Genomic DNA, 57,671 nt, shown 5'->3' with positions numbered 1-57,671 from the left:
GCCATAGGCGGCCACATAGCGAAACCTGACGGCGGGGCGCTTGATGAAGAACACCAGCGGCAAGGCGGCGAGGGCGAAACGAATGCCGGTCAGCACCAGCGGGTCAATCGAGTGCAGGCCCAGCTTTGTGATAGGAAAGTTCAGGCCCCACACCAGCGTGACAGCGATGGCGAGGGCGACGTGTTTGTTCAGCATGGACGTTCCTGAGCAGGTTCAAAGGCGCCAATGCTAGGGTGTCGGAAGTTGGCCCGCTTGCCATGCCGGGTCAAATTTTGACAGTATCGGGCCATGATTCCGACCTTCGACCTCAACGACCCGCACGCCGTGGTCACACTGCGCGACTACCCCTGCGGCACCGTCTTTGAGCGGCATACCCATCCGCGTGGCCAGTTCGCCTATGCCTCCACCGGCGCGCTGAAAATGTTCACCGACCTCGGGAACTGGGTGGTGCCGCCGCAACGCGCGATCTGGGTGCCCGGTGGCGTGCCCCACGAAATGCACATGCGCGGCGATGTGGTGATGCTCAATACCTACCTCGACGATGAGGCTGCCGGGCGCGCCGGTTTGCAGGCCCGCTGCCAGGTATTCGAGGTGTCGCCTCTGCTCAGGCATCTGCTGGAAGCGGCGCTGACGGCAACCTCCGATATTCGACGGCGCTGTGTGTTGACGCTGTTGGTGGATGAAATCGGCGCCATGTCGGAGCTGCCCCTCAGTGCGCCGTTGCCCGCCGAATCTCGTTTGATGGCGGCATGCCAGCGTTTTCTGGACGCGCCCACGCAAACCATCTCCCTCGACGACATGGCGCAATGGTCGAACATGAGTCGGCGCACGTTCACCCGGCATTTTCATCAAAGCACCGGCATGACGTTCGTGGCCTGGCGCCAACAGGTTTGCCTGCTGGAAGCGACCGCCCGGCTCAGCCAGGGCGCGTCGATTACCGAGGTGGCCTTTGCGTTGGGTTTCAGCAGCCCCAGCGCTTTCACCGCGGTGTTCCGGCGCAACCTGGGGGATTCACCGGCGCGCTACCTGGCCAAATCCAGGGCCGCCTCGATGTTCTGAAAAACATCACGCGTCGGTCAGGATTCACCTTTCTTGAAGGCATGCTTTGTTACTATCGCCGTCCATCGTTACCAGGAGTCACCGGCCCATGCAGCACCAGTGGGAGGAAATGCACCGCACCCGCAAGCCCACGTTCGTATTGTGCGGCGAGCCCCAGGGCGATGTGCTCAATCTCTATGTTCACGGTTATTCGGCGTTCTTCAACCGCCAGCAACTGGGCAATTTCAAGCAACAACTGGCAAGCATCGAAGGTTCGACCAACCTGATGCTGTTCTGGCCAGCGGGGCATTTCCTGGAAAACCTGTTTGCACCGTTCAAGGATGTAATCACCTCGATGCTCGGCGGCGGTGGCCTGGGTGCAGCGACCGTAGGCGTGGGCAAGGCGATTGCCTATTTCCTCGACCATTACAAAAGTGTCGAGGCGCGGGTGGATGAAGTGGCCCGGACCTTGTTGCCTGAATTGGCAGACTACCTGCACGCCGAGGCGCTGCCGGTACGGCGCATCAACCTGATCGGCCATTCCCTAGGCGCGCGCATTCTGGTCAAGAGTGTGTTGGCCAGCCCCGAGGTCGCCCGCGAACTGCCGTTGAACAATTTGTTGCTGATGGGCGGAGCGATCTGCACGTCCAGCCCATGGGAGGACGTGTCGGCACCGCTCAAGGGGCGGGTGATCAACTGCCATTCCAGCAAGGACTGGGCGCTGGCGATGAAGCCGGATGCCGAGCGCTGCATTGGCCGTTATGCGATTCCGCTCACGCCTGCACTGAAGGGGAAAGTCACGAATGTGCACCTCACCACCTTTGATCACGCCGCCTATTGGCCGCAATTGAAGACCGTGGTGCAGTACACCGACCTGTTGCACGAGCGGCGCGGCATGATTCGCGCGGATCAGCGCAGCACCGAGGTGCGTTTTGCTGAACAGGATCTGGAACTGTTCCCGGCCCTCGTGCAGGCGCGGCCCGAGGAGGTGAGGTTCCTTGCCGAGTTGATGGCGCAAAAGCGCAGTGCGTCGATTGATGCGAGTGTGCGCGAGCCCTTGAAACTGGCCATCGAGCTGCAGCGCATGGGCGGCGACAGCTTTATGAACCTGGCCCGCGGTCACGGCGTGAGTTACCGCCAGATCGCCGAAGACGTGGCGCAGCGGCTGGCGATCAAGTTCGATGCACCGGTTGCATCCGTCGCGCTGGCAGACATTGAGGCGCAGGTCGCAGAAAAACTCATCGAGCAGCACAAGCACAAACTCAGCAGCGCTGACCGCCAGGCTTTCGATGCCGAACTCAAGGCCGCTGCGCAAAAAGAACAAGGGCTGTTCAATCGCATCGACGTCGGCCGTTCGGCCACCACTGCGCTCAGCGGCACGGCGCTGGCGGGGCTCACCGGGTTAATGCTGCGTCGTGGCGCCGCCACGGCCATTCCCGTGGTGGGCCAGGCGTTGGCGGCCGCGATGTTACTGGTCAGCGGCGTGCGAGCATTCTCCGGGCCGGCCTATTCGATCACTACGCTGGCAGTGCTGGTGGTGGGCCTGATTCGTCAGCGCATGGAGCGCGAGGCGCTCAACCAGGAGATGGACCTGGTGGTGCAAGTAGTGGAAACCTTTGATCTGCCCCGGGAGACGGTGATGCGCACGGTTACGTCCGACTGATAAGCTGTTGCCACTATTGTGTGTTTGCCTGGAATACCGCGTGAAATTCAGCCTGCCGAAAATCGCCACTGCCCCGTTCTGCCCGCCGGAAGTGGCCGGCTCCGTGATCGTTGACCCCAAGGCTTCGTTCTTCAAGCGCGCGCTGATGTTCGCCGGGCCCGGCCTGCTGATTTCCATCGGCTACATGGACCCGGGCAATTGGGCAACGGCTATCGAAGCCGGTTCGCGCTACGGCTACAGCCTCCTGTTCGTGGTATTGCTGGCCAGCCTGGCGGGCATGGCGGTGCAGTGCCTGTGCTCGCGGCTGGGCATCGCCACCGGCAAAGACCTCGCGCAACTGTGCCGCGCGCGCTACAGCAAGCGTTCCGCGCGCACCCAATGGGTACTGGCGGAAATCTCCATCATTGCCACCGACCTCGCCGAAGTGCTCGGCTGTGCGTTGGCGTTTCACTTGTTGCTCGGCGTGTCGCTCACCACCGGCATCGTCATCACCGCTTTCGACACGCTATTGATCCTCGCCCTGCAAAACCGTGGCTTCCGCCGCCTCGAGGCGATCATGCTGGCGTTGGTAGCAACCATCGGCGTGTGTTTCTTTATTGAACTGGTGCTGATCAAGCCGTATTGGCCCGACGTGCTCAGCGGTTTCACCCCTTCACTGGCAGCCATCAGCGACGCCGCGCCGCTGTACCTGGCCATCGGCATTCTCGGCGCCACCGTGATGCCGCATAACCTCTACCTGCACACCTCAATTGTGCAAACCCGCATGATCGGCAAAGACCTCGCCAGCAAACAGGACGCGGTCAAGCTGGCGCGTATCGACACCATCGGCTCCCTCGCTCTGGCGCTGTTGGTCAATGCCGCGATTCTGGTATTGGCCGCAGCTGCGTTCTACAAGACTGGTCACACGGATGTGGTCGAAATTCAGGATGCCTACCATCTGCTCGACCCGCTGGTGGGCGGCGCCTTCGCCAGCATTCTGTTCGGCGTGGCCTTGCTGGCCTCCGGGCAAAGCTCGACCTTCACCGGCACCATCGCCGGGCAAGTGATCATGGAGGGTTACCTCAACCTGCGCATTCCTTGCTGGCAACGCCGCCTGATCACCCGTGGCCTGGCACTGATCCCGGCGTTTTTTGGCGTATGGCTGATGGGCGACGATGCCATCGGCAAGCTGCTTATTCTCAGCCAGGTAATCCTCAGTCTGCAGTTGCCGTTTGCGCTGTACCCGCTGATCCGCATGACCGGCGACAAGCAGTTGATGGGGCCGTTCGTTAACCGGTTGCCTACGCGGTTGCTGGCGTGGTTTTTGTTTGCGGTGATCAGCGGCGCGAATGCCTGGTTGATTTGGCAGTGGTTGTTTTGACCGGATAACCAGATCCGGCCGCCATGTGGTTCTTGCGCTCAAAGGTAGCCAGTACGTCGTCGGGTAGTGGAGCGTCGAAGTCATCAGGAATAATGAGTTTTCCCTTCATTGCGCCGATGCGCTGTCCCAGCGAAACGGTATTCATCGTGGCATTCGCGTCCATGGCATCTCTCCTGGAGGTAAGTCGCAAAAGTCTGCCGCAGTGTAGGTAGTCATGAAATAGTGGCCCGTAAAATAAGAACGAGCCTACTTTTTTACCTAGGAAATTTCCTCAACTGCACCGTCTGGCGTGACCCAAACCCCTCACCGATCCCAATACGGCATCACCCCAAAACACTCCACAAAATAATCAATCACCGTGCGCACCTTCAGTGACAACCGCCGGCTGCCCGGCCACAGCGCCGCGATCTGCTGCGGTTCCAGCGTGGTTGCCACCTCATAGTCCGTCAGCACCGCCTGCAACGTCCCCGCGCGCAAGCCTTCGCCGATCAGCCAGGACGGAAACACCACCAGCCCCAGGCCTTGTTCGGCGGCGTGGGTGAGGGTGTCGGCGTGGTTGCCGGTGATGGGGCCTTTGACGCTGTAAGGCGTCCAGTCACCGCCGTCGCGGCGGAAAAACCAGCGTTGCTGGCCGGTGATGCCTTTGTAGGCCAGGCACTGATGGTGGATCAGCTCATCGGGATGGCTGGGCGTTCCATGCTGCGCGAGGTAAGCGGGGCTGGCGGCGAGGCGAAAGCGCTGGGGCGCGAAGATGCGCGCTTGCATGCCGGAGTCGTTAAGCACGCCGATGCGAAACAGCAGGTCGGTGCCATCCTGCAGGGGGTCGACGAAGGTATCGGTTTGCTGGATATCCAGCTGCAATTTCGGGTAGCGCCGGCACAATTCGCCCAGCCACGGCGAAAGATGGCGCTGGCCGAATACCATCGGCGCATTGATGCGCACCAGACCGCTCGGTTCGGCTTCCTGTTCCTGCAAGGCCTGACCTGCGGTTTCCAGTTGTTGCAGCATCAGGCGTGCGTGATGGCCAAGCAGCCGACCGGCCTCGGTCGGGCTCACCGCGCGGGTGTGGCGGTAGAGCAGCTGTTGGCCCAGCGCCTGTTCCATCAACTGGACCTGCCGCGAAATAGAGGAGGGCGCCAAGCCTTCACGGCGCGCCACTTCGGAAAAACTGCCGTGGTCGAGCACGGCGACGAACAGGCGCAGCGCCTTGAAACTCAATTCATTCAAACCCTGCATCGTGGCTCCGTGCTGTGCGTAATGCGCAAAGGTGTTATCCGCATGCTCCCATTTATCGCACAGGAGAGCCACTGGATAATGCGCGTCAAGTTTCCTTTCCAGACGTGTGGGTGATGTATGCAAGCAAGTAGTACCGAGGGTGTGGCGCAGGCCACGCCGAAGAAAAACCTTCTGCGGCTGTTGTTACTGCCACTGGTGATTCTGGCGGGCATGGGCCTGTCGATGGAGGCGGGTTTGCTCGGGCCGCTGGGCGTGCAGGTGGGCCACTTATGGGCGACCTTGAGCATTTTCGGTGTGGGCACGGCCATTCTGTTTTTGATCTTGCTGTTCAGCGGCCCGCAGAAGGGCCCGGCGCTGACCGATTTGCCACGCTGGCAGTTGATCGGCGGCTTTTTGGGGCCGATGTACGTGGTGGTGCTGACCCTGGCCACGCCCCACATCGGGATTGCCATGACCATGATCGCGATTCTTTCGGGGCAGGTCGGCAAGAGCGTGCTGATCGACCATTTCGGCTGGTTCGGCACCGCGCGCAAGAAGGTCAACGGCGAGCGCTGGATAGCCCTGGCGTTGATTGTGGCGGCACTTGTTCTGATTGCGAGAGGCTAAGGCGATGAATCTGATTCTGTTATTGGTACTGGTGATTGCCGCCGGTGCGGTGTTGAGTGTGCAGGCGGCAATCAATGGTCGCTTGGGCCAGTCGGTCGGTGTGTTGCGCAGCAGCTTGCTGACGTTTGCAGTGGGCGCAATCACCACCGCCTTGCTGATTTTCTTCTTCGAGCCGGCCCAGGCGATCAGCCTGTTGGACGTGCCGAAATGGCAACTGACCGGCGCGCTGTTCGGCGTGGTGTACATGATGGTGATGGTCGGCGCGGTGCCAGTGGTTGGCACGGCAGTCGCGACGGTGGCGGTCATCGTCGGGCAGTTGGGCATGGGCATGCTGATCGACAACTTTGGCTGGCTGGGCAACCCGGCCATCGAGCTGTCGGGCAGCCGAATCGTGGCGATGTTGCTGTTGGCGTTGGCGCTGGTGTTCATGTATCGCAGCAATAGCCGCCAGGCCGATTAACGGCGCTGAACCATGGTCGCTCTCCTATAGTCACTGCTTAAGGTGCGGCGCTCGCCGCACCGGGACGACCATGAAAAAGGAGTCTGAACATGGCTGATAAAACCTGTGCCTGCCCTCACTGCAAATGCGTGTTGGGCGTCGATGCGATAATGAAGGACGGTAAAGGCTATTGCTGTCAGGGCTGTGCCGAACAGCACGCACATGGCGAACCCTGTGCATCGGCAACAGGCTGTGAATGCACCAAGTCTGCCCACGGTTAAAACGCAAAAATTCTCTCGGTTTGTCGGGTAGCGGTCATTACCATGGCCGCTCACCCTTGCTTGATGTGCCCTTCATGGCCCTGGCCGCTCCTCCCGACCTCAGTGATCCTGCCGTTCCCGTGCAACCCTTGGCGCGCATCTACCTGCGTGGCTTGTAGGTGGCGCCCCACAGCCACGATTGGGGCCGTTTTCCCTACACCACGTTGCCACGCATTCCCGGGCGCGACTTTGCCGGTGTGGTGGTGCAAGGCCCGCAAGCGCTGGTCGGCCAGGAAGTCTGGGGCACCGGTCGCGACCTCGGTTTTTTTGCCGATGGCTCCCACGCGCAATTTCTCACCGTGTCGGCCAAGGGCGTGGCGCACAAACCCACTCATCTGAGTTTTGCCCAGGCCGCTAGCCTTGGCGTGCCGTACACCACCGTTTGGGATGCCCTGGAGCGCAGCGGTGTCGGTAAAGGCACGCGTGTGTTGGTGATTGGCGCTAACGGCGCGGTCGGCAGTGCGGCGCTGGCACTGGCAAAAATTCGTGGCGCCGAGGTAGTGGGCGCGGTGCGCAAGGCGGATCAGGTTGACGCGCTGCAGGCGCAGGGTTTTGCCGCCATCGCGTTGGGGCAGCCGGAAGCATTGGGCGCGCAGGTCAATACCGTGTTCAAGGGCGGTGCGGATGTGATCTTCGACACCACCGGTTTCTGGCTGCCAGCGGCTGTTGCGGGTTTGGCCCCGTTCGGGCGCATCGCAATTATCGCCGCGCCGGTCGATGGCCACGTACAACTGCCGGCCCTGGCCCTGTACCGCAAGGGTGGCTCGGTGGTGGGGATCAATTCGCTGCTCCACAACTGCGAACAGTGCGCGGTGATGCTGGAGCAGTTTGGGCGGTTTTTTGATGAAGGGTTACTGCCACTGCCGACGGGGCTGCGCGAAGTGGCGTTGGCTGATGGGGTGCGCAGCTATGAGGACGTGAACAACGGCAGTGCAGACAAAATCATCTTCCTGCCTTAAATGCGGTGAAAAATGTGGGAGCGGGCTTGCTCGCGAAGGCGGTGTGTCAGCTACCGGATTCATGACTGATACACCGCCTTCGCGAGCAAGCCCCCTCCCACATTTTGATCTTCATCAGTCTTCTGGAGCGGCTGTTGATCGGACATTTCCCACGAAGGTTTCAGGTTGTGGCTCGGAAGGCGGCTGACTAACCTCACTGCCGTCGCTGCCCATTCAGCGATCGGATTTGACCGTCCGACATAACCAGTGCGCTACAGCACCCAAGACCTGCACCAGGCGTTTTGTACTCGCTTGATGTATCGTGTCGCGGCAGCTGTGCGCGGGATACCTTCGGGTATGCCGGATCCCTGGTTCCGGTCGGTCAACCCGCGTTCAGCTGCCACCCCACTTTGTTTGACCGCAAGTGGTGGCAGCTCCATTACCAGGAGTTTCACCATGATCAAAGACAGCCCAAATCCCCCTGGCCCACACGGCTTCGATACCAGCACCCTGCACGAAGTGGCCTACCGCGCGATCAACCACTACCTCAACCCCGGAAAACCCATACCCGAACCCACCGACGGGCTCTTTACCGTGCGCGCCGAGCTGGGCACGGAAACGTTGCTGGTCAATGCGTCTCAGGATCTGGCGTCCATCAGCGACATCGCCAGCCACCTGGCCTTTGAAATCGAAGGTGCTCATCGCAATGTCGCGCTGGGCATCTGCCGGATGCTGGAGGGTGTGCAATTGTTGGTCGACAAGGCCCTGAATGTGGCCCATCCAGCGGCCTAGCGGTTAGCGCGTTCAGAAAATGTGGGAGGGGGCTTGCTCCCGATGACGGTAGGGCAGGCACAGTTGTGATATCTGACCCACCGTCATCGGGAGCAAGCCCCCTCCCACACTTTGATCTTTATCAGGCTTCTGGGACGCCTTTTTCCCAGGCTGACCAGTTCTTGAGGATCGCCTGCACCAGCGGGTTCCCGGTGCGATACAGGTTTTCCAGCGCCGGCACAAACCCGCCCTGATCTGCATATTTCAGCAGGTTATCCACTTCGCTGTAGCCGGGGTACGGACGGTCGAAATCGGACCCGGCGCGCACCACGGCCAGGCGCTGGATATCCACCAAGCCTTCGCGGCTCGCGCGCAACAGGGCCTCGTAGGTGGAGTTGTCTTCCTGCTGAGTCGTGCAGTACTCACCTTTATTGTCGGTCAGCAATTTGGTCCACACTTCGGCGCGTTCACTCAGGCGCGTGCCGGAGAACCAGGTGTTGCCCGCCAGCGTGTCACAGCGGGTGACTTGCGGCGGCTGGTTGGCGGGTGCGGCCGGGTAGTGTTTGCGCCAGGCCGTGGACTCCTTGCTTTCTGTCAGCTCAACGTTCTGCGACAGGGCGAACGCCTTGGCTTGCAGCTTGGGGTTCAGCTCAAACACTTCGGTCTTGTAGTCCAGCGGCGGTTTTTCGTTAGGCCCTTTGGTGTTGATGCCGATGTAGCCGGTTGGCCAATCCTTGGGCGCGTCGCGCGAATCCAGTTCCCACTGGGTGCCGAATTCCACCAGGTAATGGGCCCAGGCGGCGGTGCCGATGGTCCCGTGTTTAGGGCTGATGCCGGCGATCCCGGCGATCAGGAAGTAGCTCTGACGCAGGTCGAACTTGGGCGACAAGGCCAGGGCCAGGGTGGAGGCGGCGGCGTTGGTCTGGCCCATTCCGGTCACCAGCAGGCACACGTCCTGAGTGTTGCAGCGAATCACCGGGTATTCGGCGGAGAGGCCCGGCACGCGTACCTCTGTCTTGAGCTCCAGGCGGTCGATCCAGGTTTGCGCCTCGGGCGCGAACATGGTGATCAGCATGACTTTGGGTTTGATCGGCGCGGTATCCGCCAGCACCACGTGGGGCAGCAGGGCCAGGCCCACGGCGATCGAGAGTCGTGTAAACGCGTTCATCTAATGCTCCTTTATCAGAATTGGTAGCCCACGCCGGCGTAGTAACCCCAGCCGTCGGAGCGGGCGCGGAAGTTACCCTCGCCAAAATTCAACTCGCTGCCATCTTCCCAGTTGCCGCCGTTATGGAAGTAACGGCCCACCAGGGTGAAGCGCAGGTGAGTAAACGAATACAGCAGCACGTTGGTGGCCACTGTGGAGTTGGCGGTGCGCGCCGGGTTGTCCTTGTGCAGGTTTGAGCCGAAATCGTGGTTGGTGAAGCCGATGTAGGTCAGCGAAGCGCCGTTTTCAAAACTGGTGATGGGCACGATGTACTTCATCTGCGCACGGTAGCCGTCCCACGAGTATTCATTGCTCGCGCCATAGTTCTCCCACTGGTAGCGCCCGTAGAAGTTGGCCGACAGGTTGACCCGCGAGTGCGTGTCGATGTCGGTGCCCAGGCCGCTGTACAAGGTGTTGGCACGGTTTTCCTTGTTGCTGCCGTGGTCGTAGATCCAGTCAAAGGCTACATACCATTCCTTGAACGGCCCGACTGCCAGGCTGCGCCCCGCCAGGTAGTCGATGGAAATACGCGGCTCGTGCTCCATAAACACCGGCGAACCATGGTCCCACGCGCCTTTGTCATTACTGTTACCGATGCCGAGGACCTTCGGCACGTCGATATAGCCATACAACTCGAACGGGCCCTTGCGGCCGAAGTACTCGTATTCCAGGTACACATCGTCTGAGGGTTTGGGGCCGAAGCTGATGTCTTTGCTGCCGATCAGCGTGAGGTCCTGGTTGAACCAGTCCGACAGGTACGCGCCTTTCTTTGCCGGGCTGGCTTCCGGGCTTTTGGTTTCAGGGCTGAGGGTTTCGCCCTGTGCTGAGTCATCTGAGGGTTTTTCCTGCGCCAAAATGGGTGCACTGAGTACTCCCGTAACGGCGGCCAGTAGCAAGGAAACACCGAAAGAAGCAGGACGCCTTGAGGTGGGGTGCATGGAAAATCCCTATTCGTACGCGGTTTGGACCCGGTTCAGCGGGTAGAGGTGAACCTGGCTGCCAAGTTCGTTTCGCAAACGTTTGCACAGGCTGTACCAACTTTGCCCAATCAGTTGATCAGCATGAAAAAAAGGTTGATTAGTCGACCTTTTGATCAGCAATGACTCGGTGTCATTTTTTCCACGCGGTTGAACAAATACGTCGCGGTTTCCCGTCGATATTCACTCGGCGTCTGGTTCATCTCGATCCGAAAATGCCGGTTGAAGTTGGACAAGTTGGCGTAGCCCACTTCAAAGCAGATATCCGCCACCGACATCTCGCTTTGCAGCAACAAGCGGCAGGCGCGCTGTACGCGAAACTTGCGCATCAGGTCGATAAACCCGTGACCGGTGTTGCGTTTAAAGAACCTCGAGAAGCCCGGCTCGCTCATGTCCAGTTGCCGGGCGATGACTGACAGGCGCAGGTCGCCGGTGAGTTCACGCATCAAGTAGTCGAAGGCCTTGTTGATTCGTTCGGCGCTGCGGGCATCCAGTGTGGGGGCGTAGCAGGGGCTGGCCAGCGCCTGGCTGTGCTGGGGCGGAGCATGCTTGAGCGTATCGAGCAGTTGCAGGAACAGGATCAAGCGTTGCAGGCCGTGGGCGCTGCCGATGGCTTCCATTAAACGCGCCGCCTGCACCGCGGTGTCGCCGCTGAACGCGAGGCCGCGTCGGGCGTTTTCGAACAACGGCTGCAAGTCGCCAAGCTCCGGCAGGGTTTTGCGCAGGGCGAGGAGGGCGGCGCCGTCGAATTGCAGCACCACGTCGCGCCCGGTCAGGTATTCGCCGGGGGCCAGGTCGCCGATCCAGTCGTGGGGCAGGTCGGGGCCGATCAAGGCGACATGCCCGGCGCTGAAGGCGCCAATATAGTCGCCCGCGACCAACTTGCCGCTGCCTTGGCGAATCAAGTGGATTTCAAACTCGGGGTGGTGGTTCCAGCGCGCCAGGTCATAGGGGTAATCGTGTTCGAACCAGCGAAAGCAATGATCAGGTTCGGGCAGGATCACTTCGAGTTCGGCAGGGCGGTGCTCGAACAGCGTGGCGCGGCTGACAGGCATGGCGAGGCTTCTTTGTTGTACTTGGAATACCCCCAAAATACGCGCCTGCGGCGTGTGCGCGCTACCCCCGGTTTCGCCCGGCACTGATACTTTTTTGATCCTGAGCCTTGGGTTAAAAAAGTATCAGCCGGGCATTCGCCATTCGTTTGTGAGGGGTTGGCAGAGCTGCTGTAATCGGCGCTCAACAACAAAAACAACAGGTGGAAACCGCCATGTTCCCGATTTGCAAAGGCAAGCTCCCGCAAGCGCTGTTCCTGCTGTCCGGCCTGGCGCTGGCCATGCCCAGCCACGCCGCCGACACCGTGACCATTGCCACGGTCAACAACAGCGACATGATCCGCATGCAGCGCCTGTCCAAGGTGTTCGAAGAGCAGCACCCGGGCATCAAGCTGAACTGGGTCGTGCTCGAAGAAAACGTGCTGCGCCAACGCCTCACCACCGATATCGCCACCCAGGGCGGGCAGTTCGATGTGCTGACCATCGGCACCTACGAAACCCCACTGTGGGGCGCCAAGCATTGGCTGGAGCCGTTGACCGATCTGCCGGCCAATTACGACGCCGACGACATCTTCCCCTCGGTCCGCCAGGGCCTGTCGGTGAACAACACCCTGTATGCCTTGCCGTTCTATGGCGAAAGCACCGTCACCTATTACCGCACCGACCTGTTCAAACAGGCCGGCTTGAGCATGCCCGCGCACCCGACCTGGACCCAGCTCGGCGAGTTCGCGTCCAAGCTCACTGTTAAGGACAAAGACCAATACGGCCTGTGCCTGCGCGGCAAGGCCGGCTGGGGCGAGAACATCGCCTTGCTCAGCACCATGGCCAACGCCTTTGGCGCGCGCTGGTTCGATGAGCAGTGGAAGCCTGAACTGACCAGCCCCGAGTGGACGGCCGCCGCCAACTTCTACGTCAAGACGCTGAAAAAATACGGCCCGCCGGGGGTCTCCAGCAACGGCTTCAATGAAACACTGGCGCTGTTCAACAGCGGCAAGTGCGCAATGTGGGTTGATGCCAGCGTCGCCGGCTCCTTCACCACCGACAAGAGCCAGAGCAAGGTCGCCGACAGCGTAGGGTTCGCCGCCGCCCCGACCGAAGTCACCGACAAGGGCTCTTCATGGCTGTACGCCTGGTCGCTGGCGATTCCGGCCACCTCCAAACACAAAGACGCCGCCAAAGCGTTCATCACCTGGGCGACGTCCAAGGACTACATCCAGCTGGTCGCCGATAAGGAAGGCATCACCAACGTACCGCCGGGCACCCGCCAGTCCACCTACAGCGAGGCTTACCTGAAAGCCGCGCCGTTTGCCCAAGTGACCCTGGAAATGATGAAACACGCCGACCCCGCGCATCCGTCGGCCAAACCGGTGCCGTACGTGGGCATCCAGTACGTGACCATTCCCGAGTTTCAGGCCATCGGCACCTCGGTCGGCAAGCTGTTCTCGGCGGCGCTGACCGGCGGCATGACGGTTGATCAGGCGCTGCTTGAAGCCCAGGCCACCACCGAGCGCGAGATGAAACGCGCCGGCTACCCTAAATAACGTCGACAGGACTCCCCATGAAACGACTGGAAGGTAAAAGCGCGCTGATCACTGGATCTGCGCGCGGGATCGGCCGCGCCTTTGCCCAGGCGTATATTGCTGAAGGCGCGACAGTTGCCATCGCCGACATCAACCTGCAACGCGCCCAAGCCACCGCAGCCGAACTCGGCCCACAGGCCTACGCCGTGGCGATGGACGTCACCGACCAAGCCTCTATCGACGGCGCCATTGCTGCCGTGGTGGCCAAGGCTGGCAAGCTGGATATCCTGATCAACAACGCCGCGCTGTTCGACTTGGCGCCCATTGTTGATATCACCCGCGACAGCTATGAGCGGCTGTTCTCGATCAACGTCGCCGGCACGCTGTTCACGCTGCAGGCCGCCGCCCGGCAGATGATCAGCCAGGGCCACGGCGGCAAGATCATCAACATGGCCAGCCAGGCCGGGCGCCGTGGCGAGCCGCTGGTGGCGATCTACTGCGCAACCAAGGCAGCGGTGATCAGCCTGACGCAGTCGGCGGGGTTGAACCTGATCAAGCAGGGCATCAACGTCAATGCCATTGCGCCGGGCGTGGTGGATGGCGAGCACTGGGACGGGGTGGATGCGATGTTCGCCAAGCATGAAGGGTTGGCGCCGGGCGAGAAGAAGAAGCGGGTCGGGGCCGAGGTGCCGTTCGGGCGGATGGGCACAGCGGAGGATTTGACCGGGATGGCGATTTTTCTGGCGTCGAAAGAGGCTGATTACGTGGTTGCCCAGACCTACAACGTCGATGGCGGCAACTGGATGAATTAACTGTACGCCGATCAAAAATGTGGGAGCGGCGGTGCGACGATTCGACTTGCTCGCGAATGCGGTGGTTCAGTCAGTATATTTGTTGACTGACACGCCGCATTCGCGAGCAAGCCCGCTCCCACATTAGATCTCCATTATTCTTGAGGTACTGGCTAATCAGCAAAACTGCGATCAAAGAAGTAAATGTCTCCCGGTTTTAACACCTGCACCGTCGCCTGCGGCCGTCCCCCTTCACCCTGTTTCTTGCGCCCCGTCTCGCGCAAGTACCCGGCTTCGGTCAACTTCAACAACCGCTGACGAATACTGGTCTTCAACACCGGCCGCGCCAGCACCACTGAAAAAATCGCCGTCGCTTCCGGCGCGCTGAACTCATCCCCCAGAAACATCAGCGGCAAACTGCTGTACAGCGACTTGGAAAACAGCCGTTCCTGCACCGCCGCCACGATCAGGTTGTGATCGAACGGCAACCTGATGCTGCCATCCGCCAGCGCATTCAGCGAAAACCATTGCTGATGCTCGGCGAGCTCTACTTCGTCAGCCACAATCGCCAGGTAATAGGTGGACGACGACCAGCAGCGCGGATCGCGAAACGCATCACCCACCGTGCCCACTTGCTCGCTCCAGGCCAGCGCCAGGCCTACCTTGTCACTCGCGCGCAAGCGCTCCACGGCGTCCTTGAGGCTCAGGTCTTGCACGCCGCCATTCACCACCACGCCGGGTAGCGCCCAATGCCCGGCGAAAGGTTCGGCGTCACGTTTATTCAACAGCAGCTTTAATTCCCCCGAGGCGCGGCAGTAAAACAATACGCACAGGTCGACAGTGTGCAGGTAGGCGCTGAGTGGCATGTGAGGTCCTTATGAACGGTGGCAAGGCACAGTCTAACGGATCGAACAGCTATGTCATGTACTGACACCAGGATAAATAACCAAATGTTTCTTGCAATGAAAGTACATGACGTGTACTTTTGTTTCCAGGCCACAGGAGAACCACCATGACCCTCCCGAAAACTGCCATCGCTTCATTCGACGTTGACCCTCAAAAGAGCTTCACGCCGCTGTGCCCGGATGAGTTGCCTGTGGCCGGTGGCGACCAGATCGGCGCCGAACTCAACTACATGGCCAGCCTAGCCGGCCACCGCGTCGGCAGCAAAGACGCGCACACCCCGCAGGCGCCCTGGGTGGTCACCGAACGCAGCGACATGTACCAGCCCACCGGCATGGCGCACGCCGATATCACCTGGGTCAGCCACTGTGTGCCGGGCACCGAAGGCTTTACCTTGCTGGACGAGTTGCCCACCCCGTATGACTACGACTACTTCATCTGGAAAGGCGTCGAACCCGACCTGCACCCTTACGGCGCCTGCTACCACGACCTGCACGACAAGCTGTCCACCGGCGTCATCGAATACCTGAAGGCCCACGGCGTCACCCGCGTGATTGTCGGCGGCCTGGCCCTGGACTACTGCGTCAAAACCACCGCGTTGCAGCTGCTCAGAGCCGACCTGGAAGTGGTCCTGCACCTGCCAGCCTGCAGAGGCATCACGCAGGAGGGCGGCGCCCAGGCTGTCAATGAATTGCAAAAGGCCGGTGCCGTTATCAGCCGCACCCGCGAAGAACTGGCTGCACAGGCCGCGCGTTAAGGAGTCCCCCTATGGAAAGTGCCTACGACTACGAAGCCCCGGTGATCCAGGGTTTGCTCGACACCGATTACTACACCTTCACCATGATGCAAGCCGTGCTGCACCAGCACCCCAACGTCGACGTGGAATACAATTTCATCGTTCGTTCGAAGGAAAAACTCGGCCACCTGATCCCGCAACTGCGCGACGAGCTGGAAAAACTCGCCGGCCTGCACATGCGTGAGGGCGAGCTGCGGTTTCTGTTCAACCCACGCTTTCGCGAATACCTGACCCCGGATTACGAGCGCTTTCTTGGCCTGTTCCGCTTCAACCTGCGTTACATCCATGTCAGCGAAGTCGATGGCCAACTGAACATCCGCGTGGTCGGCCCGATGCTGCACTGCATCATGTTCGAGCAACCGGTGCTGGCGCTGGTCAGCGAGTTGCGCAACCGCGACAAATACCCTGACGTGACCCTCGAAGACGTCACCCGCAAGCTCTACCAGAAGTTTGACTGGCTGGAGAAAAACCTCAGCCGCGAGGAACTGTCCGACTTGCGCGTTTCCGACTTTTCGACCCGCCGGCGCCTGTCATTCAAGGCCCAGCGCGAAGTGATCGACATCATGCGTCGCGACTTTCCCGGCCAGTTCATCGGCACCAGCAATGCGCACCTGGCCTACGAGTTCGACCTGCCGCTGATCGGCACCATGGCGCACCAGTGGCTGATGGTGCACCAGCAACTGGGCCGCCTGCGCGAGAGCCAGAATGCCGCGCTGGAAAACTGGGTGCGTGAATACCGTGGTCGCCTCGGCATTGCCCTGACCGACTGCATCAGCACCGACTTTTTCCTCAAGGATTTCGACCTGTACTTCGCCAAGCTCTACGACGGCCTGCGCCAGGATTCCGGAGACCCCATCGTCTGGGCCGACAAAGTCCTGGCCCGCTACAAACAACTGGGCGTCGACCCGATGACCAAGGACCTGATGTTCTCCGACGGCCTGAACTTCGAAAAGTGCCTGCCGATCCTGCGTCACGTGCGTGGCAAGGCCAAATTCGGCTTCGGCATGGGCACCAGCCTGGCGTGCGATGTGGACGGTGTTGAGCCGCTGAGCATTGTGATGAAACTGGTGCGGGTGCACGGCGAGCCGGTGGTGAAATTCTCGGATGACCCGATCAAGAACGTCTGCGAAGACCCATCGTTTTTGCAGTACGCGGCGAAGGTGTTCCTGGGAAGGGAGCTTGCACCTGAAAGCGCTGGGGCAACGCACTGAGTGATTGGACACAGTCGATTTTTTTGCCACGGATAATGCGATTTCGCAGATGTATCAAGATCCAAATGTGGGAGCGGGCTTGCTCGCGAAGGCGGTGGCTCAGCCAATGAATCTGTCAACTGACACATCGCCTTCGCGAGCAAGCCCGCTCCCACAAGTGAATGTAAGCAGCCCGGAGGTGTTATGCAGACTCAAGAACGTATCGCGCAGGAACTGAACATCAATCGGCAACTGGTTAAAGGCGGTGAAGCCAGGGAAATTCAACGGCGCATCGACTTCATCAAACACACGCTGCGCCACTCAGGCTGCAAGGCGTTGGTGCTGGGCATCAGCGGCGGGGTCGATTCCCTCACCGCTGGCCGCTTGTGCCAGTTGGCCGTTGAGCAACTGCGCGCCGAAGGTTACGCCGCGCGCTTCGTCGCCATGCGTCTGCCCTATAAAACCCAGGCCGACGAACGCGATGCCCAGGCCTCCCTGAATTTCATCACCCCGGACCACATTGAAACGCTGAACATTGCTGCCAGTGTCGACGGTTTGATGGCCAGCCTCGCGGCCGACAGCGCCAGTGCCGAGCAGGTCGATTTCATCAAGGGCAACGTCAAGGCCCGCGCGCGGATGATCGCGCAGTATGCCGTGGCCAACCTGCACAACGGCCTGGTCGTCGGCACCGACCACGGCGCCGAAGCCCTGATGGGTTTTTTCACCAAGTTCGGCGACGGCGCCTGCGACCTGGCACCGCTTTCAGGCCTGACCAAAACCCAGGTGCGGCTGTTGGCTACTGCCCTCGGTGCACCGGCACATCTGGTGCATAAACTGCCCACCGCCGACCTTGAAGAGCTGGCGCCGGGCAAGGCGGATGAGCAGGCGTATGGTTGCAGTTATGAAGAGATCGACGCCTACCTGATGGGCGAGCCAGTCAGTGAGCGGGTGAGGGCGATCGTCGAGGGTGCCTACAGCAAGACCGCGCACAAACGTGCGTTGCCGGCCGTTCCCGACTAAGCCTGCAATTAGATTTTGATATTTTCTCGAATATTCCAGCCGAACCGGATAGGCCCGCCGTCTTTTCCACCGTCGGCTTTCTGCGGCTGATAGCTGACTTCAACCTTGGCAAAATTCAGACTGATTTCTTCAGTGAGTACGTCGCCCGTTGATGCTGCGCGCGTGTCATAGGAAGCAACCATGACTTCCTTCAAGGTGATCACCAGGTACTCGACATTGCTCTCGCCCCCGGCCTTGCGAACGACGATTCGTGCTTCTGGATAATGCTTTCCGGTTGCGCAGGCCATCATCAGGTTGGGGGTGGATTTGTCGAGGGCCTTCTCGATGGCGATATTGGCCATATTGACCTTGCCCGCTCCACCGCCTGATGCGGTGTGCATGGAGCCTGATTGCCGCATGCTCCAGCCCCAGCGGGTAATGTCAATTTCATCACGGTGCGCCTGGTCCCTGGCCTCACCCTTGATGTCTCCCAGCTTCAAAAACATATCCGTAGCCATCTTCATTCCCTGTCTGATCGTTCGCCAGTAGTGGCGTGGGGCGTACTTTTCCCATACCTGCGATTGACTACAAGAGGCTGAGACGAGAACGGGAAATGCCTGTCCGGAAAAAGGAAACTTTCCGACATTCTTGCCGGATACGCTCTGCGCTCTCGTGAGTTCAGGAGTAAAGGAATGGCTTCCAGTGTCTTCAAGGACGGTTTCCCCAGTGCCCATCTCACTACGCGTGAGCGGGTGGAGAGCAGTATTGATCTGCGTCGACTGTTTGCTGTCATTGACGCCGACCCAGCGATTGCCGGGGCGGGGGTGGTGTATCTCGACGCTCAATTATGGCCGGTGACATTGCGCGAATTTCAGCCGATTTGCAGTGTATTGCCCAAACGGGTGATTTTGCGGGAGATGCCACGGTCGATGGCACGGTTGGATTTTGTGAGGGCGCTCGAGGAGGAACCGAGGGAGTCGCAGCTTGTATTTGAGGCCTTGGGTATGGGCGTGGCATGCGGTAGTGCGGTTTTAGGTTGGATTGTCGCCGTCAGTGGTACAGCGGCCATTCCATTTACTGCGGGTGCCAGTTCATTCATTGCGGCTGTTGGATATATATCTGCCACAGCAAGTTTGGCGCAATGCGTCATTGGCGGATACCGTGTGTACAACGAGTTATACGCCCCGATGAACAATGATTTGCTGGACAGTAAACCTTGGTTTCAACATGCAACAGCTGCTTTGGATGCTGCCGCACTTGTTGGCGCGGGCTCTTCTCTCTTGGCGACTATCAGGTTGGTCAAGGTGACTAAAACCAGCACCGGGAAAAGTTCGCTGCAGGTACTCAAAGGGCTTACTCGTCAAGAACGAGCGAAGCTGACGAAGGAGCTATTAAGTATTCAACATCCACAGCTAGCTTCGAAAATGTTGAAGTTGAGGCAGCTGGCAGGTGACTTGCCTAAACGACTGACGCCAACACAATTACGCCACGCCACGCTCACTCAAATTAAAGACGTTGTGGGTGCCTCAATGACTGTAATGGGAAGTTCCATGTCCGGCAATATTCACACGATTGCCGTAGGGCTGTACGAGGAGTTTAGCGAATGATATTGCTGATGACGCTTGAGGAACTTTGGTGTTTTCTGAAGCGCTATTTTCCTGTTTTCATGGCTGCCGTTTTTGCTCAAAGCTTCGCAGTTGCTATCTGCGTACTGATGGTAATCGACAGCTACTTTCAGGCGCTGCCCCTTCGTGAGAGCTTGAAGTTTTCCTTCTTCTCAGTTCTCGTCTCATCCTTAGTTATTGCCCACTGCAATTTCATGATCGTGCGCGGCTATCCAGGCTGGCTATGGATCCCGGTGGTTCTGATGGTGCTCAGTTTGTTGGGGGTTTTACCAACCATCGAATATCGCCCTCACAAAGTGTTCTATGTACTGGGCCTGTTATTCCCGCTACTGGCTCTTCTGCTGATCAACAGTAAACGCCACCGAGAAGCTCGAGCCGAATGGGTAAAGCTCCGGCAAAAGCGTCAGCGCATCGCGAAGATCATCCATACCCAGCGTCAACGAGCTCGGCGCCGGGCAGGATGATGAGGCTTTACCGCTCGATGGACCGGCTCCACCGCGCATTCCACTCCGGCCGCGCCTGGTTCACCTGGTCCCAATCAATCGAAATCGCCGTCTGCAAATATCCTTGCATCGCTTCAACCCGTGCACGGGTTTTGTCGGTAGTCGGCGTGGTCGGGTTCGACGGAATCTGATCACCTTCTTCCAGCGCCGGTGCCTGGGCTTCAGCTGTCAGCAGGAAGGCCGCAAGTTTCTGTGCCAGTTCCGGCTGGTCATTGCGCGCGATGACGCATTCGGCCACGTTCAGCACCACCGCACCTTCCTTGGGCTGCGCGTATTCCATCGGTACGCCAAGCAGTTTCTGGGTGGCGACCTGGGTGGGCGTCAGCGGGAAGATCGCAGCTTCATCGGTTTGCACCATTTCGGAGATTTTCGCCGAGCTGGCGATGTACTCCAGCACATTCGGGCCGATGGTTTTTGGCCAGGCCTTGAAGCCCGGCTCGACGTCGGTTTCAGAGCCGCCCTGAATGCGGTTGAACATCAGGAAACCGTGCAGGCCAAAGGTGGAGGAGGCCAGGGACTGGAACACTACCTTGTCCTTGAAGCGCGGGTCGGCCAGGTCCATCCATGAGGTCGGCGCAGCCCAGCCTTTTTCCTTGAACATCTTGGCGTTATAGCCCAAGCCCGTCACGCCGAGTGTCACGGCCACGGCTTCGTCCTTGATTTTGGCTTTGGTTGGGATCTGGTCGAGGGTCGGGTTGGGTGTGAGTTTGTCGCACAGGCCCATGGAAATGGCGCGGTACATGATGCCGTCGTCGAGGAACATCACGTGCATCTGTGGGTTGTCCTTGTTGGCCTGGACCTTGGCGAGGATGTCCGACGAGGTGCCGGGCACGATCACCACCTTGACGTTATTGGCCTTCTCGAATGCGGGCAGCACCTTGTCGGCGTAGACCCGTTCCATGGTGCCGCCGTTCATGCCCAGGTACAGCGTGGGCGCCGCGTGGGCGATGGACGCGAGCAACGCGAGGGGCAAGCAGGACAGCGCGATACGTGTGTTCATGGATGTTTTTCCTCTCAGGCTTGGAAACGACGAATGGAAAACGCTTCGATGGGGTGTCGGCTGGCCCCTTCGCAGACGATCTCTGCGAGGGCTTCACCGACGGCGGGGCCGAGCTGGAACCCGGCGCCGGCAAAGCCGAAACCGTGGAGCAGGCCAGGTTGGGTGCTGCTGGGGCCGATCACCGGTTCATGATCGGGGAGGTAACCTTCGGTGCCACTCCAGGTGCGAATCGCCTGGGCACCCTTGAGAAACGGGTACAGCTCAGCGGCATTGCGCAGAATCTCCAGCACCGCGGCCTGGCCGGGACGAGCCTGCAGCGGGCCAAGGGCAAAGCCGCGACCGCCGCCGAGGATGCAATTGCCCCGGGCGACCTGCCGCGCATAAATCCCGCCGCCTTCAACGCCGGTGCTCACGGTCATCACCACCGGCAACGGCTCGGTGACCAGCATTGCCGGGTGCGCCGAGGTGATCGGCACCGGCTCGCCAAATTGTTCGGCCACCGTGCCGGCCCAGGCACCGGTGCAGTTCAGCAGCCACGGCGCTTGCAGGCGCAGGCCGTTGGCGCACCGCACCTGGAATAACCCGCTGGCATATTCGATATGAATCACTTGCGCCTGCTCGTACACCGACGCACCCAGACGCTGTGCGGCGCGAGCGAAGGCGGGCGATACCAGGCGCGGGTTGGCGTGGCCGTCTTCGGGGCACAGCGAGGCGCCGACGGCGATATCACCCACCCACGCAAACCGTGCGCGCAGCTCGGCGTAGTCCAGCAGCTGCAAGCCCAGGCCGAAGCCACGGGTGTGCTCGGCGTACGCCTGCAATGCGGCGAAATCCGCATGGCTGCGCGCCAGTTTCAAATGCCCGGAACGCACGTATTCGCCGTCGATGCCGATCAAACCCGGCAAGTCGGCCCACAGTTCATGTGACCGCTGCGACAACGGCAGTTGGTGTAAAGGCCGGCCCTGGCGCCGCACGCCGCCGTAGTTGACGCCACTGGAATGCGAACCGCACAAATCGCGCTCTACCAGCGCCACACGTTGGCCCTTCTGCGCGAGCATCAAGGCGGCCGAGGCGCCGACGATGCCGCCGCCTAACACGATGACGTCGATCATGGCTGCACCTCCACGCCAAACGGCAGCGGCTTGATCGGCGCCTGGCCGCGCAGCCGCCCGACGTGTTCAACCTCGCGACCACTGCGCTCAGCCACGATCTCCGCTGCCGCCAGCCCGCACATGCGGCCCTGACAGCGGCCCATGCCGACGCGGCAATGGGCCTTGACCCGATTGATTTCCCAGTGGCCTTCATCCACCACTGCACGCACGTCGCCCACGCTGACTTCTTCACAACGGCACAGAATCAACTCATCCGGTGCCTGCGCGGCCCACTGTTCCGGGAAGGGGAAGGCGGTTTCCAGCCCATGGCGAAAGCGCTGGATGCCTGCCAATTGCCGTTCCAGCACGGCAGGGCGGCGATGATCGATGGCCAAACCTGAGTCTTCCAGCACCGCCAATGCTGCACGTTCACCGGCCAGTTGCGCGGCGTCTGCGCCCATGATTCCGGCGCCGTCGCCAGCCAGGTACACACCGCTCACGCTGCTGCGCCCGGCGCTGTCGCGTTGCGGCAACCACGCGCGGTTCAAGGCATTCCAGGCAAATTCGCAGCCGAGCAAATCCGCCAGTTGCGTCTCGCTGCGCAGGGCATGGGCGAAGGCCACGGCATCGCATGCCAGGGTCTGATTGCCCCAGCGAATGCCACTGACCCGCTGTTCACCGTCGATCTGCGTGAGTGTCGTGCCCTGATGCACGGGAACCCCATGGGCCGTCAGCCAGGCGCGGTAATACAAACCCTTGGCCAATGTCGTCGGTTGCCCAAGCAATGCCGGCAGCGCACGGCATTGGGCGCTGAACGGCGCGCTGTCGAGCACCGCAACAACCTTCGCGCCAGCCTTGGCGTATTGATAAGCCACCAGATACAGCAACGGCCCGCTGCCACAAAACGCTACCCGTTCACCGATGGCGCAACCCTGATATTTCAAGGCGATCTGCGCCGCGCCGAGGCTGTAGACGCCGGGCAAGGTCCAGCCCGGCACTGGCAGAATGCGGTCTGTGGCGCCGGTGGCGACGATGATCTGCGAATATTCGACGCTTTCGGCGCGGCCATTGTTGAGCATATCGAGGCGACCGTCCTCGGCATTCCACACCAGCGTGTCTGGCCGGTAGTCGATCAGGGGTGCCAGCTCATCCATCGTGCGATGCACTGCCTCGGCCTTGTTTGCTTCAAAACCGTAAATCTGTTTGGCCGTGCGCTGAAAACCCACCGGCTGGCGGCGATAAATTTGCCCGCCACCGCGCAGGCTTTCATCCACCAGGCAAGGTTTGATGCCATGGTCGAGCAGGGTGCGCGCCGCGCTGATCCCCGCGGGGCCTGCGCCCACAATCACTACGGGCTTCATGGCTGGCGCCCCGGATCACGGCTGATCGCCTGGCCTTCTTCCAGCAAGGTCGAGCAGGCGCGCACGCGGCGGCCATCTTCCAATCGCACCCAGCAATCCTGGCAAGCGCCCATCAAACAGAAACCGGCACGGCGTTCGGCGCTGAAATCACTGCCACGCAGGTGTTCGGCACAGGTGAGAACGGCGGTCAGCAGGGTGTCGCCGAGCAAGGCGCTGGCGGGTTGACCATCCAGCGTGAAGGTCACGACAGGGCGCCCGGTCTCGGCCAAGCGTGTGAACAAGGCCATCAATGTTTCCCCACCAGCACGCGGTCCAGGCCGTAGACCCGGTCGAGCAGAATCATCGTCGCAGCGGTCAGCGCAATCACCAGCGCTGAAACGGCCGCCATCATCGGGTCAATGGACTCGGTGGCGTACACATACATGCGCACCGGTAGAGTTTGTGTGGCCGGCGAGCTGACGAAAATCGACAGCGTCACTTCGTCGAAACTGTTGATAAACGCCAGCAACCAGCCGCCCGCGACGCCGGGCAAAATCATCGGCAAGGTGATCTGCCGAAACAGCGTAAAGCGGCTGGCGCCGAGCGATTCCGCCGCCTGCTCGGCACTGCGGTCAATGCCGATGGCCGCCGCCAGCACCAGGCGCAGCACATACGGGGTGATGATCACCACGTGCGCGAGCATCAGCCAGGTGAAGCTGCCATTCACCCCCATCAGCGCGAACAAGCGCAGCATCGCCACCCCCAGCACCAGGTGCGGAATGATGATCGGCGACAGGAACAACGCGCTGAAAAAGTTGCGGCCGGGGAACTGGTAGCGACTGATCGCCAAGGCGGCCGGCACGGCAATCAACGTGGCCAAACTGGCGGCGGTAAACGCCAGGATCAGGCTGTTATAGAACGCCTGGATAAAGTCAGCCCGCTCGAACACTGCGCGAAACCAGCGCAGGGAAAAACCCGACGTCGGAATGCTCAAAGTGTTTTCCGGGGTGAACGCCACCAGGCACACCACCACCAGCGGCGCCATCATGAACAGCACCACCAAACCATGGAAACCGAGGGCCAAAGGACCGTTTCTGGACATGCGCTTAAACCCCCAGGGACTTTTTGTAGCGGCTTTCGACCATGCGGTTCCAGCTCAGCATGATCAGCAAATTAACCAGCAGCAGTACCACCGCGATGGTCGCGCCCATGGGCCAGTTGAGTTCCGATAGGTATTGGTCGTACACCACGGTGGCGACCATTTTCAGGCGTCGCCCGCCCAGCAGGCCGGGGATGGCAAACGAGCTGGCGGCCAGGCCAAACACAATCAAGGTGCCGGACAACACGCCCGGCATGACCTGCGGCAACACGATCTTGCGCATCACCGTGGCCTGGCTCGCACCAAGCGACAGCGCGGCCTGTTCCGCCGACGGGTCGAGCTTTTGCAGGGAGGTCCACACCGGAATGATCATGAACGGCAGCATCACGTGTACCAGCGCGATCACCACGGCGAACGGCGTATACAGCAGCTTCACCGGGCGCCCGCCGAGGGCCTGGATCACCTGGTTCACCAGCCCGTCCGCGCCAAGCAACAGGCTCCAGCCAAAGGCGCGCACCACCACCGAAATCAGCAGCGGCGTGAGGATCAGGATCAGGAAAATTGAGCGCCACGGTGTGCCCATGCGGCTGAGGATGTAGGCCTCCGGCACGCCGATGACCACGCACAGCAAGGTCACCAGTGCGCTGATCCAGAAGGTGCGCCAGAAAATCTCGTAGAAGTACGAATCGCTGAACAGCGACAGGTAATGGGCGAACGTCCACTCGTCGGCCTTCACGCCCACTTGGTAGTCGAACACGTTGAACGACAACACCAGCGTCATCAGCAACGGCAGGATCAGCAGCCCGCTGAACAGCACCAGCGCCGGTAACGAAAGCAAATAACCCCGGCTCATGCGCGCACCTCATCCGCCGCCAGCACCCGCAGCAGGTCGGCGTGCCAGTCCAGGCCCACAATGGCGCCGCTGCCCAGCGGCGCGCTGCCGTCGTTGCCGCGTACCACGGTGATTTCGCCCAGGCCCGTATGAATGCGGTACAGCCATTGGCTGCCAAAGAAATAGCTGTGGAGGATCTTGCCTTGCAGGCGACCGGTGCCGGCGTCCACCAGCTGGATTTTTTCCGGGCGCAGGCTCAGGGTCAGTTCGCCGTTGCCCGCTTCATGGCGCACTTGCGGGGTGCCCAGTGCGTCGTAGTCGCCGGGCAGCAGGTTGGCCTTGCCCACGAAGTCCGAAATGAACCGCGTGCGCGGGTGTTCATACAGTTTGTACGGCGCGTCAATCTGGGTCACACGCCCGACCTGCATCACCACCACGCGGTCGCTGATGGACAGGGCCTCGGCCTGATCGTGAGTAACCATCAAGGTGGTGATGCCGACGTCGCACTGGATGCGGCGGATTTCAAACTGCATCTCTTCGCGCAAATTAGCGTCGAGGTTTGACAGTGGCTCATCCAGCAGCAGCACCGGCGGCTCGATCACCAGCGCGCGGGCCAGAGCAACGCGTTGGCGCTGGCCGCCGGAGAGTTCACGCGGGTAACGGTCGGCGTGAGGCGCCAGGCGCACCAGTTCCAGCACGGTTTTGACTTTGCTGGCGATCTCGGCGGCTGGCACTTTGCGCATCTTCAAACCGAAGGCGACGTTGTCGCGCACGGTCATGTGCGGGAACAGTGCGTAACTCTGAAACACCACGCCCAGGCCACGGCTGGCGGGTTTGGCGTGGGTGATGTCGCGGCCGTCGAGCAGGATCTGCCCGCCGCTGACATCAACGAAGCCGGCGATCATTTGCAGGGTGGTGGTCTTGCCGCAGCCCGAAGGGCCGAGCAGGGAAACGAATTCGCCTTTTTCCACCGCAAGGTCAGTGGCGACCACCGCATCGACGGCGCCGTAGCGTTTGCTCAAGGCGTTGAGTTGGAGAAAAGCCATGGTTGCGTTCCACCTTTTTGAGTCGCGTCGAAACGCGCTTTTTTGTTTTGGGCAGATGCGAAAAGGGTGTAGCGGGTGCGGTGGCGCTCGATCTTGAGTCGGCTGCCGTTAGTTGTTCATTTCGCCCCTGTGGACTCAGATTAGGACGAAGACTAGGATGGGCGAAAGATGGAATTTCACTGAATGGACTATTATTTTCAGTTTTATTCACTCACTAGAATGTTGATAAGGGTTGAGTGTTATGGATTCCACTGAGCGGAACGAAAACAACAAAGAAGTCGGTGCCGGTGGTGTCTCTCGGCTGTTTGCGCTGCTGCGCGTTCTCGGCGCCGTGCCGGAAGGCGGTGAGCGCGTGACCCAACTCGCGCAACAGGTCGGCCTGTCTCAGCCCACCACCCACCGGCTGCTGCGCAGCCTGATGGATGAAGGGATGGTCGAGCAGGACGCGCGCAGCAAGCGCTATCGCCTGAGCCTGGAGTTCTTCGCCCTGGCGGCCAACGCGGGCAAGACCGGCAACCTGCGCGATCTGGTGCGGCCCAGCATGCTGCGCCTGAGTGCGTCATTGGGCGACTCGCTGTTCCTGCTGGCGCGCAGCGGGTTTGATGCGATCTGCCTGGACCGCAGCGAAGGCCCGTACCCGATCCGCACCTTTACCGGTGATATCGGCGGGCGCGTGGCGCTGGGCGTGGGGCAGGGCAGTTTGGCGATTCTGGCGTTCTTGCCGGAGGAAGAGCGTGAGACGGTGATTCGCTACAACCTGCCCCGCCTCAAGGACTTCCATCTGTATGACGAGGTGCTGTTGCGTTCGGAAGTCGAGAATGTGCGCAAACTCGGCTACGCCGCGCGCAATACCGGCGTGCTGGAAGGCATGGCAGGCTTGGCGGTACCCATCCTGAACCGCGACGGGCATGCGGTGGCAGCGTTGAGTGTGGCGACCATCAGTGACCGGCTGGGGCCGACACGGTTGCCGATGGTGGTGGAGTTGCTCAAGCGCGAAGCAGCGGCAATCGGGCCGAGGATCAATCCCTTTGACCCGACCCTGCGCCGCCCCTCACAAACCTTCGGCGGGTAGCTCATCTCAGCAGCACTGAAGATCAAATGTGGGAGCGGGCTTGCTCGCGAATGCGGTGGGTCAGTCGGTACATGAATTGACTGACCCACCGCATTCGCGAGCAAGCCCGCTCCCACACAAGCTCTACACACATTCAAATTGCAGCGAGGGCAACTGACGTCGCAGCAGTGCGGGTCTCCACACCGAGCTTCACATACACATGCTCCAGATGCTTATTCACCGTCCTCGGGCTCAACCCCAAAATATCGCCAATATCCCGATTGGTCTTCCCACACGCCACCCAGCGCAGCACCTCAACCTCGCGCTCGGTCAGCTGAAACCGCGCCGACAATAACCGCTGCGCCGGTGCATCTTCCAGCGTCAACACACTCGGCTGCGTCGCCGCCCGCGCCGACAGCAAAATCCGCGACGTACGCAAATGCGCCGCCACCCGTGCCAACACTTCATCGGTCTGGATCGGCTTGGTCACGTAATCACTGCCGCCCACCTCAAACCCCTGCACCACGTGCTTGCTGTCGGTCAGCCCGGTCATGAACACCACCGGGATGTCCGCGCTGGAGGGCTGCGCCTTGAGCCGGCGGCATGTTTCAAAACCGTCCAGCCCGGGCATCATCGCGTCGAGCAAAATCAGGTCCGGGCGCCGGCGTTGCACACGGTTCAGCGCACTGAGGCCGTCGAGGGCCACCAGCACCATGTAGCCCGCGTCGTCGAGGGCGTCGGAGAGCATGGCGAGGTTGTCCGGGGTGTCGTCGACGATCAGCACCACGCCAGGTTCAGTGCTGCGGGTGAGTGGATCCATCTTCGGCCTCCTTGAGGGTTCGGTTAAGTTCATCCAGGCGAAAACCCTTGAGCAAACCGCGCACTTTGCTGATGAAAGGGCCGGTGTCCGGGTTGTATTCCAGGATCGTGTCGAGTTTTTCGTGCAGGCCGCGTACATAGCCGATGGCGCTGAGTTCAATCAGCGCGGCGAGGTCTTCAGGGCCGGGTAGCACGCTGGGCGCCGTCGGAGGCACAAGGCTTTTGGTGCGCCGCAGCCAGTGCAAATCCAGGTGCTGTTGCAGGCGCCCAAGCAGCTCCGGCGTGCGCACCGGTTTGGCCAGGTAATCGTTGCAGGCGGCGGCGATGCTGCGTTCGCGGTCGTCGGTGAAGGCGTTGGCCGAGATGACGATGATCGGCGCAGTGGACAGCGCATTGCGTCGGATCAAGCGGCTGGTTTCGTAGCCGTCCAGCGTCGGCATCGACAGGTCCATCAGGATCAGGTCCGGCGCCAGCAGCGCCACTTGGCGAATCGCCTCCTGACCGTTGCTGGCCTGAATCACTTCAAAGCCCAGCGGCGTGAGCATGCCGCTGAGTACCTTGCGGTGGTCCACATGGTCATCCACCACCAGAATGCGCCGGCGCTCACCTTGATAGCCGATGATGTCGTGCTCCACATGCACCACGGCTTGCGGTGCGCGCACTTGGGACAGGAACAACCGCACCTGAAAACAGGTGCCTTTGTCGAGTTCGCTGGTGACCCGCAGCTCGCCGCCCATCAAGGCAGTGAGCATGCGCGTGATGGTCAAGCCAAGCCCAACGCCCTTGTCTTGCCGCATCAGGTCGCCGCGTTCGAACGGTTGGAAAATCTGCTCGATCTGCCCCGGATCAATGCCGATGCCGGTGTCGATAATTTCAAAATTGGCGGTTTCGCGCATGTAGCTGACCCGCAGGCACACCTCGCCGCTGTCGGTGAAATTGACGGCGTTGCCCAACAGGTTGATGAGGATTTGCCTCACGCGTTTTTCATCGCCCCGCACCACCGCCGGGATCTTGCCCACGCAATCGAGCCGAAAGCGCAGGCCCTTGTCTTGAGCTTGCGGGGTGAACATCTGCTCCAGGTCGTGGATCAGCTCGGGGAAGGGGATTTCAGTGAGTTCCAGGCGCAACTTGCCGGCTTCGATCTTGGCCACGTCGAGCAAGCCGTCGATCAGCGAGACCAGGTGTGAGCCACTGCGCAGAATCGTCGCCAGCGCGTCCTGATGTTGCTCGGGCATGGCGTGGTCACGCTGCAGGATCTGGGTGAAGCCGAGAATGCTGTTCAGCGGCGTGCGCAGTTCGTGGGACAGCCCGGTGACGTAACGGCTCTTGGCGGCGTTCGCGGCTTCCGAGGCTTCCTTGGCCTGTTGCAGGGCTTGGTCGGTGAGGCTGTGGGCGTCGATTTCCTGCATCAGCAGCAAGGTCTGGCGGTCGGATTCTTCCTGGGCCACGCCCCGGCTTTCGCGGGTCAGCACCACCCACCAGGCAAGCACGGCGGCCAGCACCGAGAGGGTGAGGAAGGCTTTGAAGAAAGCTTGGTAGAGGGTTTCGGAATGGGGTAACCCTTGCGCCGCCTGCACGTAGATCAGCGCCAGTGCGCCCGCGAGCATCAGCACCAGCGCCAGCAGCAGGCCGAGGTAATGCGCCAATCGCGTGTGCAGTCGCGGCACCAGCGTGTTGGGCAGCAACAGGCGCAACACGCTTTCAAACTGCGTCACCAGCCGCGCGTGGGGTTTGCAGCGATCGCCGCACCGTGCGTCCAGCGAACAGCACAGCGAGCAGATCGGCGTGCTGTAGGCCGGGCAGAACGCCATGTCTGCGGTCTCGAACGGGTTGCTGCACAGCCCGCACACCGCGTGGGTGGCGGGCGCCACCGGGTGAATCAAATGCAGGGCGCTGGTGCGGGCGATGTAGTACTTGCCCTTGGTCAGCCAGGCCAGCAGCGGCGCCATGATCAATGCCGTGCCCAGCGCCACAAACGGCGGCGCTGCCTGGGCCAGAGCGCCGAACAGGCCGAAGTGCGCGAGGATCGACAGCGACGAGGCGATCAGCATCGAGCCGACGCCCACCGGGTTGATGTCGTAGAGGTGCGCGCGCTTGAACTCGATGTGTTTGGGCGACAGCCCCAGCGGCTTGTTGATCACCAGGTCCGCCACCAGCGTGCCGATCCAGGCGATGGCGATATTCGCGTACAGCCCCAGCACCTGGTCGATCACATCGAACACGCCCAGCTCCATCAGCATCAATGCGATGGCCACGTTGAACACCAGCCACACCACACGCCCGGGATGACTGTGGGTGACGCGGGCGAAAAAATTCGACCAGGCGAGGGAGCCGGCGTAGGCGTTGGTCAGGTTGATTTTCATCTGCGAGATGAACACAAACAGCACCATCGCGCCGAGTGCCCATTCCGGCGAGCTGAACACGTAGCGGAACGCCACGAGGTACATCTGGGTCGGCTCGGCGGCGCGCTCCATGGGGATTTCATGTTGCAGGGCGAGAAACGCCAAAAACGCTCCGGCAAACATTTTTAACGCGCCGGGGATGATCCAGCCAGGGCCGGCGCAGAGCAGGGCGGCCCACCAGCGCTTGCGGTTGGCGGCGGTTTTTTCCGGCAAAAAGCGCAAGTAGTCCACCTGTTCACCGATCTGCGTTACCAGCGACAGCGCCACCGTGCAGGCGGCGCAGAACGACAACAGGTTAAAGCCGCCGCTGTCACCGCTGCGCCCCACAAAGCTGGTCCAGTCGCTGAAGGCGTCGGGGTTTTTCCACCCCACAAAACCGTAGGGCAGCACCAGCAACAGCAGCCAGACAGGTTGGGTCCACAGTTGCAGACGGCTGATCAGGGTCACGCCGTAAGCCACCAGCGGGATCACCAACAGCGAGCAGATCACATAGGCGATGGCCAACGGGATGTGGAAATACAACTCCAGCGCCAGGGCCATGATTGCCGCTTCAAGGGCGAAGAACAGAAAGGTGAAACTGGCGTAGATCAATGAAGTAATGGTGGAGCCGATGTAGCCGAACCCGGCGCCACGGGTCAGCAGGTCCATGTCCACGCCATAGCGCGCGGCGTAATAGCTGATGGGCAGGCCGGTGAGGAAGATCACCAGGCTGATCGCGAGGATTGCCCAGAAAGTGTTAGTGAAGCCGTAACTCAAGGCCAGCACGCCACCGATGGCTTCCAGCGCCAGGAATGACACGGCGCCAAGGGCGGTGTTGGCGATGCGCAACTCCGACCATTTGCGGAACGACTTGGGGGTGTAGCGCAGGGCGTAGTCTTCCATGGTCTCGTCGGCGACCCAGGTGTTGTAGTCGCGGCGGATCTTGACGATGCGCTGGGTGCCGGAAGGAGGATGCACGGTGGGAGGCTCCGGGGAGTGGGCAGGATCGGTGAGCAAGTTCCATGCCCCGGCAGACGCTGAGATACAAATGTGGGAGCTGGCTTGCCTGCGATAGCGCTGGGTCAGCCACCGCAGAGGTTGCCTGATAGGCCGCCATCGCAGGCAAGCCCGCTCCCACAGGGGATCCTCAGTGCATGGAGGATCGGGATACTGCCCTGAAACAGTGCGAAGCGGCATACGTCAAATGACGTACTCGGTTACGTCAGGCTGCGTATACCCGCGCTCGCCCCTTGCCGCCATGCTGAACCCCTCATTGCAGAGGAGTCGCCCCATGGCATCACGATTGATTCGCTCCACACCGCTGTTGGCCTTGTCGTTACTGGCCGCCGCTCTGTTCAGCCAGGGCGCGCTGGCCGATAACGAAGGCCTGGCCGTGACCCCCACCGAAGTCACTGTGGGCCAGTTGCACTCGGCCACCGGCACCATGGCGATTTCCGAGACCGGCTCGATCCAGGCCGAACGCCTGGCCATCGACCAGATCAACGCCTCGGGCGGGATTCTGGGACGCCAGATCAAGGTGATTCAGGAAGACGGCGCCTCCGACTGGCCGACTTTCGCCGAGAAAGCCAAGAAGCTGCTGGTCAACGACAAGGTCGCCGCCGTGTTTGGCTGCTGGACCTCGGCGTCGCGTAAAGCCGTGCTGCCGATCTTCGAAAAAGAAAACGGTTTGCTCTACTACCCGACTTTCTATGAAGGCCTGGAACAGTCGAAAAACGTGATTTACACCGGCCAGGAAGCCACCCAGCAAATCCTCGCCAGCCTCGACTGGATCGCCAAGACCAAAGGCGCCAAGACGTTCTACCTGGTCGGCTCGGACTACATCTGGCCGCGCACCTCGATGAAGATCGCGCGCAAGCACATTGAAAACGTGCTGCACGGCACCGTGGTCGGCGAAGACTACTACCCGCTGGGCAACACGCAATTCGGCTCGCTGATCAACAAGGTAAAGCTGAAAAAGCCAGACGTGGTGTTCGCAGCAGTGGTGGGCGGCTCCAACGTGGCCTTCTACAAACAACTCAACGCGGCCGGCGTGAATGCATCCAAGCAGACCTTGCTGACACTGTCGGTCACCGAAGACGAACTGCTCGGCATCGGCGGCGAAAACATGGCCGGTTTCTACGCCTCCATGAAGTACTTCCAGAGCCTGGACAACCCGAACAACAAAGCCTTCGTCGAAGCCTTCAAGGCCAAGTACGGCAAGGATGCGGTGATCGGCGACGTGACCCAGGCAGCCTACCTCGGCCCTTGGCTGTGGAAAGCGGCGGTGGAGAAGGCGGGCAGTTTCGACGTGGATAAAGTGGTTGCTGCGTCGCCTGGCATCGAGTTGAAAAACGCACCGGAAGGCTACGTGAAGGTCCACGAAAACCATCACCTGTGGAGCAAGTCGCGCATTGGTGAAGTGCTGCCGAACGGCCAGTTCAAGGTGATCTACGAGTCGGACCTGATCGAGCCGAACCCGTTTCCTAAGGGCTACCAATAACCTTCGGGCACACAGTGCTTCAAAATGTGGGAGGGGGCTTGCTCCCGATGGCGTTGTATCAGTAGCCGGTAAGTTGACTGACCCACTGCTATCGGGAGCAAGCCCCCTCCCACATAGAGCAAAGCAAAAGCAGTCAGCATTTCATCTCTCTGTAGGAGACCATCATCATGGAATGGCTATCGGAATTTGGAGCCATCGCGGCAATGCAGGGGTTCAACGGGTTGTCCGTGTTCTGCGTGCTGTTGCTGATGGCATTGGGGCTGGCGATCATTTTCGGCCAGATGGGCGTGATCAACATGGCCCACGGTGAGTTCCTGACCATCGGCGCCTACACCACCTACGTGTGTTCCAGCCTCACCGCGCACTTTGCGCCGAGCTTCCAACCCTATTACTTCTTCTTTGCCATCGCCCTGTCATTCCTCGTCGCCGGCGCCGTCGGCTGGCTGGTGGAGTGGGCGATGATCAGCCGTTTGTACAAACGGCCATTGGACACGCTGCTGGCGACCTGGGGCTTGTCGCTGGTGATGCAGCAAACCTTCCGTTCGGTATTTGGCGCCCGTGAAGTCAGCGCCGAACCGCCGGCCTGGCTGATGGGCTCGGTGAACTTCACCGACGCCATCGAAATCCCGCGCAACGGCCTGTTCATGATGGGCCTGACCTTGCTGCTCACCGCTGCCATCTTCTTGATGCTTTACCGCTCGCGCTGGGGCCTGCAGGTGCGCGCCACGGTGCAAAACCGCTTGATGAGTCGCGCAGTCGGCATTAACACGCGCAAGGTCGACCGCATGACCTTCGCCCTCGGCTGCGGCGTGGCCGGTGTGGCCGGCGCTGCATTCACAACGATCGGCTCTACGGGCCCCACGGCGGGATCGCAGTACATCGTCGACACCTTTCTGGTGGTGGTGTTCGGCGGCGCGCAAAGCCTGTTCGGCACCATCGCCTCGGCGTTCGTGATCGCCCAGACCCAATCGCTGTCGGAGTTTTTCCTCAGTGGCTCGATGGCCAAGGTGCTGACCTTGTCCTCGGTGATTCTGATCCTGATGCTGCGCCCGCAAGGGTTGTTCTCCATCAAAGTGCGCAAGTAGAGGCGAGCAGATGAAGGCTTTAGACAAGCTGCTGGGCGGCCAGCAAAACCTGATCGGCATCGTGCTGCTGGCGCTGTTGATTCTGGTGGTATTTCCCCTGACCCTGGATGCGTTTCGCCTGAACATGGTCGGCAAATACCTGACTTACGCGTTCGTCGCCGTAGGGCTGGTGTTGTGCTGGGGGTATGGCGGCATTCTCAGCCTGGGGCAGGGCGTGTTTTTCGGGGTTGGCGGTTACTGCATGGCGATGTTTCTGAAGCTGGAAGCGTCGGACCCGGTAAGCACCAAAATCCAGTCGACGCCGGGCATCCCAGACTTTATGGACTGGAACCAGATCACCGAATTGCCGCTGTTGTGGCAGCCGTTCCACAGCTTCACGTTTACCGTGGTGGCGGTGGTTGCAGTGCCGGTACTGCTGGCGTTTGTGATCGGTATTGCGCTGTTCAAGCGTCGGGTGGGCGACGTGTATTTTTCCATCGTCACCCAGGCGATTGCGCTGATTCTCACCGTGTTGATCGTCGGCCAGCAAGGCTTGACCGGCGGCGTCAACGGCATCACCGACCTCAAGACCCTGCTCGGCTGGGACCTGCGCACCGACAGCGCCAAGCTGATCCTGTATTTCATCAACGCCGGGTTGCTGTTTGGCTGCATCTTTATCGGCCGCTTCATCCTCGCCTCCAAGTTGGGCCGGCTGTTGATGGCCATGCGCGACAAGGAAGAACGCGTGCGCTTTTCCGGCTACGACGTGGCGAGTTTCAAGATTTTCGTGTTCTGCGTGGCCGCTGCGTTTTCGGCGATTGGCGGGGCCATGTTTGCCTTACAGGTGGGCTTTATGTCGCCGTCGTTTGTCGGCATTGTGCCGTCGATTGAAATGGTGATTTTTGCCGCCGTGGGCGGGCGCATGTCGCTGCTCGGCGCGGTGTATGGCGCGCTGTTGGTGAACTACGGCAAGACCTACTTTTCCGAGTCCTTTCCCGAGTTGTGGCTGTACTTGATGGGCGGGCTGTTCATCGCCGTGGTCATGTACTTCCCCAACGGTTTGGCCGGGTTGTGGGACAGCCATGGGCGCCAGGCGCTGGCCAGGCTGCTGCGGCGTGAGCCGGTGGTGAAAGCCGCTGCGCCCGTGGTCAAGCCCAAGACTGAAGCGAAAATTCTGGAGACCCAGCCATGACCGCCGTTGGCTTTGAAATGAAAAAGCCGGTGCTGGCCATCGAAGGCCTCACCGTGTCGTTCGACGGCTTTAAGGCGGTCGATAACCTCAACCTGTACATCGACCGCAACGAGGTGCGCGTGGTCATCGGCCCCAACGGTGCCGGCAAAACCACGGTGCTGGACCTGATCTGCGGCAAGACCCGCGCCACCAGCGGCAGCATCCAGTTTGACGGCCAGGAACTGACCAAAATGCGCGAGTACAACATCGTGCGCGCAGGCGTCGGTCGTAAATTCCAGAACCCGTCGATCTACGAAAACCTCACGGTGTTTGAAAACCTTGAGATGTCTTATCCCGCCGGGCGCAAGGTCTGGGGCGCGCTGTTCTTCAAGCGTAACGCCCAAGTCGTCGCGCGGGTCGAGGAGGTGGCGCGGGAAATCTTCCTCGGCGACCTGCTGCAACGACAGGCCGACCTGCTGTCTCACGGGCAAAAGCAGTGGCTGGAAATCGGCATGCTGCTGATGCAAGACCCTGAGCTGCTGATGCTCGACGAACCGGTGGCGGGCATGAGCGTCAACGAGCGGGCGCAAACCGCTGAGTTGCTCAAACGCATCAGCCAGGGCCGTTCAGTGCTGGTGATTGAGCACGACATGGAATTCGTCAAAAGCATCGCCCACAAGGTCACGGTGCTGCACCAGGGCAAAGTGCTGGCCGAGGGCAGCATGGAGTCGGTGCAGAGCAACCCTAAAGTCATCGAAGTGTATTTGGGCCACTGAGGAATCCGGCATGTTCAAGATCGACCAGTTGTCCTGTGGCTACGGGCAGAGCCAGATTCTCCACGACCTGGACCTGAACGTGGCCAAGCGCGAGATCGTCGCGGTGATGGGCCGCAATGGCATGGGCAAGACCACGCTGTTCAAGAGCCTGATGGGAATTTTGCCGCAATGGAAAGGCCACGTCAGTGTGGACGGGCACGAGGTGTCGGCGCTGGAGACCCATGAACGGGTGGCGCGCGGGATTGCCTATGTGCCGCAGGGGCGGATGATATTTCCGAGCATGACGGTGCTCGAGAATATCCAGACCGGGCTGCCAGCATCGGCACGGGGCAAGGTGCCGGAGGATTTGTATGCGTTGTTTCCGGTGTTGCACGACATGCAATCGCGCAAGGGCGGTAACCTGTCTGGCGGGCAGCAACAGCAGCTGGCGATTGCTCGGGCGTTGGCCACCAATCCGAAGGTGTTGTTGCTGGATGAACCGACGGAGGGGATTCAGCCTTCGATCATCAAGGACATTGCCCGCACGCTCAAAGAAATCCGCAACCTGCGGGACCTGACCATTGTGGTGTCGGAGCAGGTGTTGTCGTTCACCCTGGAAATCGCCGACCGCTTCCTGGTGATTGAGAAGGGCAGGTTCGTCATCGAAGAGACCCGGGATCGGGTGGATGAGGCGACCATAAGCCGGTATTTGTCGGTTTAAACCTGGGGTGTGCAGCTTTCACCGTTGATGTTTGCCGATGTACCTGACAACGCACCGAGTCTGCCCGGATGACGGAGCCGTCTGCTCCGCCTCCGTGCGGTCTCAGCCCTTACGCCACATTGAAGAACGCCACCTTAGTGCTCAACCGGTCTGCCAGTTCCGCCAGCTCGCGGTTTGAGCTTTCCGCCACTGCGGAACCGGCAGCAGACTGCACCGTGGAGGTGTGAATGCGCGTGACGTTCTGCGCCACCTCTTCAGCCGCCGCGCTTTGCTGCACGGAGGCACTGGCAATCTGCGCGTTCATCGCATTGATCGCGCCCACTTCCTGACTGATCTTGCCCAGCGCCACCTGAGAGTCGCGGGTTTGCATAACGGTGACCTGGGCCAGGGTGCGGCTGCGTTGCATGATATTGGCGGCGTCCTGTGTGCCGCTTTGCAGTTTGCTGATCATCTCGCGGATCTCTTGGGTAGATTCCTGAGTGCGCGTGGCGAGCGAGCGTACTTCATCGGCTACCACTGCAAACCCGCGGCCATGTTCGCCCGCGCGCGCCGCTTCAATCGCCGCGTTCAACGCCAGCAGGTTGGTTTGTGCGGCGATTGCGTTGATGACTTCGATCACGGTTTCGATGCGTTCACTGTCGCTGGACACTTGATTGACGCTCGTGGTGGCTTGGTCGAGGATCGTCGCCAATTCTTCGATGGCCACGCTGACTTCGCCCACCAGGCGGTGGCCGCTATCGACTTCGGCGTCTGCCAGGATAGTCGCCCTTGAGGCGGCTGACGCGTAACCCGAGACCTCGCTGACCGAGGCAGCCATTTGCGTGATGGCTGCCGCGACATGCTGGGCTTCACTGGTTTGCAGGGTAATTTGCTGGCGGTTGTCACTGGCCACCGACAACAGCGTGACCGAGGAATGGCGCAAGGCCTGGGCCGCCCCGCGCACCTCGGTGATGGTGTCGCCCAGGCGTGACAGGGCGTTCTTCAGAATACCCATCACACTGTCGGGGTAGCGGGTCTGGATGGGCTGGTTCAGCTCGCCATTGGCCAGGCGGCGGATCGCCTCGGCCACTTCCTCAGGCTCTGCGCCAAGGGTGGCCTTGACCTTGCGGATGATCAGCAACGACACCAGTACGCTCAAGATGATTGCCACCGCGCTGGCGGCGATCATCAGCAGCGCGAATTGGCTGGCGGCAGTTTGTACGGTGCCCAGGCTGTGTTTGATCTGGGCTTCTTCGAAGTCGATCAGGGCATTCACGCGTTTCAGCCATTCGCTGTAGAGACCTGAGGTCTGTGCGAGCAACAGGTCCTGGGCGCCGGCGATATCACTGCTGCGCCGCAGGTTGACCACGCGCTCGGAGGACGCGAGCGCCTGGACTTCAATGGCTTTGATATCGCTCAGCAGACGGGTTTCTTCGGCGCTGGCGCTGGTACCAAACAGGCGGTCGAGCATGACCGCGGAATCCTGGTAGTCGCGCTTGAGCTGATCGATTTCAGCCAGGTGCCCGTTCAACGCCTGCTCATCCTTGACCAGCACCGCATCGCGAATGGCAATGGCGCGGTTGTGCACGCTGCCGCGAAAGTTGATCGCGTAGCGCTGGGCCACCGCGGCTTGTTCAGAGACGCCCTTAAGGGTGCTGTCGATAAAGCCTACACGCTGAATACCGACGGCGGTGATCAGTACCAGCAACGACAGCGTGGACGCAAAGCCAAGTCCGATACGCATCGCTAACGAGACGGGTTTTTTCATGAAAGGCTCGATAATTTGGGGGAGTTAAAGTGATGGCTAAAAGCTATCCATTGCGCGGAATGTAAATACCCTCCAGCGGTGAGTCCAATCAGTAATTACTGTCCCTGACATTGAGCGAATTGATGGAATAAAACCCGAGCTACGGGTTTTATACGTCATCCAACGTATTTTCCGTTTGCCCCTGGCGCCTGAGACTGGCTTGAACGCAACACGTCATCCGTCCAGGAGCCAGCCCATGACCGAAACGCTGATCAAAGTCGACCTTAGCCAGCCCGTCACCGAAAACGAGAATATCCATAACCGCTGGCACCCGGATATCCCGATGGCCTGCTGGGTAAAGCCGGGCGATGACTTCATCCTGGAAACCTACGACTGGACCGCTGGCGCGATCAAGAACAACGACGACGCCAGCGACGTGCGCGATGTGGACCTGTCCACCGTGCATTACCTGTCGGGCCCCGTGGGTGTGCACGGCGCAGAGCCCGGGGATTTGCTGGTGGTGGACCTGCTCGATATCGGCGCCAAGGCGGATTCCCAGTGGGGCTTCAACGGGTTCTTTTCGCGGCAGAACGGCGGCGGCTTTCTCACCGATCACTTCCCCAGCGCACAAAAAGCCATCTGGGATTTCAAAGGAATGTTCACCAGCTCACGGCACATTCCGGGGGTGAATTTCGCCGGTTTGATCCACCCCGGTTTGATCGGTTGCCTGCCCGACCCGGTGATGCTTGCCGACTGGAACCGTCGCGAGCAGGAGCTGATCGACACCAACCCGACCCGCGTGCCGCCGCTGGCCAACGCGCCACTGGCCGCCACCGCGCACATGGGCAAGCTCAAGGGCAAGGCCCGCGATGACGCCGCCGCCACGGGTGCGCGCACCGTGCCGCCGCGTGAGCATGGCGGTAACTGCGATATCAAGGACTTGTCCCGGGGTTCGAAGATTTTCTTTCCGGTTTACGTGAACGGCGCCGGGCTGTCGGTGGGCGATTTGCACTTCAGCCAGGGCGACGGCGAAATCACCTTTTGCGGCGCCATCGAGATGGCGGGCTGGGTGCACATGAAAGTCGAGCTGATCAAGGGCGGCATGGCCAAATACGGGATCAAGAACCCGGTATTCAAGCCAAGCCCGATCACGCCGAATTACAAGAACTACCTGATCTTCGAAGGCATTTCGGTGGACGAACAGGGCCAGCAACACTACCTGGACGTTAACGTTGCGTACCGCCAAGCGTGCCTGAACGCGATCAACTACCTGACCAAGTTCGGCTATTCGCCCGCTCAGGGCTATGCGCTGCTGGGGTCGGCGCCGGTGCAGGGGCACATCAGCGGCGTGGTGGATATTCCGAATGCGTGTGCAACCTTGTGGCTGCCCACCGAAATATTCGAGTTCGACATTAACCCCAACGCCAACGGCCCGACCAAGTTCCTCGACGGCAGCATCGACCTGCCCATCGCCCCGGACCTTTAGCCATGCCGACCTACGAATACAGCTGCGAGACCTGTGGCACCTTCACGATGCTGCGCCCGATTGCCCAACGCCATGAACCCAGCGAATGCCCGTATTGCGCTTCGGCGGGCGGGCAACTGCTGGTGTCGGCCCCGGCGCTGGGCATTCTTTCTGCCAACCAGCGCAAGGCCATCGCCGGCAACGAGCGCAGCGCGCATGCGCCGCAAACCGTGGGTGAGTATCAGGAGAGTCGCCGGCATCCGGCGGGCTGCAGTTGCTGTGGCACCGGCAAAAAAGTCGAGCCCAGCAAAACCAATCCGCTGGGGCTCAAAACCAAAACCGGGCCACGGCCGTGGATGATCAGTCACTAGACCAGGAGCGTTGTTATGCGTCATGGCGACATTTCCAGCAGCCCCGACACCGTCGGTGTCGCAGTGGTGAACTACAAGATGCCGCGCTTGCACACCAAGGCGCAGGTCATCGAAAACGCGAAGAAGATTGCCGAGATTATCGTCGGCATGAAACAGGGCCTGCCGGGTATGGACTTGGTGGTGTTCCCGGAATACAGCACCATGGGCATCATGTATGACCATGACGAGATGATGGCCACCGCCGCGAGCATTCCAGGCGAAGAAACCGCGATTTTCTCGGCGGCGTGCCGCCATGCGAATACCTGGGGCGTGTTTTCCCTGACGGGTGAGCGCCACGAAGAACATCCGCACAAGGCGCCGTACAACACGCTGGTGTTGATCAATAACCTCGGCGACATCGTACAGCGTTACCGCAAGTGCATTCCGTGGTGCCCCATCGAAGGCTGGTATCCAGGCGATCGCACTTATGTGTGCGACGGGCCCAAGGGCATGAAGGTCAGCCTGATCATCTGCGACGACGGCAACTACCCGGAAATCTGGCGTGACTGTGCGATGAAGGGAGCCGAGTTGATCGTGCGCTGCCAGGGCTATATGTACCCGGCCAAGGAGCAGCAGGTGCAGATGTCCAAGAGCATGGCCTGGGCGAACAACTGCTACGTCGCGGTGGCCAACGCTGCCGGGTTCGACGGGGTGTATTCGTACTTTGGGCACTCGGCGATCATCGGGTTTGACGGGCGCACCCTGGGCGAATGCGGCGAAGAGGAAATGGGCATTCAGTACGCGCAGTTGTCGGTGTCGCAGATCCGCGATGCGCGGGCCAATGATCAGTCGCAGAACCATCTGTTCAAGCTGCTGCACCGGGGCTACACCGGCATGCACGCCTCGGGCGATGGCGACAAGGGCGTGGCCGACTGCCCGTTCGAGTTCTATCGCACCTGGGTGCTGGACGCGCAAAAGGCTCAGGAGAACGTTGAGCAATTCACCCGCAGCACGGTGGGCGTGGCCGACTGCCCGGTGGGGCAGCTGCCACACGGCGGTAAAGAAAAGACGGCGGAGTAGGGCATGCGGTTTACCTTTGAACCGGCTCAGGTGATGGCGCTGTTGCGCAGCCGGATCGTCGGGCAGGACGCCGCGCTCGCGCAAGTGGAAGGGTTGCTTAAGGTGGTCAAGGCCGATATTGGCGAGCGTGACCGGCCACTGAGCGTCAACCTGTTCATGGGGCCAACCGGTGTTGGCAAGACCGAAATCGTGCGCCTGCTGGCCCAGGCACTGCACGGGCGTGCCGACGGTTTTTGCCGCATCGACATGCACACTCTGGCGCAGGAGCATTACGCCGCTGCGCTGACCGGCGCGCCGCCAGGGTATGTGGGCAGCAAGGAAGGCATCAGCCTGTTCAACAGTGAGTTGATCCAGGGCACTTACAGCCGACCGGGCATTGTGCTGTTCGACGAACTCGAAAAAGCCAGCCGGGAAGTGGTCCGCAGCCTGCTCGGCATTCTCGAAAATGGCCAACTGACCCTGGCCGGTGGCACGCGCACGCTGGACTTTCGCAACAGCCTGATCTTCATGACCAGCAATGTCGGTGCGCAACAGGCGCGGCGCCATCGCCAGCGGTTTGCCCATGGCTGGCGACGTTTGCTGCGGGTCTTCGCACGGGGCGAGGCGGCGGTGCTGGAAGAGGCGCTGCACGGGCATTTTGAGCCGGAATTTCTCAACCGTATCGACCGTATCCTGATGTTCGAACCCCTCGATAGCCAATGGCTCGACGCGTTGCTGGACGTGGAGCTGGCAAAGCTCAATCAGCGCCTGGCGTTGCAGCGTCGCTCACTGACGCTGGATGAGCAGGCGAAGGCGTGGTTGTGCCGTCAGCACGACGCGCGGTTTGGCGCGAGGGCGTTGGGCCGGCGCTTGCGGGTGGAACTGGAACCCGCCATTGCCGAATGCCTGCTGCGCGAACCGGCTGTGCAAGCGATGTGCGCGACGGTGCGTGAGCAGCGCGTGGAGGTTTTTGCGCAATAGCCTTGCAAGCCGCGCCATCCTGACTAATATAATCCGGGTAAAACAAATAACATCCGGGTAAAACGTCATGCCTGCGCAAAATTTGCCTCTGTGCACCGCTTTTGTTGGTCATCAGCGGGTGGTGGCCGGTAGCTATGCCGATGTCTTCGAGCAATTGTCAGACCTCGGATTGGCGGCTGGCAGCTTCCTGGTTTTCGATGATGCCACCGGCACCCAGGTCGACTATCCCTGGCCGGCGGGTTACGCGCCCGAGCAGCCGGCACAGGAAGATACCGATGCTGAGCCGCCTGCATCGCCGTGCGTCGGGCGCCCAAAATTGGGCGTAGTCGCGCGTGAGGTCACCTTGCTGCCGCGCCACTGGGAATGGCTCGGCCAACAGCACGGCGGTGCCTCGGCGGCGTTGCGTCGGTTGGTCGATGAGGCTCGCACTGACCATGCTTCCCGTGATCAGATGCGCCAGGCCAAAGACGCCAGCTATCGTTTCATGAGCGCTATCGGCGGCGACCTGCCCGGGTTCGAAGACGCCTCGCGAGCGCTGTTTGCCGATGATGCGGCGAACTTTTCCAGCAAGATTGCGCAGTGGCCGAACGACGTGCAGACGTATTTGGCCTGGCTGTCGCGCAATGCTTTCCCCGCCTGATAATAATTCCGGGACCTGAACAACCATGCAACTCACTCCCAATCGGCCTTTGTGGCAGATCTACCTGATTTTTCTGGCACCGATGGTGCTGTCCAACTTCCTGCAAAGTTTTTCCGGCACGCTGAACGGCATCTATGTCGGGCAAATGCTCGGCACCCAGGCACTGGCGGCAGTGTCGGGGATGTTCCCCATCGTGTTTTTCTTTATTGCCCTGGTCATCGGCCTGGGGGCGGGCGCTTCGGTGTTGATCGGCCAGGCCTGGGGGGCTCAGGAAACCGCGATGGTCAAGGTGATCACCGGCGCGACCTTAACGCTGGGCGCGCTGGTAGGTTTGATTGCGGCAGTGCTCGGCAGCTTGTTTGCGCGCCCGGCATTGCAGGCACTCGGCACGCCGATCGATGTGTTGGACGATGCGGTTGGGTACGCCCAAGTCATGATGTTGATCATGCCGCTGCTGCTGGTGTTTATCCTCTATACCCAGTTATTGCGGGGCGTCAGCGACACGATTTCGCCGCTGCTGGCGCTGATGGTTTCAACCCTGGTGGGCCTGCTGCTGACCCCGGCACTGATTCGCGGCTGGATCGGCCTGCCGCCCATGGGCATCCAGAGTGCCGTGTACGCAGGCTTGGTGGGCAACGCGTCGGCCATGCTGTTTCTGATCCTGCGTCTGCGCCATAAAAACCATGTGATGGCGCCGAACCGTGAGCTGTTTGCAGCCTTGCGCCTGGACCGCGCAATTCTCGGCAAAGTCCTGCGCATCGGTCTGCCCACCGGCTTACAGATGGTGGTGCTGTCGTTGTCGGAATTGGTCATCCTTGCCCTCGTCAACAGCCATGGCTCCCAAGCCACGGCGGCGTATGGTGCTGTAACGCAAATCGTCAATTACGTGCAGTTCCCGGCGCTGTCGATTGCGATCACCGCGTCGATCCTCGGTGCTCAGGCGATTGGCGCCGGGCGCCTGGAACGTATCGGGCCGATCCTGCGCACCGGGCTGTTGATCAACACCTGCCTCACCGGCGGGCTGATCGTAGTCGGCTACCTGTTGTCGCACTGGCTGCTGGGCTTGTTCATCACCGACGACGCCGCGCGCGTCAATGCCGAACACCTGTTGCACATCATGCTCTGGAGCATTCTGGTGTTCGGGTTCCAGGCCGTGATCGGCGGGATCATGCGCGCCAGCGGCGTGGTGCTGATGCCCGTCGCCATTTCGATCTTCTGCGTACTGTGCGTTGAGCTGCCGATAGCGTATCTGCTCAACGCACACTTCGGCCTTGAAGGCGTGTGGATGGCGTTTCCGGTGACCTACCTGGCGATGCTGGCATTGCAGACGGGGTATTACCGACTGGTGTGGCGGCACAAGCAGATCAAGCGGTTGGTGTAATTATTTAAAGTGGGTGTCGGCGACCGGCAGGATGCTCGCGACGTGCCAGCGGCTTGTCTTTGACCAGGGTCTGGCTGATCAGGAACGTATCGACCTGCGGCGCTTCGCCAGAAGAGGTTCACTAGGATGGCAAACCCCTACGCCGAGTTGTTCAAGGTCCCCGGCGCCCGCGCTTTTGTGCTGGCGGGCATGCTGGCACGCATGCCGGTGTCCATGACCGGTATCGGCCTGATCACCATGCTCTCGCAGGTGCATGGCGGCTATGGCCTGGCGGGCGCGGTGGCGGCGGTGTTCGCCCTGGCCACGGCCGTGTGTGCGCCGCAGGTATCGCGCCTGGTCGACCGTTATAGCCAGGGCAGGGTGCTGCCGATTGCCGCAGTGATCGGCGGCGGTGCGTTGTTGCTGCTGTTGCTGTGTACCCGGTTGCAGGCGCCGAGCTGGCTGTTGTTCGTGTTTGCGGCACTGGCCGGATGCATGCCGAATATGTCGGCCATGGTGCGCGCGCGCTGGTCCGAGTTGTATCGCGGTCAGCCCCAATTGCACACCGCGTTTGCCCTGGAGTCAGTGCTCGATGAAGTGTGCTTCATTGTTGGCCCGCCGATTTCCGTCGGCTTGAGTGTGGTGCTGTTTCCCGAAGCCGGACCTTTGGTGGCGGCGCTGCTGCTGGCGGTGGGCGTGACCACCTTTGTGCTGCAACGTGAGACCGAACCGCCGGTGCACGCGCACGAGAACCATCATGGCCGCCTGTTGATCGCCTCGCCGTCGGTGCTGATCCTGATGATCCTGCTGCTGGCCATGGGCGTGATCGTCGGCGTGGTCGATGTGGTCAGCGTCGCTTTCGCCCAGCATCAGGGCCAACCGGCGGCGGCGAGCATCGTGCTGTCGGTGTATGCCATCGGTTCGTGCCTGGCGGGGCTGGCGTTCGGCACACTCAAGCTCAAGGCGCCGCTGCCCCGGCAGTTTCTGTTTTGCGGCGTGGCCACCGCGTTGACCACCTTGCCGTTATTGCTGGTGACAGACATTCCCGGCCTGGCCGTGGCGATCTTTATCTCCGGGCTGTTCTTCGCGCCCACCTTGATCGTGTCCATGGCCCTGGTGGAGCAGGTCGTTCCGCCCAGCCGCCTCACCGAAGGCATGACCTGGCTGATCACCGGCTTGAGCATCGGGGTGGCCATTGGCGCCGCCAGTTCGGGCTGGATGATCGACCATTACGGCGCCACCCGCGGGTTCTGGGTGGCGCTGGTGGCAGGCGCGGTGGTATTGGGTTCAGCCGTGCTGGGGTATCGACGGTTGGGCAGTCAGCCGATTGCCGGGCAAGGGTCTGCGCTGTGATGCTGCAAAAACTCATTCAGCGCCTGGCGCGTCAGATCATTGAGCGTCACTTTCTTGCGGGTGGCGGCCAGGGCCGCGGCCAAATGCAGGTCATGGCCTACGCGTACGTTGAACGAGCCCTTGCAAGGCTTTTCCGGTAGCTGCCCCAAGCGTTGGCACGTGGCGAGGTAATCGTCGACGGCTTCACGGAAGGCCGCGTCCAGTTCAGCGACGGTTTTTCCTTCATAGCTGACCAGCGCCTTGATGAACAGAACCTTGCCGAAGAGGCAGTTGTCTTCGAGGCTGGCTTCGATAGAGCCGATGTAGCCTTGGTGCTTCAATTGGTTATTCACTGAATCAGTTCTCCTGATTTCAATTGTTCGATGATCTGGCGCCGAATGTAGTGTTTCAGTTCGTTGCCGGGGTGAGGCTTGTGCAAGGTGATCATTGCACTGGGGTCGCCGATGTCGAACTTGACGCGGCTTCCAGCCCCTTCAATCTGTGTGTAGCCGAGCCGGTGCAGCAGCGTGATGAGCTCTGGCCAGGTAAATGCCATGTGCTCGTTGAGCAGTTTGGCGAGCAGCTTTTCATTTTTGGACACGGCGATCCTTGCCTGTAACCAAATTTAGTTGCAAAAAGTGGTGTGCGTCAATGCTAGCGCGTGTTCGTGCGCCTTTCCTGAGATTGATGTAACCCTTGATGACACCTCGCTCCATGCCCCCCATCCCCCGCTAATTTTTCCCTCCCCGGTTCGTTTTATAGGGACGACGTGCCTTTGTGCTTCCTGCCTATTGCTCCGGACTCCAACAAATGAATGCTGAAGACTCCTTGAAACTTGCTCGCCGGTTTATCGGGTTGCCCCTGGAAAAACGCCAGTTATTCCTGCAGGCCCTGCAGAAAGAAGGCGTGGACTTTTCCCGGTTTCCGATTCCGGCAGGGGTGGAGGTGGAGGATCGCCAGGCGCTGTCCTACGCGCAGCAACGCATGTGGTTTCTCTGGCAATTGGACCCGGCCAGCGGGGCCTACAACTTGCCGGGCGCGGTACGGCTCAAGGGTGAACTGAGTTTGCCCGCGATGGAGCAGGCATTTGCCAGCCTGGTGGCCCGCCATGAAACCTTGCGCACCGTATTTCAGCGCCAGGCGGATGACCGCCTGGCACAAGTCGCTGTCGAGCCTTCACTGGCTATCGAGCGGCTGGATATAAGCGCCCTGGCACCCGCCGAGCGTGAGCAGGCCGTCAACGAGGCCGCCACCCGTCAATCGCTGTTGCCCTTCGACCTGGAACACGGTCCCTTGCTGCGTGTGCAATTGCTCACCCTGGGTGATCAGGAGCATGTGTTGCTGCTGACCCTGCACCACATTGTCTCCGATGGTTGGTCGATGAACGTGCTGATCGACGAATTCATCCGTTTCTACGACGCGCACGAACGCAACGACGCGCCGCAACTGCCGGCGCTGCCGATCCAGTACAGCGACTACGCCCTGTGGCAGCGCCGCTGGCTGGAAGCGGGGGAGCAGGCGCGTCAATTGGAGTACTGGCAAGCGCGTCTGGGTGATGAGCATCCGGTGCTGGAGTTGCCGACTGATCGCCCGCGCCCGGCCATGCCCAGCTATCAGGGCACCCGGCATAATTTCGCGATTGACCCGGGCCTGGCCGCGCAGCTGCGCACCTGCGCGCAACAGCACAACGTCACCCTTTTCATGCTGTTGCTTGGCGCGTTCAACGTGTTGCTGCATCGCTACACCGGGCAGGGCGATATTCGCATTGGCGTGCCCATCGCCAACCGCAATCGCAGTGAGGTGGAAGGGCTGATTGGCTTCTTCGTCAACACTCAAGTGCTGCGCACCGAGTTGACCGGGCAAACCCGCGTCGCCGAGTTGCTGCAAGGCATCAAGGAGCACGCCCTCGGCGCCCAGGCTCATCAGGAGCTGCCGTTCGAGCGTCTGGTGGAAGCCTTGAAGGTCGAGCGCAGCCTCAGTCATACGCCGCTGTTCCAGGTGATGTACAACCACCAGCCAGTGGTGGCGGACATCGCCTGCGTCAGCACCGCTTCCGGGCTGGAATTGGCCTTGGTGGAATGGCAGGGCCGCACCACCCAGTTCGACCTGACCCTCGACACCTACGAGAAATCCGGCACCCTGCACGCCGCGTTGACTTATGCGAACGACCTGTTTGAGGCGACGTCCATCGAGCGCATGGCGCGGCACTGGATCAGCCTGCTGCAGGCCATGGTTGCCGATGGCGAACAGCGCGTGGGTGAATTGCCGATGCTGGCTGCCGACGAGCAGCACCTGTTGGTGCGCGACTGGAACAGCAACGCCCAAGCGTACCCGACCGAATGCGCTATCCATCAACTGATCGAAGATCAAGTACAGCGAACGCCCGATGCGCCGGCGCTGGTATTCGGCGCAACCACCTTGAGCTATGCCCGGCTCGACGCGCGCGCCAACCAGTTGGCCCATGCCCTGCGCGAGAAGGGCGTCGGCCCGGACGTTTTAGTCGGTATCTGCATCGAACGCTCCATCGAAATGGTGGTGGGCCTGCTGGCCATTCTCAAGGCAGGCGGTGCCTACGTGCCGTTGGACCCGGAATACCCCGAGGACCGCCTGGCCTACATGATCGAAGACAGCGGCATTCAGCTGCTGCTGACCCAGCAAAGCCTGCAGGCCTTGCTGCCCACCGAGGGCATCCAGGTAATTGCCCTCGATCAGCCGCACGACGGGCTCGACACCTACAGCACACAGTCGCCCGCCGTTGATATTCACGCGCTCAACCTGGCTTACGTGATCTACACCTCGGGCTCCACCGGTAAACCCAAAGGTGCTGGCAACAGCCACCGCGCATTGGTCAACCGCCTGTGCTGGATGCAGCAGGCGTATGGCCTGGAGGCCCGCGACGCAGTGTTGCAAAAAACCCCGTTCAGCTTTGACGTGTCGGTGTGGGAGTTCTTCTGGCCATTGATGACCGGCGCGCGATTAGTGGTGGCTGCTCCGGGTGAACACCGTGAGCCGGCGCGCCTGATCGAGACCATCAACCGTCACGCAATCACCACCTTGCACTTCGTGCCATCGATGCTCCAGGCGTTTATCCATGAACCGGGTGTACACGCCTGCACAGGCCTCAAGCGCATCGTGTGCAGCGGCGAAGCCTTGCCGCTGGACGCGCAACAGCAGGTGTTCGCCAAACTGCCAAACGCCAATTTGTATAACCTCTACGGCCCGACCGAAGCTGCGATCGACGTGACCCACTGGACCTGCGTCGACGAAGGTGCCGACAGCGTGCCCATCGGCCGCCCCATCGCCAACCTCGCCACATACGTGCTTGATGCCCAACTCAACCCGGTCCCCGCCGGTGTGGCCGGCGAGCTGTACCTGGGCGGCACTGGCCTGGCCCGCAGCTACCACCGTCGCCCGGCGTTGACCGCCGAGCGCTTCGTGCCGAGCCCGTTTGTGAGGGGCGAGCGCCTGTACCGCACGGGTGACCGCGTAAGCCAGCGTGCTGACGGCGTCATCGACTACCTCGGCCGCCTTGATCATCAGGTCAAACTGCGCGGCTTGCGCATCGAACTGGGCGAAATCGAGATGCGCTTGATGCAGCATCCAACGGTGCGCGAGGCGGTGGTGTTGGTGCAGGGCGGCAAGCAACTGGTCGCCTATTTGGTGCTCGAAAGCGATGAGCCAGCTGACCTCAAAACCTGGCTGCTCAAGAGCCTGCCGGAATACATGGTGCCGACGCACCTGATGCCGCTCGCCACACTGCCGGTGACCGCCAACGGCAAGCTTGACCGCAAGGCGCTGCCGCTGCCGGACGCTGCGCCGCAGCAGGCTTTTGTTGCGCCGCAAACTGACCTGCAAAAAGCCTTGGCGGCTATCTGGTGCGACGTGCTTGGCGTCGATCAGGTCGGCCTGGACGACAACTTTTTCGAACTGGGCGGCGACTCGATCATTTCCATCCAGGTGGTCAGCCGCGCCCGTCAGGCGGGCATTCGCCTCAACCCGCGTGACCTGTTCCAGTACCAGAGCATTCGCAGCCTGGCCCCCGTCGCAACCCGTGAGCAGGCCAGCGTTGTCGATCAAGGGCCGGTCAGCGGCGAGGTGATCCTGACACCTGTGCAGCACAGCTTTTTTGCCCAGGCGATCCCCGCGCGTCATCACTGGAACCAGTCCCTGCTGCTGACCCCGCGTGAGACGCTGGAGCCAACACGCCTGGAAGCGGCGCTGACGCAGTTGCTCAACCATCACGATGCCTTGCGCCTGCGCTTTGTGAAGCACACTGACGGTTGGCAGCAAGCCCATGCCGCGCCAGTCACCGAACCTGCGCTGTGGCAGTGCCGCGTCAACAATGATACGGAATTGGCCGCGCTGTGCGACGAAGCCCAGCGCAGCCTCGACCTGGCGCAAGGCCCACTGCTGCGCGCCGCCCTGGTCGCCATGGCCGATGGCTCTCAGCGTTTGCTGCTGGTGGTGCATCACTTGGTGGTGGACGGCGTTTCCTGGCGCATCCTGCTCGAAGATCTGCAACAGACATACCGCGGTGCGCCGCTGCCGGCCAAGACCAGCGCCTATCAGCACTGGGCGCACCACCTGCAAGCCCACGCGCAAACCCTCAACGCACAACTGCCTTTCTGGCAGGCGCAATCCGTCGACGCCGAGCTGCCGTGTGACAACCGCCACGGTGGTTTGCAAAACCGCTTGGGCGACAAACTCGAAACCCGCCTCAACGTGGAGCAGACCCGGCTGTTGCTGCAAGACGCGCCGGCGGCGTATCGCACTCAAGTCAACGACCTGCTGCTGACGGCGTTGGCGCGTGTGATCAGCCGTTGGAGCGGGCAGGCTGCGGCACTGATCCAGCTGGAAGGCCACGGCCGTGAGGACCTGTTCGACGCGCTCGACCTGACCCGCACCGTCGGCTGGTTCACCAGCCTGTTCCCGGTTCGCCTGGAAGGCAATGGCGAGTGGTCGAGCGCAATCAAATCGGTCAAGGAGCAACTGCGCGCCGTGCCTGACAAAGGCCTTGGTTATGGCCTGCTGCGCTACCTGGCGGCGCCCGAAGTGCGTGAAACCCTTGAAGGCCTTGCCGTGCCGCGCATCACCTTTAACTACCTGGGCCAGTTCGACCGCCAGTTCAATGAGTCGGCGCTGTTTGTGCCCGCCACCCAGGGCAGCGGCCAGGCTCAGGACCCCGAAGCGCCGTTGGCCAACTGGTTGACGGTGGAAGGGCAGGTGTATGGCGGCGAGTTGGCGTTGCAATGGGGCTTCAGCCGCGAGATGTTCCAGGCATCGACCATCCAGCGGCTGGCGGATGAATACACGGCTGAACTCAAGGCGCTGATCCAACACTGCTGCGACACGCCCGCCGGGCAGGTCACACCGTCGGACTTCCCGCTGGCGCGGCTGACTCAACAACAGCTCGACAATTTGCCGGTCGCCGGCCCGGCGATTGCCGATCTGTACCCGCTGTCACCCATGCAGCAAGGCATGTTGTTCCATACCCTATACGAGCCCGAGGCCCAGGCGTATATCAACCAGTTGCGCCTGGATATCGAAGGCCTCGACCTTCTGGCCTTCGGACGCGCCTGGCAGGCTGCGCTGGAGCGGCATGACATTTTGCGCAGCAGCTTCCACTGGCTTGATCTGGACAGCGCCCACCAGGTCATCCATCGCCAGGTTGACCTGCAACTGCAGGTGGTCGAAGACCCGGATGCAGACATCGACGCCTTGGCCGATGCCGAACGTGAGCGCGGGTTCGAGCTGAGCACTGCGCCGCTGTTTCGCCTCACGCTGGTGCGCGCGACGGGCACGGCCTGGCACCTGATTTTCACCAGTCATCACATCCTGATGGATGGCTGGAGTAACGCCCAGTTGCTCGGCGAAGTCATCGCCCATTACGCAGGCCAGGCGTTGCCGGCGCCGGTGGGGCAGTTCCGTGATTACCTCGGTTGGCTGCAACAGCAAGCCTCGGGCGAAGGGTACTGGAAAGCCGCACTGGCGCCGTTGCAAGCGCCAACTTTGGTTGCGGAAGCGCTGCGCCCACCTGTCGACGGCGCTGGCATGGCTGACTACAACATGACCTTGGACAGCACATTCACCCGCGCCCTCGGAGACTGCGCCCGTCAGCACAAAATCACCCTTAACACCCTGCTGCAAGGTGCCTGGAGCCTCTTGCTGCAACGCTACACCGGCCAGGATTGCGTGGCGTTCGGTGCGACCGTCGCCGGGCGTTCGGCGCCGCTGCCGGGGATCGAGCAGCAGTTGGGGCTGTTCATTAATACCTTGCCGATCATCAGCGCGGCCTCGCCCGCTCAGTCGGCTGTCGACTGGCTCGCTGAGCTGCAGGCTTTAAACCTCAGCCTGCGCGACCATGAACACACGCCGCTCTACGACATTCAGGGTTGGGCGGGTCAGCAAGGGACGGCGCTGTTCGACACCCTGCTGGTGTTCGAAAACTTCCCGGTGGCCGAAGCGCTGAAACAAGGCGCGCCCGCTGGCCTGACCTTCGGCACGCTGCACAACCATGAGCGCACCCACTACCCGCTGACCCTGGGCATCGAGCTGGGCGCCGGCCTGCGCCTGGAGTTCAGTTACGACCGAGGCCGGTTCAGCGCGCAACAGGTCGCGCAACTGAGCGCCAACCTGCAGCACCTGCTGGCGCAACTGGTGGCGGATGCGCGTGTACCTCTCGGCACTTTGCAACTGCTGGATAACGGTGCGCAACGCAACTTGCTCGCCCTAAGCCAATCACCGCGCGCGGCACAGCGTCACGAGCGTGTGCATGAACGCATTGCCGCCCAGGCCCACGCCACACCCGATGCACTGGCGGTGCAAGCGGGTGGCGAATGCCTGAGCTACGGGCAACTTAACCAGCGCGCCAACCGCCTGGCCCATCGGCTACTGGCGCTGGGCGTCGGCCCCGGCCAGCGCGTTGGCCTGGCGTGCCGACGTGGCCCGCAGTTGATCGTCAGCCTGCTGGCAGTGCTTAAAAGTGGCGCCGCCTATGTGCCGCTGGACCCTGCATACCCGGCCGAACGCCTGGGCTACATGCTCGCGGACAGTCGCCTTAGCCTGTTGCTCAGCGAAACCGGGTTGCTCGCCGACCTGCCATTGCCCCAAGGGCTTAAACGCCTGGACTTCACAACACTCGGTGAAGAACTGGCGGGCTATCCGGCAACCAATCCGCCGAACCACGCAGCCGCCGGCGACCTGGCCTATGTGATCTACACCTCCGGTTCTACCGGTCGGCCCAAAGGTGTGGCCATCGACCATGCCGCCCTCGACCAGTTCTGTGACGCGGCTGCGGGCTACAGCGCGCTGACGCCTGCCGACCGCGTGCTGCAATTTGCGACCTTCAGCTTCGACGGCTTTGTCGAGCAATGCTACCCGCCGCTGTGCATCGGCGCTGCGCTGATCATGCGCGGTGACGAGCTGTGGGACGCCGGGCTGCTCGCCCGCGAAATCGTCGAGCAAGGCGTTACCCTGGCCGACTTACCCGCCGCTTATTGGTATTTGCTGGCCAAGGAATGCGCCGCCGATGGCCGCTCGCTGGGCAAACTGCGCCAAGTGCATGTGGGTGGCGAAGCCATGGCCGTGGAGGGCGTACGCGCCTGGCATGCAGCCGGGCTGGGTCACGTGCGTTTGCTCAATACCTATGGGCCGACCGAGGCCACCGTGGTGTCAGGCGTGCACGACTGCCAACTGGCGGACGCGAATGACGCGTACGGCATGCCGATCGGGCAGGCCATCGAAGGGCGCGCCCTGTACGTGCTCGACAGTGGGTTTGAACTGCTGCCGAACTGTGGCGTCGGTGAATTGTGCATCGGCGCCTCGGCAGGCCTGGCCCAAGGCTATTTTGATCGCCCGGCACTGACCGCCGAACGTTTCCTGCCCGACCCGTTTTCCGGTGCGCCGGGCGCGCGGCTTTACCGCAGTGGTGACCTGGCGCGATACAACGAAAACGCCGCGCTGGAATACGTTGGCCGCATTGACCATCAAGTGAAGATCCGCGGTTTCCGCATCGAAATGGGTGAAATCGAAGCCTGCCTGCAAGCCATGCCTCAAGTGCGTGAGGCGGCCGTGGTTGCGCTGGACGGGCCGACCGGCGCGCATCTGGTCGCGTATGTGGTGCCCCAGTCGGATGCCCTGCAAGCGCAAGTCTTGAAAGCGCTACTGCAACAGTCCTTGCCGGATTACATGGTGCCCGCTCACTGGGTGATGCTTGAGGCGCTACCGTTGAACCCCAACGGCAAGCTGGACCGTAAAGCCTTGCCAAAACCGGATGCCGGCAGCCAGCAAAAACACTATGTGGCACCTCGAACGGCGCTGGAAATACAGGTCGCGCAAGTCTGGCAACGCGTGCTGGAACTGAAGCAGATCGGGCTGGACGATCACTTTTTCGAGCTGGGCGGGCACTCGTTGCTGGCCACTCAAGTGATCGCGCGCTTGCGCACGCTCCTGGCCTGCGAGCTGAGCCTGCGCGACCTGTTTGGCGCGCCGCGCCTGGCGGATTTTGTGGCAGCGGTGGCTGCCCGAACCGGCGCTGCGGCTGCGGCTGCGGTGCACGTGCCGTTGGTGGCTTACGGTGAAAAAGCCAGCGCAGCGCTGTCGCTGGTTCAGCGCCGGCTCTGGGTGGTGGAGCAGCTGTCGCAGGCCAGTGGCGCCTATGGCATGCCACTGGCGGTGCGTTTGCGCGGCGAGCTGTCGGTGCCGTTACTGATCAGCAGCCTGGCGCAGGTAGTGGCCCGCCACGAGACCCTGCGCACCGCCTATATCACGGACGAGGAGGGTGACCCGCTGGCAGTGATCGCCGCGCATGTGGAGGTCGACTTGCCGCTGTTCGACCTATCGTCTCTGGCCCCGGCCGAGCAACAGCGTCGGGTGGCCGTCGCGGTTGAAGCCAATACCCGTCAATCCATCGGCCTGTTGCAGGCGCCGTTGTTGCGTGGGCAGGTGCTCAAGTTGGGTCCCACGGAACATGTGTTGCTGTATTCGATGCACCACATCATCTCCGATGGCTGGTCGATGGCAGTGCTGGTGAATGAACTGGTGGGCTTTTACGGGCGGGCCATGGCGGGCGTGCTTGAGCCGCTGCTACCCTTGCCGATCCAGTATTCCGATTACGCCCTCTGGCAACAGCAGCTGCAACAGACCGGCGTGCTGGCCGCGCAGGCGCGTTACTGGGAACAGGCACTGGCCGGTCACAGCGGTGTGTTGCCATTGCCCACCGACAAACCTCGCCCGCCAGTGCCCACCCATGAAGGCCGGGACCTTGGCTTCACGCTGCCCGTTGCCTTGCATGCCGGGCTGAAGGCGTTGTCGACGCGTGCCGGCGTCACCCTCTACAGCACGCTCCTCGCGGCGTTCCAGGTCATGCTGCATCGCCTCAGTGGCAGCGCTGACGTGCTGGTCGGCGCCGATGTTGCCGGGCGCCAACAGCCCGAGCTGGAAGGGCTGATCGGCTTTTTCGTGAACATCCTGCCGCTGCGCTCCAGCTTTGCCGCGCAGCAACCGTTCAGCGCTTTTCTTGCCAGCACCCAAGGCACCGCACTCGACGCTTTTGAGCATCAGGACCTGCCCTTCGACATGATTGTCGAGGCCGCATCACGTCCGCGCCAACGGGGTTTCAACCCATTGGTGCAGGTGCTGTTCGTGATGAACAACCTGCCGGTGCAGAGCGGCCAGATGGACGGGATTGAGGTTGAAGTACTGCCCAGCCGAGGCGGCTATTCCAAGTTCGATATGGCTCTGTTCATCGATGAAGACGCGGGCGGCCTGCACGGGACCTGGCAGTACGCCAGCGACCTGTTTGAACAACAACGCATTGAGTCATTCGTCGACGCCTGGACGGGAATTCTTCAACAGATTGTGTGTGATCCGAACATTCAATTAGGGGATATCACCATGCCTACAGACACCCTGGGACAAACTAGCGCTCCCGTGCCGCCCGCCATCAAGGCGGACAAGCTGGGCAAGTTCCTGAAAAAATCCCAAAGCCGCATCGACAAGCCAGCCGGCGCGCTGATGCGTGAGTCGCTGATGGTGCCCGGGCAGGATTTTCCATTGCTGATGGAACCCACAGACCCGGGCCTGGACCTCGTCGCCTGGATCAAGGAAAACCGCGCGCTGGTGGAAGAAAAGCTCGCGCGGCATGCGGGCATATTGTTCCGCGGGTTTGCCCTGCGCGACATTCATGACTTCGAAGCGTTTGCCGAGGCGGTTCAGCCGGGCCTGTATGGCCAATACGGCGACTTGCCGAAAAAAGAAGGCGGCAAGAACACCTACCGCTCGACGCCTTACCCCGAAAAGAAAATGATTCTGTTCCATAACGAAAGCTCCCATCAGGACCGCTGGCCACGCAAGCAGCTGTTCTTCTGCGAACAGCCTTCGCCCGTGGGCGGCGCCACGCCCGTGGTGGACTGCCGGCAGATGTACCTCAAATTGCCGGTGGCGATTCGCGAACGCTTCGAAGACAAGGGCCTGCTGTACGTGCGCACCTTTGCCGACAAGCTCGATGTGTCCTGGCAGCACTTCTTCAAGACCGACGTACGCGCCGACGTTGAAGCGCGTTGCCGGGCGGCAGGCATTGAGTGGACCTGGCTGGACAACGATGAACTGCAAATCCGCACCCCGTGCCCGGCGATCATTCGGCACCCGGTGACCGGTGAAAAAACCTTCTTCAACCAGGTGCAACTGCACCACATCTTCTGCCTGGACCCGGATGTGCGCGAAGACTTGCTGGCACTGTTCGGTGAGCAGCGCATGCCGCGTCATGTGTACTACGGCGACGGCTCGCCGATTGAAGATGAGGTGATGGCGTTGGTGGGCGAGCTGTACGAAGCCTGCGCGGTGCGGTTCGACTGGCAAAAAGGTGACGTCATCCTGCTCGACAATATGCTGGCGGCCCATGCCCGCGACCCCTTTGAAGGGCCGCGCAAAATTGTTGTGGCAATGGGCGAAATGATTGAACGCAGTGCGCTGCACGTGGCGCACCACGACACCGAAAAGCAAGAGGCCGAAGCATGAGTACTGCACAACAGGGAAGCGTGGACGCTGGACTGGCGCTGTTGGTCGAGCAGCAACAGCATCTGGACGCACGCCAAGCGGGCGCGAGTTGGGGCGACCTGGCCCACTGCCTGAAACTCGACATTCATGGCGAACTGGACCCGTTGCGCCTGCAACACGCACTGGACAGCCTGGTGGTACGCCACGAAGCCTTGGCCGCGCAATTTGCGCCGGTCAGCGGTTATCACGGGTTGCGCCAGCGCGTCGCGGCCGCTGAGACAGTGAGCCTGACCCAGTGGACGCAAGTGGCCTCACCGCAACAAGTGAGCGCACGCCAGCAACACTGGTTGCAGCAACCGCTGCCGCTGGTAGCGGCCTTATTGCAGCGCCTGGAAACCGACCACTGGCAATTGCTGGTGGGCGTGGCGCGTCACGCGGTCGATGCCGCAACCCTGGCTTTGCTCCAGCAGGAATTGCTGGCCGCCTATGCGCAGCAAGGGTTTGCGGAGGAGGAGCCGGGGCAGTTTTCCCAGTACCTGGAATGGCGCAGCGAGGTGATCTTCGACGAGGACGCAGAGACCGCCAAGGCTTACTGGCAGCAGTATCTGCAAGCAAGCGAGCCGCTGGTAAACGGGCCGGATTTGCCTTACCGCCTGGCGTCTTCCGATGTTGCGCCAGCAGAGCGCTTGAGTGTGCCACTGGATCAAACCCTGCTGGCTCGCCTGCGTACGCAGGGGCAACCACTGGATGTTTTGATGCAAGCCGCCTGGTGGGTGCTGCTGGCACGCATCAGTGGCCGGGAGTCTTTCCTCGGGGGCTGGCGGCATGATGCGCGCCAGGACTATGAATTCTTCAGCCACAGCCTGGGCCTGTTCGAGAAAACCTTGCCCTTGGCGATCCATATCGATCTGGCCAGCACCTTCCGTGACCTGGCAAGCACTTTGGCGGCGCAGTTGGAT

48 protein-coding genes and 3 pseudogenes (2 of these 51 cut by a window edge) are annotated in these 57,671 nt (G+C 61.3%); 31 read left to right on the top strand and 20 right to left on the bottom strand.

The window, feature by feature from the left end; translation table 11 throughout:
* A protein-coding gene (locus Q7C20_RS15680) for an EamA family transporter (RefSeq protein ID WP_375068519.1) crosses the window boundary here: on the bottom strand, positions 1–195 show its start. 678 nt of this gene lie to the left of the window's left edge; 195 of the gene's 873 nt are visible here — the first part of the coding sequence; the start codon lies at positions 193–195; its stop codon lies beyond the left edge, outside the window.
* A 93-nt stretch (positions 196–288) separates the two neighbouring features.
* On the opposite strand from Q7C20_RS15680, the gene Q7C20_RS15675 reads away from it, so the two are divergent.
* The 3 genes from Q7C20_RS15675 (at position 289) to Q7C20_RS15665 (ending at position 4,061) form a co-directional block, all read left to right on the top strand.
* The gene (locus Q7C20_RS15675) at positions 289–1,059 is read left to right on the top strand and encodes a helix-turn-helix domain-containing protein (protein WP_375068517.1); all 771 of its coding nucleotides are present in this window, start codon (positions 289–291) and stop codon (positions 1,057–1,059) included.
* An 88-nt stretch (positions 1,060–1,147) separates the two neighbouring features.
* Positions 1,148–2,701 (top strand): DUF726 domain-containing protein, encoded by a 1,554-nt coding sequence (locus tag Q7C20_RS15670; RefSeq protein ID WP_375068515.1) that lies wholly within the window; start codon positions 1,148–1,150, stop codon positions 2,699–2,701.
* A 40-nt stretch (positions 2,702–2,741) separates the two neighbouring features.
* A complete protein-coding gene (locus tag Q7C20_RS15665; RefSeq protein ID WP_375068514.1) occupies positions 2,742–4,061 on the top strand; it encodes an Nramp family divalent metal transporter in 1,320 nt (439 codons plus the stop codon).
* 37 nt (positions 4,062–4,098) lie between these two features.
* On the opposite strand, the pseudogene Q7C20_RS15660 reads toward Q7C20_RS15665, so the two are convergent.
* Positions 4,099–4,188, bottom strand: a pseudogene (locus Q7C20_RS15660) (type II toxin-antitoxin system prevent-host-death family antitoxin); the annotation flags it as partial.
* A gap of 176 nt (positions 4,189–4,364) precedes the next feature.
* Positions 4,365–5,297 carry a LysR family transcriptional regulator gene (locus Q7C20_RS15655; RefSeq protein WP_375068512.1) on the bottom strand — a complete coding sequence of 311 codons (933 nt, stop codon included), beginning with the start codon at positions 5,295–5,297 and terminating at the stop codon, positions 4,365–4,367.
* A 117-nt stretch (positions 5,298–5,414) separates the two neighbouring features.
* Here Q7C20_RS15655 and Q7C20_RS15650 point away from each other — a divergent pair, with 117 nt between their 5' ends.
* From Q7C20_RS15650 to Q7C20_RS15625, 6 genes and pseudogenes are all read left to right on the top strand, one after another.
* A complete protein-coding gene (locus tag Q7C20_RS15650) occupies positions 5,415–5,903 on the top strand; it encodes a DMT family transporter (RefSeq protein WP_348060488.1) in 489 nt (162 codons plus the stop codon).
* A gap of 4 nt (positions 5,904–5,907) precedes the next feature.
* On the top strand, positions 5,908–6,363 hold the full coding sequence (locus Q7C20_RS15645) for a DMT family transporter (RefSeq protein ID WP_375068511.1): 456 nt from the start codon (positions 5,908–5,910) through the stop codon (positions 6,361–6,363).
* Positions 6,364–6,452: 89 nt separating this feature from the next.
* The gene (locus tag Q7C20_RS15640) at positions 6,453–6,623 is read left to right on the top strand and encodes a metallothionein (RefSeq protein ID WP_348060492.1); all 171 of its coding nucleotides are present in this window, start codon (positions 6,453–6,455) and stop codon (positions 6,621–6,623) included.
* Positions 6,599–6,778 (top strand): annotated as a pseudogene (locus Q7C20_RS15635) (hypothetical protein); the annotation flags it as partial. The gene Q7C20_RS15640 and the pseudogene Q7C20_RS15635, both read left to right, overlap by 25 nt.
* Before the next feature lie 27 nt (positions 6,779–6,805).
* Positions 6,806–7,621: pseudogene (locus Q7C20_RS15630) on the top strand (zinc-binding alcohol dehydrogenase family protein); the annotation flags it as partial.
* A gap of 435 nt (positions 7,622–8,056) precedes the next feature.
* Positions 8,057–8,392, top strand: coding sequence for a DUF6124 family protein (locus Q7C20_RS15625; RefSeq protein ID WP_375068509.1), 336 nt, complete (start codon positions 8,057–8,059; stop codon positions 8,390–8,392).
* A 121-nt stretch (positions 8,393–8,513) separates the two neighbouring features.
* On the opposite strand, the gene Q7C20_RS15620 is transcribed toward Q7C20_RS15625, so the two are convergent.
* From Q7C20_RS15620 to Q7C20_RS15610, 3 genes are all read right to left on the bottom strand, one after another.
* Positions 8,514–9,539 (bottom strand): purine nucleoside permease, encoded by a 1,026-nt coding sequence (locus Q7C20_RS15620; RefSeq protein WP_375068507.1) that lies wholly within the window; start codon positions 9,537–9,539, stop codon positions 8,514–8,516.
* A gap of 14 nt (positions 9,540–9,553) precedes the next feature.
* Positions 9,554–10,516: a nucleoside-specific channel-forming protein Tsx gene (locus Q7C20_RS15615; protein ID WP_375068506.1), complete on the bottom strand. Its 963-nt coding sequence runs from the start codon at positions 10,514–10,516 to the stop codon at positions 9,554–9,556.
* Positions 10,517–10,671: 155 nt separating this feature from the next.
* Positions 10,672–11,610: a helix-turn-helix domain-containing protein gene (locus Q7C20_RS15610; protein ID WP_375068504.1), complete on the bottom strand. Its 939-nt coding sequence runs from the start codon at positions 11,608–11,610 to the stop codon at positions 10,672–10,674.
* A gap of 278 nt (positions 11,611–11,888) precedes the next feature.
* On the opposite strand from Q7C20_RS15610, the gene Q7C20_RS15605 reads away from it, so the two are divergent.
* Together Q7C20_RS15605 and Q7C20_RS15600 are read left to right on the top strand one after the other, a co-directional pair.
* Positions 11,889–13,148, top strand: a complete 1,260-nt coding sequence (locus tag Q7C20_RS15605; RefSeq protein ID WP_375068546.1) for an ABC transporter substrate-binding protein — start codon at positions 11,889–11,891, stop codon at positions 13,146–13,148.
* 17 nt (positions 13,149–13,165) lie between these two features.
* Complete coding sequence (locus Q7C20_RS15600; RefSeq protein ID WP_375068502.1) at positions 13,166–13,939, top strand: L-iditol 2-dehydrogenase; 774 nt, start codon at positions 13,166–13,168, stop codon at positions 13,937–13,939.
* Between the two features lie 152 nt (positions 13,940–14,091).
* Here Q7C20_RS15600 and Q7C20_RS15595 read toward each other — a convergent pair whose 3' ends face one another.
* Entirely contained in the window at positions 14,092–14,784 is a 693-nt protein-coding gene (locus tag Q7C20_RS15595; RefSeq protein WP_375068500.1) for an NUDIX hydrolase, read from the bottom strand.
* 146 nt (positions 14,785–14,930) lie between these two features.
* Between Q7C20_RS15595 and Q7C20_RS15590 the strand changes: the two genes are divergently transcribed.
* The 3 genes from Q7C20_RS15590 to nadE all read left to right on the top strand — a co-directional run bounded on the left by Q7C20_RS15590 (position 14,931) and on the right by nadE (position 17,827).
* Positions 14,931–15,578, top strand: a complete 648-nt coding sequence (locus tag Q7C20_RS15590) for an isochorismatase family protein (RefSeq protein WP_375068499.1) — start codon at positions 14,931–14,933, stop codon at positions 15,576–15,578.
* 11 nt (positions 15,579–15,589) lie between these two features.
* A complete protein-coding gene (pncB, locus tag Q7C20_RS15585) occupies positions 15,590–16,828 on the top strand; it encodes a nicotinate phosphoribosyltransferase (protein WP_375068497.1) in 1,239 nt (412 codons plus the stop codon).
* Between the two features lie 183 nt (positions 16,829–17,011).
* On the top strand, positions 17,012–17,827 hold the full coding sequence (gene nadE, locus Q7C20_RS15580; protein WP_375068496.1) for an ammonia-dependent NAD(+) synthetase: 816 nt from the start codon (positions 17,012–17,014) through the stop codon (positions 17,825–17,827).
* 8 nt (positions 17,828–17,835) lie between these two features.
* On the opposite strand, the gene Q7C20_RS15575 is transcribed toward nadE, so the two are convergent.
* Entirely contained in the window at positions 17,836–18,324 is a 489-nt protein-coding gene (locus Q7C20_RS15575) for an Hcp family type VI secretion system effector (protein ID WP_375068494.1), read from the bottom strand.
* 174 nt (positions 18,325–18,498) lie between these two features.
* On the opposite strand from Q7C20_RS15575, the gene Q7C20_RS15570 reads away from it, so the two are divergent.
* On the top strand, positions 18,499–19,413 hold the full coding sequence (locus Q7C20_RS15570; RefSeq protein ID WP_375068493.1) for an NAD synthetase: 915 nt from the start codon (positions 18,499–18,501) through the stop codon (positions 19,411–19,413).
* The gene (locus Q7C20_RS15565; protein ID WP_375068491.1) at positions 19,410–19,895 is read left to right on the top strand and encodes a hypothetical protein; all 486 of its coding nucleotides are present in this window, start codon (positions 19,410–19,412) and stop codon (positions 19,893–19,895) included. The genes Q7C20_RS15570 and Q7C20_RS15565 overlap by 4 nt, the downstream gene beginning before the upstream one ends.
* Positions 19,896–19,902: 7 nt before the next feature.
* Here Q7C20_RS15565 and Q7C20_RS15560 read toward each other — a convergent pair whose 3' ends face one another.
* From Q7C20_RS15560 to Q7C20_RS15530, 7 genes are read right to left on the bottom strand one after another with little or no spacing between them, the layout of a single operon-like run.
* A complete protein-coding gene (locus tag Q7C20_RS15560; RefSeq protein ID WP_375068489.1) occupies positions 19,903–20,934 on the bottom strand; it encodes an ABC transporter substrate-binding protein in 1,032 nt (343 codons plus the stop codon).
* Positions 20,935–20,948: 14 nt separating this feature from the next.
* Complete coding sequence (locus Q7C20_RS15555) at positions 20,949–22,046, bottom strand: NAD(P)/FAD-dependent oxidoreductase (RefSeq protein ID WP_375068487.1); 1,098 nt, start codon at positions 22,044–22,046, stop codon at positions 20,949–20,951.
* Positions 22,043–23,386 (bottom strand): FAD-dependent oxidoreductase, encoded by a 1,344-nt coding sequence (locus Q7C20_RS15550; protein WP_375068485.1) that lies wholly within the window; start codon positions 23,384–23,386, stop codon positions 22,043–22,045. Before Q7C20_RS15550 ends, Q7C20_RS15555 begins: the two co-directional genes overlap by 4 nt.
* Positions 23,383–23,673: a (2Fe-2S)-binding protein gene (locus Q7C20_RS15545; RefSeq protein WP_375068484.1), complete on the bottom strand. Its 291-nt coding sequence runs from the start codon at positions 23,671–23,673 to the stop codon at positions 23,383–23,385. Before Q7C20_RS15545 ends, Q7C20_RS15550 begins: the two co-directional genes overlap by 4 nt.
* Positions 23,673–24,467 carry an ABC transporter permease gene (locus Q7C20_RS15540; protein ID WP_078743198.1) on the bottom strand — a complete coding sequence of 265 codons (795 nt, stop codon included), beginning with the start codon at positions 24,465–24,467 and terminating at the stop codon, positions 23,673–23,675. The genes Q7C20_RS15545 and Q7C20_RS15540 overlap by 1 nt, the downstream gene beginning before the upstream one ends.
* A gap of 4 nt (positions 24,468–24,471) precedes the next feature.
* The gene (locus Q7C20_RS15535; RefSeq protein WP_375068482.1) at positions 24,472–25,317 is read right to left on the bottom strand and encodes an ABC transporter permease; all 846 of its coding nucleotides are present in this window, start codon (positions 25,315–25,317) and stop codon (positions 24,472–24,474) included.
* Positions 25,314–26,342: an ABC transporter ATP-binding protein gene (locus Q7C20_RS15530; protein ID WP_375068480.1), complete on the bottom strand. Its 1,029-nt coding sequence runs from the start codon at positions 26,340–26,342 to the stop codon at positions 25,314–25,316. The genes Q7C20_RS15535 and Q7C20_RS15530 overlap by 4 nt, the downstream gene beginning before the upstream one ends.
* A 241-nt stretch (positions 26,343–26,583) precedes the next feature.
* Between Q7C20_RS15530 and Q7C20_RS15525 the strand changes: the two genes are divergently transcribed.
* Positions 26,584–27,414, top strand: coding sequence for an IclR family transcriptional regulator (locus tag Q7C20_RS15525; RefSeq protein WP_375068478.1), 831 nt, complete (start codon positions 26,584–26,586; stop codon positions 27,412–27,414).
* Between the two features lie 133 nt (positions 27,415–27,547).
* On the opposite strand, the gene Q7C20_RS15520 is transcribed toward Q7C20_RS15525, so the two are convergent.
* Positions 27,548–28,213, bottom strand: a complete 666-nt coding sequence (locus tag Q7C20_RS15520) for a response regulator (protein ID WP_375068477.1) — start codon at positions 28,211–28,213, stop codon at positions 27,548–27,550.
* Positions 28,188–31,571 (bottom strand): ATP-binding protein, encoded by a 3,384-nt coding sequence (locus Q7C20_RS15515; protein ID WP_375068475.1) that lies wholly within the window; start codon positions 31,569–31,571, stop codon positions 28,188–28,190. Before Q7C20_RS15515 ends, Q7C20_RS15520 begins: the two co-directional genes overlap by 26 nt.
* Positions 31,572–31,884: 313 nt before the next feature.
* Between Q7C20_RS15515 and urtA the strand changes: the two genes are divergently transcribed.
* From urtA to urtE, 5 genes are all read left to right on the top strand, one after another.
* Positions 31,885–33,093 carry an urea ABC transporter substrate-binding protein gene (gene urtA, locus Q7C20_RS15510; RefSeq protein ID WP_375068473.1) on the top strand — a complete coding sequence of 403 codons (1,209 nt, stop codon included), beginning with the start codon at positions 31,885–31,887 and terminating at the stop codon, positions 33,091–33,093.
* A 167-nt stretch (positions 33,094–33,260) separates the two neighbouring features.
* Positions 33,261–34,178, top strand: a complete 918-nt coding sequence (urtB, locus tag Q7C20_RS15505; protein WP_053256607.1) for an urea ABC transporter permease subunit UrtB — start codon at positions 33,261–33,263, stop codon at positions 34,176–34,178.
* Between the two features lie 10 nt (positions 34,179–34,188).
* Positions 34,189–35,349, top strand: a complete 1,161-nt coding sequence (gene urtC / locus Q7C20_RS15500; protein ID WP_375068470.1) for an urea ABC transporter permease subunit UrtC — start codon at positions 34,189–34,191, stop codon at positions 35,347–35,349.
* The gene (gene urtD / locus Q7C20_RS15495) at positions 35,346–36,104 is read left to right on the top strand and encodes an urea ABC transporter ATP-binding protein UrtD (RefSeq protein WP_375068468.1); all 759 of its coding nucleotides are present in this window, start codon (positions 35,346–35,348) and stop codon (positions 36,102–36,104) included. Before urtC ends, urtD begins: the two co-directional genes overlap by 4 nt.
* Before the next feature lie 10 nt (positions 36,105–36,114).
* Positions 36,115–36,804 (top strand): urea ABC transporter ATP-binding subunit UrtE, encoded by a 690-nt coding sequence (gene urtE / locus Q7C20_RS15490; protein WP_375068467.1) that lies wholly within the window; start codon positions 36,115–36,117, stop codon positions 36,802–36,804.
* Positions 36,805–36,913: 109 nt separating this feature from the next.
* Here urtE and Q7C20_RS15485 read toward each other — a convergent pair whose 3' ends face one another.
* On the bottom strand, positions 36,914–37,621 hold the full coding sequence (locus Q7C20_RS15485; RefSeq protein ID WP_375068544.1) for a methyl-accepting chemotaxis protein: 708 nt from the start codon (positions 37,619–37,621) through the stop codon (positions 36,914–36,916).
* 1,165 nt (positions 37,622–38,786) lie between these two features.
* Between Q7C20_RS15485 and fmdA the strand changes: the two genes are divergently transcribed.
* The 7 genes from fmdA (at position 38,787) to Q7C20_RS15450 (ending at position 45,738) form a co-directional block, all read left to right on the top strand.
* Complete coding sequence (gene fmdA / locus Q7C20_RS15480; RefSeq protein ID WP_375068465.1) at positions 38,787–40,016, top strand: formamidase; 1,230 nt, start codon at positions 38,787–38,789, stop codon at positions 40,014–40,016.
* Between the two features lie 2 nt (positions 40,017–40,018).
* Positions 40,019–40,366 (top strand): zinc ribbon domain-containing protein, encoded by a 348-nt coding sequence (locus Q7C20_RS15475; RefSeq protein WP_375068464.1) that lies wholly within the window; start codon positions 40,019–40,021, stop codon positions 40,364–40,366.
* Positions 40,367–40,381: 15 nt separating this feature from the next.
* On the top strand, positions 40,382–41,425 hold the full coding sequence (locus Q7C20_RS15470) for an aliphatic amidase (RefSeq protein WP_375068462.1): 1,044 nt from the start codon (positions 40,382–40,384) through the stop codon (positions 41,423–41,425).
* 3 nt (positions 41,426–41,428) lie between these two features.
* Complete coding sequence (locus Q7C20_RS15465; protein ID WP_375068460.1) at positions 41,429–42,385, top strand: AAA family ATPase; 957 nt, start codon at positions 41,429–41,431, stop codon at positions 42,383–42,385.
* A gap of 67 nt (positions 42,386–42,452) precedes the next feature.
* A complete protein-coding gene (locus Q7C20_RS15460; protein ID WP_375068458.1) occupies positions 42,453–43,025 on the top strand; it encodes a DUF2239 family protein in 573 nt (190 codons plus the stop codon).
* A gap of 25 nt (positions 43,026–43,050) precedes the next feature.
* On the top strand, positions 43,051–44,406 hold the full coding sequence (locus tag Q7C20_RS15455; protein ID WP_375068456.1) for an MATE family efflux transporter: 1,356 nt from the start codon (positions 43,051–43,053) through the stop codon (positions 44,404–44,406).
* A gap of 126 nt (positions 44,407–44,532) precedes the next feature.
* A complete protein-coding gene (locus tag Q7C20_RS15450; RefSeq protein WP_375068454.1) occupies positions 44,533–45,738 on the top strand; it encodes an MFS transporter in 1,206 nt (401 codons plus the stop codon).
* On the opposite strand, the gene Q7C20_RS15445 is transcribed toward Q7C20_RS15450, so the two are convergent.
* Complete coding sequence (locus Q7C20_RS15445; protein ID WP_375068453.1) at positions 45,705–46,070, bottom strand: type II toxin-antitoxin system HicB family antitoxin; 366 nt, start codon at positions 46,068–46,070, stop codon at positions 45,705–45,707. The genes Q7C20_RS15450 and Q7C20_RS15445 overlap by 34 nt on opposite strands.
* Complete coding sequence (locus Q7C20_RS15440) at positions 46,067–46,318, bottom strand: type II toxin-antitoxin system HicA family toxin (protein WP_375068451.1); 252 nt, start codon at positions 46,316–46,318, stop codon at positions 46,067–46,069. Before Q7C20_RS15440 ends, Q7C20_RS15445 begins: the two co-directional genes overlap by 4 nt.
* Positions 46,319–46,527: 209 nt before the next feature.
* Between Q7C20_RS15440 and Q7C20_RS15435 the strand changes: the two genes are divergently transcribed.
* A complete protein-coding gene (locus Q7C20_RS15435; protein ID WP_375068449.1) occupies positions 46,528–56,733 on the top strand; it encodes an amino acid adenylation domain-containing protein in 10,206 nt (3,401 codons plus the stop codon).
* Positions 56,730–57,671, top strand: the start of a protein-coding gene (locus tag Q7C20_RS15430; RefSeq protein ID WP_375068447.1) for an amino acid adenylation domain-containing protein. It continues 2,223 nt past the right edge of the window; only the first 942 of its 3,165 coding nucleotides appear in the window; its start codon is at positions 56,730–56,732; its stop codon lies beyond the right edge, outside the window. The genes Q7C20_RS15435 and Q7C20_RS15430 overlap by 4 nt, the downstream gene beginning before the upstream one ends.

Source organism: Pseudomonas sp. AMR01 (assembly GCF_041946035.1).
Classification (GTDB): Bacteria; Pseudomonadota; Gammaproteobacteria; order Pseudomonadales; family Pseudomonadaceae; genus Aquipseudomonas; species Aquipseudomonas antarctica_B.
Note: the sequence above shows the minus strand (reverse complement) of the source record. Positions and strands in the feature narration are given on the sequence as shown.

Coding starts and splice junctions, on each gene's coding strand:
- fmdA (WP_375068465.1), top strand. CDS start 38,787: ATGACCGAAACGCTGATCAAAGTCGACCTTAGCCAGCCCGTCACCGAA.
- Q7C20_RS15605 (WP_375068546.1), top strand. CDS start 11,889: ATGCCCAGCCACGCCGCCGACACCGTGACCATTGCCACGGTCAACAAC.
- Q7C20_RS15615 (WP_375068506.1), bottom strand. CDS start 10,516: ATGCACCCCACCTCAAGGCGTCCTGCTTCTTTCGGTGTTTCCTTGCTA.
- Q7C20_RS15450 (WP_375068454.1), top strand. CDS start 44,533: ATGGCAAACCCCTACGCCGAGTTGTTCAAGGTCCCCGGCGCCCGCGCT.
- Q7C20_RS15675 (WP_375068517.1), top strand. CDS start 289: ATGATTCCGACCTTCGACCTCAACGACCCGCACGCCGTGGTCACACTG.
- Q7C20_RS15565 (WP_375068491.1), top strand. CDS start 19,410: ATGATATTGCTGATGACGCTTGAGGAACTTTGGTGTTTTCTGAAGCGC.
- Q7C20_RS15465 (WP_375068460.1), top strand. CDS start 41,429: ATGCGGTTTACCTTTGAACCGGCTCAGGTGATGGCGCTGTTGCGCAGC.
- Q7C20_RS15470 (WP_375068462.1), top strand. CDS start 40,382: ATGCGTCATGGCGACATTTCCAGCAGCCCCGACACCGTCGGTGTCGCA.
- Q7C20_RS15555 (WP_375068487.1), bottom strand. CDS start 22,046: ATGATCGACGTCATCGTGTTAGGCGGCGGCATCGTCGGCGCCTCGGCC.
- Q7C20_RS15570 (WP_375068493.1), top strand. CDS start 18,499: ATGGCTTCCAGTGTCTTCAAGGACGGTTTCCCCAGTGCCCATCTCACT.
- Q7C20_RS15620 (WP_375068507.1), bottom strand. CDS start 9,539: ATGAACGCGTTTACACGACTCTCGATCGCCGTGGGCCTGGCCCTGCTG.
- Q7C20_RS15670 (WP_375068515.1), top strand. CDS start 1,148: ATGCAGCACCAGTGGGAGGAAATGCACCGCACCCGCAAGCCCACGTTC.
- urtA (WP_375068473.1), top strand. CDS start 31,885: ATGGCATCACGATTGATTCGCTCCACACCGCTGTTGGCCTTGTCGTTA.
- Q7C20_RS15550 (WP_375068485.1), bottom strand. CDS start 23,386: ATGAAGCCCGTAGTGATTGTGGGCGCAGGCCCCGCGGGGATCAGCGCG.
- Q7C20_RS15530 (WP_375068480.1), bottom strand. CDS start 26,342: ATGGCTTTTCTCCAACTCAACGCCTTGAGCAAACGCTACGGCGCCGTC.
- nadE (WP_375068496.1), top strand. CDS start 17,012: ATGCAGACTCAAGAACGTATCGCGCAGGAACTGAACATCAATCGGCAA.
- Q7C20_RS15455 (WP_375068456.1), top strand. CDS start 43,051: ATGCAACTCACTCCCAATCGGCCTTTGTGGCAGATCTACCTGATTTTT.
- Q7C20_RS15625 (WP_375068509.1), top strand. CDS start 8,057: ATGATCAAAGACAGCCCAAATCCCCCTGGCCCACACGGCTTCGATACC.
- Q7C20_RS15610 (WP_375068504.1), bottom strand. CDS start 11,610: ATGCCTGTCAGCCGCGCCACGCTGTTCGAGCACCGCCCTGCCGAACTC.
- Q7C20_RS15650 (WP_348060488.1), top strand. CDS start 5,415: ATGCAAGCAAGTAGTACCGAGGGTGTGGCGCAGGCCACGCCGAAGAAA.
- Q7C20_RS15435 (WP_375068449.1), top strand. CDS start 46,528: ATGAATGCTGAAGACTCCTTGAAACTTGCTCGCCGGTTTATCGGGTTG.
- Q7C20_RS15575 (WP_375068494.1), bottom strand. CDS start 18,324: ATGGCTACGGATATGTTTTTGAAGCTGGGAGACATCAAGGGTGAGGCC.
- Q7C20_RS15595 (WP_375068500.1), bottom strand. CDS start 14,784: ATGCCACTCAGCGCCTACCTGCACACTGTCGACCTGTGCGTATTGTTT.
- urtD (WP_375068468.1), top strand. CDS start 35,346: ATGACCGCCGTTGGCTTTGAAATGAAAAAGCCGGTGCTGGCCATCGAA.
- urtB (WP_053256607.1), top strand. CDS start 33,261: ATGGAATGGCTATCGGAATTTGGAGCCATCGCGGCAATGCAGGGGTTC.
- pncB (WP_375068497.1), top strand. CDS start 15,590: ATGGAAAGTGCCTACGACTACGAAGCCCCGGTGATCCAGGGTTTGCTC.
- Q7C20_RS15520 (WP_375068477.1), bottom strand. CDS start 28,213: ATGGATCCACTCACCCGCAGCACTGAACCTGGCGTGGTGCTGATCGTC.
- Q7C20_RS15460 (WP_375068458.1), top strand. CDS start 42,453: ATGCCTGCGCAAAATTTGCCTCTGTGCACCGCTTTTGTTGGTCATCAG.
- Q7C20_RS15535 (WP_375068482.1), bottom strand. CDS start 25,317: ATGAGCCGGGGTTATTTGCTTTCGTTACCGGCGCTGGTGCTGTTCAGC.
- Q7C20_RS15640 (WP_348060492.1), top strand. CDS start 6,453: ATGGCTGATAAAACCTGTGCCTGCCCTCACTGCAAATGCGTGTTGGGC.
- Q7C20_RS15545 (WP_375068484.1), bottom strand. CDS start 23,673: ATGGCCTTGTTCACACGCTTGGCCGAGACCGGGCGCCCTGTCGTGACC.
- Q7C20_RS15560 (WP_375068489.1), bottom strand. CDS start 20,934: ATGAACACACGTATCGCGCTGTCCTGCTTGCCCCTCGCGTTGCTCGCG.
- Q7C20_RS15655 (WP_375068512.1), bottom strand. CDS start 5,297: ATGCAGGGTTTGAATGAATTGAGTTTCAAGGCGCTGCGCCTGTTCGTC.
- Q7C20_RS15485 (WP_375068544.1), bottom strand. CDS start 37,621: ATGGCTGCCTCGGTCAGCGAGGTCTCGGGTTACGCGTCAGCCGCCTCA.
- urtE (WP_375068467.1), top strand. CDS start 36,115: ATGTTCAAGATCGACCAGTTGTCCTGTGGCTACGGGCAGAGCCAGATT.
- Q7C20_RS15590 (WP_375068499.1), top strand. CDS start 14,931: ATGACCCTCCCGAAAACTGCCATCGCTTCATTCGACGTTGACCCTCAA.
- Q7C20_RS15600 (WP_375068502.1), top strand. CDS start 13,166: ATGAAACGACTGGAAGGTAAAAGCGCGCTGATCACTGGATCTGCGCGC.
- Q7C20_RS15475 (WP_375068464.1), top strand. CDS start 40,019: ATGCCGACCTACGAATACAGCTGCGAGACCTGTGGCACCTTCACGATG.
- Q7C20_RS15645 (WP_375068511.1), top strand. CDS start 5,908: ATGAATCTGATTCTGTTATTGGTACTGGTGATTGCCGCCGGTGCGGTG.
- Q7C20_RS15525 (WP_375068478.1), top strand. CDS start 26,584: ATGGATTCCACTGAGCGGAACGAAAACAACAAAGAAGTCGGTGCCGGT.
- Q7C20_RS15540 (WP_078743198.1), bottom strand. CDS start 24,467: ATGTCCAGAAACGGTCCTTTGGCCCTCGGTTTCCATGGTTTGGTGGTG.
- urtC (WP_375068470.1), top strand. CDS start 34,189: ATGAAGGCTTTAGACAAGCTGCTGGGCGGCCAGCAAAACCTGATCGGC.